Below are 57,522 nucleotides of genomic sequence, written 5' to 3' on the forward strand. Positions count from 1 at the left end.
GCTGTCTGGAACCGCTAATGTCAACGTGCAGGTGCGTGGTCCCGCTTCGTCGCCTGTCATCGGCGGCAGCGTTACCACCTCCGGTGCGCGCCTGGTCGATGCGCGTTCGGGCCTCGCCGTCAACGATCTCGCCGCCGATATCTCGATTGCCGGCGGCGTCGCCAGGATAAACCGGCTGACCGGAACGCTGTCGACGCGCGGCAGCCTGTCGGCCAGCGGCACGGTCGGCATCAACCCGGCGCAGGGTTTCCCGGCCGATTTGTCGATCAAGCTGGTCGACGGCCGCTATACGGACGGCAGGGTGGTGACCGCCAATCTCGGTGGCGACCTGACGATCAAGGGACCGCTGACCTCCGCACCGGTGATTGCCGGCACCGTCAATCTCGCCAAGACGGTGATCACCGTTCCGGACAAATTGCCGGGCTCGCTGGCGGCGCTCGACGTCAAGCACAAGAACGCGCCGGGTGCGGTCAAGGCACAGGACAAGGCGCTGCGGCCGCCGACGAGCAGCGGCAAGGGCGGCGGTAGCGGCCTTGCGCTCGATGTCACGGTCAACGCGCCGAACCAGATCTTCATCCAGGGCAGGGGCGTCGATGCCGAACTTGGCGGCTCGCTGAAGCTGACCGGCCCGGCCTCGTCGCCGCAAGCGGTCGGCACCTTCACCCTGCAGCGCGGACGGCTGTCGATCCTCGGCAAGCGGCTGACCTTCACCGAAGGCACGGTCGGATTTTCCGGCTCGCTGGTGCCCTATCTCAATTTGACGGCGACCACGACGACGACCGGCGCCACCGTCACCATCGTGGTGTCGGGCGAGGCGACCAATCCGAAGTTCACCTTCTCCTCGGTGCCGGCGCTGCCCGAGGACGAGGTGCTGGCGCAATTGATCTTCGGGCGCTCGATGTCGAACCTGTCGCCGCTCCAGATCGCCCAGTTGGCCGAGGCCGCCGGGCAATTGGCCGGCGTCGGCGGCTCGACGTCGCTGCTGGAAAACCTGCGCAGCGCCATTGGCGTCGACGATCTCGACGTCACCACCGACGACCAGGGCGGCACGGCGGTTTCGGCCGGCAAATACCTCAACGACCGCACCTATGTCACGATCCAGAAGGGTGACAAGCCGGGCTCGGGGAAGGCGACGATCGACCTCAATGTCGGGCGCGGCGTCAAGCTGCGCGGCGAGGCCAACGATGCCGGCGAAGCCAAGGGCGGCATCTTCTACGAGAAGGAATACTGATAGTTCGGCGGGACTTTTGGCCTCATGATGGATCGATTCTGGCGCTGTCCGGGCTGGAGTAAATGTCTCAGTTTAATCGACTATCGAGATTCCAGAAGAATCCGTCGGACAGTAGCAAATTTGCGCCAAGACTGTCGTTATCACGCGAACCGCTCCCCTTTCAAAGTTGCACATTCCCTAACATGTTCTCAATCCACGCCGTCTTTGACATCATGGCCTGGATGCGGAATGTTAAAAGGCGGAAAGCCAACAATGGGAGTTAAGTCATGACAATTTATAAGAGTAATGGCGATCGCGTTCCGGATCACATCCTGGCAATGGCCGAAGAAGCCAAGGCAGGCAAGGTGGACCGTCGCGAATTCCTGGCCATGGCCAGCGTCTTCGGCGCATCGACGGCAATGGCTTACGGCTTGCTCGGCCTCGCCGATCCGACGCCGGCGAAGGCCGAAGAGGTAAAGGGCAAGAAGGGCGGCACGCTGAAGATCGCCCAGTGGATCAAGGATCCCAAGGACCCACGCAAGGCCGACTGGTCGGAAATCGCCAATGCCGAGCGCCAGGCGCTCGAGCCGCTGGTCAAGTACACCTCCGAATACACGTTCCGCCCCTATCTGCTGGAAAGCTGGGACGTCAACGACGATGCCACGCAGTACACGCTGCATGTGCGCAAGGGTGTCACCTGGTCGAATGGCGATGCCTTCACCGCCGATGACGTCATCTTCAACCTGAAGCGCTGGGCCGACAAGAAAGCCGAAGGCAATTCCATGCCCGGCCGTCTCGGCTCGCTGGTCAAGGACGACAAGCTCGACGAAAGCGCCGTGACCAAGCCGGACGACCACACGGTCGTGCTGAAGCTCACCAAGCCGGACATCGCCCTGATTCCGAACATGTGCGACTATCCCGGCCTCATCGTCCACAAGACTTTCGATGAGAAGGGCGGCGACTTCAAGGCCTGCCCGATCGGCACCGGCCCGTTCGAACTCGTCTCCTACGATGTCGGTCAGAAGGTGGTCTACAAGCGCCGCACCGACAACAAGTGGTGGGATGGCGAAGTGTTCCTCGACGGCCTGGAATTCATCGACTACGGCACCGATCCAGCAGCCATGGTCAGCGCTTTCGAAGCCGGCGAAGTGCATACCAATTTCGAGACTTCGGCCGACTACGTGTCGATCCTCGACGGCATGGACCTGGCGAAGTCGGAAATCGTTACCGCGTCGACCATCGTCTGCCGCACCAACGTCAACAACAAGCCCTATGGCGACCAGAAGGTGCGCAACGCGCTGCAGCTTGCGGTCGACAACAATGTCGTCTTGCAGCTCGGCTACGGCAACGCCGGCTCGGTCGCCGAAAACCACCATGTCTGCTCGATCCATCCGGAATATTACGAGCTGCCCAAGGTTGCCCGCGATCCGGCCAAGGCGAAGGCGCTGATGGCGGAAGCCGGCCAGGCCGACTTCGAACACGAGCTGATCACGGTCGACGAAGACTGGCACAAGAACACCGGCGATGCGATCGCCGCCCAGCTGCGCGACGCCGGCATCAAGGTGAAGCGCACCGTTCTGCCGGGTTCGACGTTCTGGAACGACTGGACGAAGTATCCGCTGTCGATGACCAACTGGAACATGCGCCCGCTCGGCGTCCAGGTTCTGGCCATCGCCTATCGCACCGGCGAGGCCTGGAACGAGGCCGGCTGGTCGAATCCGGAATGGGACGCCAAGCTCAATGCGGCGCTCGCCGTTGCCGACGCCGCCAAGCGCAAGGAAATGATGAAGGACATCGAGCAGATTCTGCAGGATTCCGGCATCATGATTCAGCCGTACTGGCGCAAACTCTACAGCCACTCGGTCAAGGCGGTGCAGAACTATAAGATGCACCCGACCTTCGAGCGCGACTACGGCAAGGTCTGGCTCGAACAGGCTTGATCGCATCGACATGGGGGAAGGGGCTCGCTCCCTTCTCCCGCTCTTTGCATCGTCCGTCCCTGTTGGTCCGCGCTTTCTCAAAAAAGTTACGGACTCGCGGGCAAGGCCGTGCAACAAAAACAGGGTTGATCGCATCCGAAGGCCTGTTTGACAGCCAGCCCCGCCGGTCACGGCAGGGTTGGCTTTCATAGCCGGCTCAAACCCCACCCACCGGCAGGGGGCCGCCATGCTTTCCTTCGTTATCAGGCGTCTTGGCACCATGGCATTGACGATGCTGTGCCTGACCATGGTCGTCTTCTTCCTGATCAACCTCGAACCCAATCTGAAGAAGCTGGCGATCAGCCAGACCGAAATGCATACGTCGGCCGAGCAGCTCGAGAGCTGGCTGGTCAACCATGGCTATCGGCAGAACTTCTTCGTCCGCTATGGGCAGTGGCTGGGCGTGGTGCCCAAGCAACCTGTGACAGACCCGGCGACCGGCAAGCCGGCGCAGCGTTTCTCCTTCTGCAACGATCCGCTCGTGCCGACCTTCGCCGGTGTTTTCCAGGGCGATTTCGGCTGCTCGACCAAGTTCAAGGCGACGGTCGCCTCAAAACTGTTTCCGGCACTTGGTGCTACGGGCATCCTGATGTTCTGGGTGCTGGTGGTGATGGTGCCGATCTCGCTGCTGATCGGCATTCTGGCCGGCATGCGCGAGGGGTCGCGAACCGACCGGGTGCTGTCCGTGGCGTCGATCGCCTCGACGGCGACGCCTGAATATGTGTCGGGCGTCATCTTCACCGTCATCTTCGCCTCATGGCTAGGCTGGCTGAACGGCTCGGCGGCTTCGGCCAGCCAGGGCATCACCTTCTATAATTTCACTTTGCCGGTAATGACGCTGGCGATCTACGGCATCGGCTATATTGCGAGGATGACCCGCGCGTCGATGGTCGAAGTGATGACGCAGCAATATATCCGCACTGCCAGGTTGAAGGGTCTTTCCTTCGGCAGCGTCGTGGTCAAACATGCCTTGCGCAACGCGCTGATCGCACCGTTCACCGTCATCATGCTGCAATTCCCATGGCTGCTCACCGGCGTCGTCATCGTCGAGGTGATGTTTCGCTACCAGGGCTTCGGCTACACGCTGGTCGAGGCGGCCGGCAACAACGACATCGACCTTTTGCTCGGCTGCTCGCTGGTCTCGGTGTTCATCGTCCTGATCACGCAGCTCATTTCCGATGTCGGCTACGCATTTCTCAATCCGCGTATCAGAGTTCAGTAGGGAGCGAAGCGGATGCCGGTTCAATATATCAGTGGCTTCACCATCGTTCTCGAAGTGCTGTCGCGCTTCTGGCCGGTCTGGATCGCACTCGTCATCGTCATGGGTGCGAGCTTCACCTACAAGAAGAAGCTGGCGCTCTACGGCCAGCTGTTCGACAGCGGTGTCGGCATCGTCGGCGTCGGCATCTGCCTGTTCTGGCTGTTCACGGCGATCTTCGCCGCGACCATTTCGCCCTTCGACCCGCTGGCCCAGATTCCCATCATGAAGGATGTGCTGCCGGGCGCCGTCGAACCGAAATCGGGGCTGACCTATCTGTTCGGCGGCGACAAGCTGGCGCGCGACGTGTTTTCGCGCATGGTCTATGGCAGCCAGATCGTGTTGATCATCGCGCCTGCGGCAACCGGCTTCGCGCTGATGGTCGGCATCACGCTCGGCCTGCCCGCCGGCTATTACGGCGGCAAGATCGACACCGTGCTGTCGTTCCTGGCCAACCTCGTGCTGGCCTTCCCGGTCATCCTGCTGTTCTATCTTTTGGTGACGCCGGGCATCATGGATACGCCGATCCCCTATGGCATGGCCGGCGTGTTCTTCCTGTTCCCGATCATCTTCTTCAGCGTGCTGTTCTGGACCCGCTACAAGAACCGGCCCGACCGGCTATACATCCTGCTCGGCATCACCCTGATCCTCGGCGGCTGGATCTATGCCGGCCTGGTCTTCGACGCCGATCCGCTGAAGATCGTGCATATCGATCCCAACCAGCTCAATATCTTCGTGGCGGTGGTGTTCGCCTCCAGCCCCGGCGTGTTCCGCATCGTGCGTGGCCTGGTGATGGACATCAAGACGCGCGATTATGTGGCGGCGGCGCAGACGCGCGGTGAATCGCCCTGGTACATCATGCTGTGGGAGATCCTGCCCAATGCGCGGGGGCCACTGATCGTCGACGCCTGCCTGCGCATCGGCTACACCACGATCCTGCTCGGCACGCTCGGTTATTTCGGCCTTGGCCTGGCGCCAGAAAGTCCTGACTGGGGCACCGCGATCAAGGACGCCAGCCGCCTGCTGCGCTCCTTCATCCACCCGGCGTTGCCGCCGACGATCGCACTGATGTCGTTCGTGCTGGGCTTGAACCTGCTCGCCGACTCGCTGCGCGAACAATCGATGAAAGACTGATCTCGGGTTTCGACCCGATGCGCCTGAGAGAAACAGGCCTAGAAGAACCAGGATTGGAGCGACCCATGAACGAGGCAGTTCGAAATCCCGTCACGCCAACCAATGGGCCGGCCAACGCGCCGATCATCGAGATCGAGAACCTGTCGATCTCCTTCTTCACCCGCAAGGGCGAGATCCCGGCCGTCATGGATTTCTCCTGCACCGTCATGCCGGGCGAGGCGATGGGCATCGTCGGCGAATCCGGCTGCGGCAAGTCGACCGTGTCGCTCGGCATCATGCGCGACCTCTCCAACATCGGGAAGATCGTCGGCGGCAAGATCAAGTTCCAGGGCAAGGACATGGGCGAGCTCTCCGACGAGGAGTTGCGCTCAATTCGCGGCAACAAGATCGCGATGATCTACCAGGAGCCGATGGCCAGCCTGAACCCGGCAATGAAAGTCGGGCAGCAGTTGATGGAAGTGCCGCTGATCCACGACAAGGTGTCGAAGGAAGAGGCCTATAAGCGCGCGATCGAAATGGTGCGCTCGGTCAAGCTGCCCGATCCCGAGCGCATGATGCGCTCCTATCCGCACCAGCTTTCGGGCGGCCAGCAGCAGCGTATCGTCATCGCCATGGCGCTGCTGTCGAAGCCGGCGCTGCTTTTGCTCGACGAACCGACGACGGCGCTCGACGTGACGGTGGAGGCCGGCATCGTCGACCTAGTCAAGGGGTTGGGCGAGAAGTTCGGCACGTCGATGATTTTCGTGTCGCACAATCTCGGCCTGATCCTCGAGACCTGCGACCGCATCACTGTGATGTATTCGGGCGAGGCGGTGGAGACCGGCAAGATCAAGGACGTGTTCGACCGGATGCGCCATCCCTATACGCAAGGGCTGTTCCGCTCGATCCCGCTGCCGGGCGCCGACAAGAACTCACGGCCGCTGATCTCGATTCCCGGCCAACTGCCGCTGCCGCACGAGCGGCCCAAGGGCTGCAATTTCGGCCCGCGCTGCCACCATTTCGTCGAGGGCGTCTGCAACGCCGCCGAAATCCCGATGATCGAGGTCGCTGGTCATGAAGGCCATTTCTCGCGCTGCGTGCGCTTCAATGAGATCGATTGGGAGGCGCTGCCGCCCGGCGCCAAGAAGGTCAATGAGCGCGTCGTGCCCGGTGCGCCGGTGCTCAAGATCGAGGACCTCAGAAAATACTACAGGGTCGGCGGCAACGAGGTGTTCGGCTCGAGCGAGGGCCGCGTCGTCAAGGCCAATGAGACGATCTCGTTCATGGCGCGCGAATCCGAGACGGTTGCCATCGTGGGCGAATCCGGCTGCGGAAAGTCGACGCTGGCCAAGGTGCTGCTCGGGCTGGAGACGGCAAGTGCCGGCACGGTGACGCTGGGCAACACGGAAATCCAGTCGACCGGCATCGAGAAACGGAGCGTCGACACGGTGTCGTCGATCCAGATGGTGTTCCAGAATCCGTTCGACACGCTCAATCCCAGCCATTCGGTCGGTTCGCAGATCATCCGCACGCTGGAGAAGTTCAACGTTGGCAAGACGGTTGCCGATCGCCGCAAGCGCATGCTGGAACTGCTCGACCTGGTGAAGCTGCCGCGGGCATTCGAAACCCGCAAGCCGCGCCAGCTATCGGGCGGCCAGAAGCAGCGCATCGGCGTGGCGCGCGCCTTTGCCGGTGACGCCAAGGTGGTGGTGGCCGACGAGCCGGTCTCGGCGCTCGACGTGTCGGTGCAGGCGGCGGTGACCGAACTGCTGATGGACATCCAGCGCAAGAACAAGACGACGATGCTGTTCATCAGCCATGATCTGTCCGTCGTGCGCTACATCGCCGACCGCGTCGTCGTCATGTATCTCGGCTATATCGTCGAGCAAGGCACGACTGATCAGATCTTCGCGCCGCCCTATCACCCCTATACCGAGGCATTGCTGTCGGCGATCCCGATCGCCGACACCAGCGTGGTCAAGCGGCACATCGTGCTGGAAGGCGACATTCCGTCGGCGATGAACCCGCCCTCGGGCTGTCCGTTCCAGACCCGCTGCGGCTACAAGAAGCTGGTGCCGGACAATCTGTGCGAGACCAAGGTGCCCCCGGTCAAGCATCTCGGCGACGGCCATATGAGCCTGTGCTGGCTCTCCGACGACGTGCTGGCCAAGATGGAGCCGGTGATCAAGTTCGACAAGGAACACGCCGCGCACGAAGGCGTGCCGGATGACGCGCCGCACGGCGACGGCCCCGGTTTTGCCGGCACGCCGCCGAAGCGTCCGCGCGGCAAGACGGGCAGCGCGGCAGCCGATGCGGTGGGGCAGGCTGCCGAGGAGGCCGAAGCCGTTTCGAAAGCCCGCCGTCACGAGGTCCGCGACGAGGTTTCGGAAACCGGCCGTTCTCCAAAGCCGGGCAAGCCCAGGAAACCGAACTGACCGGCATCACGCAATTTCATATGCTGCGCCATGTGATGCGTGATGTTTGATGCTTGGAGGGAGGGCGAATTGTGAGAACGACACTTGCAATCGATGACGATGTCCTTCTTGCCGCCAAAGCTATGGCGCGGCAGCAGGATCGCAGTGTGGGCGAAGTCATTTCCGATCTGGTTCGCCGTTCGCTGCGTCCGCCGCAGGCGGGCGGTGAGCGTAACGGCATTCCCTTGCTTTCGTCGCGGCCCGGCGGGCCGATGGTCGATCTCGAAACGGTCAATGCGCTTCGCGACTAGCCGCGCTGGAACAGAGGATCTGACAGGGTTGGGGATCTGTCGGCAGCAAGATGTCTTCCCTCGGTGGACCATCGCTGGCATTCGGGATTGGCTGGAGCCTCCCCAAACTTCGTCATCCTAGGGCGTAGCAGGAGCGAAGCTCCGTCGCGGAGACTCTGGGATCCATGCCGCGACCTCAGCCGAGGGCGCAGCGGAGCACAATTTCTGCCCGCGGCGGCGATTTGAAGTCGCGGCATGGATCCCTTGGGCTGCGGAGCAGCTCCAGGGGTCTGCGCTGCGTCGCTGCGCTCCTTGCTCCGCCCGTGGATGACGAAGCGATGAGCGTTTGCCGCTAGTCGGCAAGGCATGCCGTCCATCAGCGGGTGGTTGAAATGCTCATGCCCGGAATTAGTTCAGTTCCCGCACTCGCTCAGTTGCTGCGCATAATCCCGCGCCATCTTGTCGGTGGCCCGGGCATAGCCCTGCACGCCGCCATCGCCCCGGTTGCCGCGGCCATAGGCGGTCCAGCCGAGGTAGTAGGCGAGGTAGAGATTGTAGGTGTCGTTGCGGGCAACGCCGTACGTGTCGGATGTCTTGGAATGATACCAGCCGACGAAATCGACCGCGTCGGCGAATTTCGTCCGCCGCGCCGCCCAGTTGCCGGTCTCGCGCTGATATTGCGACCAGGTCCCGTCCAGCGCCTGCGAGAAGCCGGTGGCCGACGAGACATGCTTCCACGGAATGAAACCGAGCAGTTTGGTGCGCGGCGGCCGGGCGTTGCTTTTGAAGCCGGATTCCTTGCGAACCGTCGCCATCAGCACGGGAACGGGGATGCCGTATTTCTGCTGGGCGCGCTCGGCGGCTGACTGCCAGTTGTCGAACCAGCCGTCATTCTGGTCGAAGACGGCGCAGACATTGTTGATGTGATTGGGCGGCGTGGCGCAGGCCGAAAGCGCCAGCAGCACGCAAACCGCACCAATTTTACTAAAACTCGAGCTACGCATTGGCGCAGCAATAGGCCGAAATCATAAAGGGAATCTTGCGGCATCCGTTAACGGTTCGCCGGCGCAGTCTCTCAAGGAAATCCAGTATTGATAATCCGACGCACTTCGTCGGTTTTTCTAAACAGACATAGGGGAAATGCCGCCGTGGCTAAAATCACGCCCGCAAACGGCAAATTTCTGACAGCTTGCCCGGTTTGCCGGGGCTTTGATGCCGGGCATGAACGAACCAAGACGCAAACGCGGCGCCGAGCGCACCAGCAACAGGGGCCCGTCGGCCATCCCGCAACTGCCGCTCAGGCGGGTGACAAATCCCTATCCGCCAATGGCCATGCTGTCGCCCGACCAGATCGAGCAGATCCATCAGGCGTCGATGCACATATTGGAGAATTTCGGCATCGAGGTGATGAGCCCGCGGGCGCTGTCGCTGTTCGAGAAGGCTGGCGCCAGGGTCGATCATGCATCGGCGAATGTCCGCATCGATCGCGGCCTGATCGAAGACGTGCTGAAGACCACGCAGTCCAGCTATGTGTTGACGCCGCGCAATCCGGCCAACGCGGTTCATCTGGGCGGCAACACCATCAATTTCACGCTGGTTGCCGGGCCGCCGAATGTGCACGATATGGAGCGCGGCCGCCGTGCCGGCAATTTGCGCGACTATTCGGATCTGACCCGGTTGGCGCAGCATTTCAACTGCATCCACATGCTCGGCAACCAGGTCTGCGCACCGGTGGAGCTGCCGGCAAACTCCCGCCATCTCGACACCTACTTCACCAATCTGACGCTGACCGACAAGAGTTTCCATGTCTCGGCTATCGGCCGGGGCAGGGCGCTTGACGGCATCGAGATGATGGCGATTTCGCGCGGGCTGACGCTCGACCAGATGCGCGACGATCCCGGCATCACCACGATCATCTCGGTCAACTCGCCGCGCCGCTTCGACGAGATGATGGCCGAGGGCCTGATGACCATGGCCGAGTTCGGCCAGTCGGTGGCGGTGACGCCGTTCACGCTGATGGGGGCGATGAGCCCGGTGACGCTGGCCGGCGCGCTGGCGCAGCAGAATGCCGAGGCGCTGTTCGGCGTCGTACTGACCCAGCTTGTCCGTCCGGGCGCGCCGGTCATGTATGGCGCCTTCACCTCCAATGTCGACATGAAGTCGGGCGCGCCGGCCTTCGGCACGCCTGAGAACACCAAGGCCAACATCGCTTCGGGGCAACTGGCGCGGCGCTACGGGCTGCCCTACCGCACGACGCCGGGCTCGGCCTCCAACGCCGCCGATGCGCAGGGCGCCTATGAGACGCTGATGGCGCTGTGGGGTGCGGTGCTCGGCCATGGCAACCTCGTCTACCACGCCGCCGGCTGGCAGGAGGGCGGGCTGACGGCGTCGTTCGAAAAACTCATCATCGATGTCGAGATGATCCAGCACATGATGGAGTTCTTGCGCCCGATCGAGGTCAACGAGGCCGAGCTTGCCGTCGAGGCTTTAGGCGCGGTGCCGACCGGCGGCCATTTCTTCGGTGAGCCGCACACGCTGGAGCGCTACGCCACCGCCTTCTATCAGCCGATGCTGTCCAACTGGCAGAATTACGAGGCGTGGCAGGAAGCCGGCGGGCTCGACGCCACTGCGCGCGCGACGCGGCTGTGGAAGAAGGCGCTGGAAGACTATGTCGAGCCGGTGATGGATATCGCCGTGCGCGAGGCGCTGGAGGCTTACATGGCCAGGCGCAAGGAAGCGATCGGGCAGGGCGAGCCGTGATGCCTCCCAGCTTGAATCCACTCACCCATCCAACTCATTGATAACAGAGCAAAACTCATGAAATCGCATGCAAAGGTCGTGATCATTGGCGGCGGTGTCGTCGGGTGCTCCGTGCTGTTCCATCTCGCCCGCCACGGCTGGACCGATGTTGTCCTGCTGGAGCGCGACGAATTGACGTCCGGCTCGACCTGGCACGCGGCCGGCGGCATGCACACCATCAACGGCGACCCCAACGTCGCCAAGCTGCAGAAATACACGATCAACCTCTACAAGGAGATCGAGGAGCTTTCCGGCCAGGCGACCGGCGTGCATCTGACCGGTGGCGTGCTTTTGGCGGCAACCGAGGCGCGGCTGGACTGGCTGCGCGGTGTCGTCGCCAAGGGCCGTTATCTCGGCATCGAGCTCGAGGAGATCTCGCCCAACGAAGCGGCCGAACTGATGCCGCTGCTCGATCCCAAGCAGTTCGTCGGCGCGGTCAGGAACAAGGAGGACGGCCATCTCGATCCCTCAGGCGTCACCCATGCCTATGCCAAGGCCGCGCGGAAACTTGGGGCGGAAGTGGAGCGCTTCACCAAGGTCGAGGACATCGTGCGGCGGCCCGACGGGCTATGGCGCGTCATCACCAACAAGGGCGAGGTGGTGGCCGAGCATGTCGTCAATGCCGGCGGCCTGTGGGCGCGCGAGGTCGGCCGCATGGTTGGTCTCGAACTGCCTGTGCTGGCCATGGAGCACATGTACCTGATCACCGAGGACATGCCTGAGGTCGCCGCCTGGAATGCCAAGACCGGCACCGAGATCATCCACGCGGTCGATTTCGACGGCGAGCTTTACCTGCGCCAGGAGCGCGGCGGCATGCTGATGGGCACCTATGAGAAGGCCAACAAGCCGTGGTCCGAATACCAGACGCCATGGAATTTCGGCCATGAATTGCTGGAGCCGGACATCGACCGCATCGCGCCGTCGCTGGAGGTCGGCTTCCGCCATTTCCCCGCCTTCCAGAACACCGGCATCAAGCAGATCATCAACGGCCCCTTCACTTTCGCCCCTGACGGCAACCCGCTGGTCGGGCCGGTGCGCGGCCTGCCGGGCTTCTGGGTCGCCTGCGGTGTCATGGCCGGTTTTTCGCAAGGCGGCGGCGTCGGCCTTGCTTTGTCGAACTGGATGATCGAGGGCGATCCCGGCGCCGATATCTGGGCGATGGATGTCGCGCGCTACGGCGACTGGGCGACGATGGCCTATACCAACGCCAAGGTGCGCGAGAATTATTCCAGGCGCTTTTCGATCCGCTTCCCCAATGAGGAGCTGCCCGCCGGGCGGCCGCTGAAGACGACGCCGATCTATGATCTGCTGTCTGCCAAGGGTGCGCAATGGGGCGTTGCCTATGGGCTGGAAGTGCCGCTGTGGTACGCGCCGGAAGGCGTCAAGGACGAGTTCTCGTGGCGCCGCTCGAGCGACTTCACACAGGTCGCCAAGGAGGTCGCGACGGTTCGTGACAGTGTCGGCCTGTCCGAGATTTCGAGCTTCGCCAAATACAAGGTGACGGGTGAGGGAGCGGCCGCCTGGCTCGACCGGATGCTTACCTGCAAACTGCCGAAACCCGGCCGCATGACGCTGGCGCCGATGCTGAAGCAGGACGGCAGGCTGATCGGCGACTTCACGCTGGCCAATCTGGGGGAGGATGGCTGGTTCCTCGCCGGCTCCGGCATCGCCGAGCAATACCACATGCGCTGGTTCGAGAAGCACCTGCCTGACGATGGATCGGTCCGCATCGAAGCGCTGGGCGCGAGGCTCACCGGTCTGTCGATCGCCGGCCCGAAGGCGCGGGATGTGCTGGCAAAGGCCACGCGCTCGGATGTCTCCAACGCGGCATTTTCCTTCATGGCCATTGGCCGGATGGATATCGGCATGGCGCCGTGCCTGGTCGGCCGTGTGAGCTATACCGGCGATCTCGGCTACGAAATCTGGGTGGCGCCGGAATACCAGCGCGCCGCCTATCAAGCGCTGATGGCGGCGGGCGAGGAATTCGGCATCGGCCTCTTCGGCTCGCGCGCGCTCAATGCGCTGCGGCTGGACAAGAATTACGGCTCATGGGGGCGCGAGTACCGGCCGATCTACGGGCCGCTGGAAGCGGGGCTCGACCGCTTTGTTGCTTACGGCAAGGACGCCGATTTCATCGGCAAGGCCGCGGCGCTGGCCGAGCGCAGGCAGGGCGGCAAATTGCGCCTGCGCGCCTTTATCGTCGATGCCGACGATGCCGATGTCATTGGCGACGAGCCGATCTGGTTCGATGGCGCCGTGCGCGGTTGGGTGACGTCGGGCGGCTATGCGCATCATTCGAAGAAATCCGTCGCCGTCGGCTATGTGCCGAAGGAGATCGCAGATGAGAGCGACGGCTTCGAAATCGAGCTGCTGGGCAAGCGTCATGCGGCGCGCATTCAGGCGGTGCCGCTTTTCGACGCCAATTTCGAACGGATGCGTGCCTGAAGCGCTTCGGCTTCGCCGATGCGCTTCAGATTCCTGTTTGTGCATGTCGTGTCCCAAAACCGCTGGGCACTTTGGGCGACATGCACTAGTCACGCCCCTTCTTCTGGGCGTCAGGCGCTGCGGCGGTTGTCCAGCGCGAAGGCGCCGGCGCCGGCAAACACCAGATAGAGGAAGATGAAGCAGAAAGAGATCGCCGAATCGCCGCCATTGTTGACCGGGAAGAAGTCGCGCGGCATGTGCGCCATGAAATAGGCGATCGCCATTTCGCCGGCCAGAAGGAAGGCTACGGGCCGCGTGAACAGGCCGAGCGCCAGCAGGATGCCGCCGGCGAATTCGAGGATGCCGGCGGTCATGGTCAGCCCGGAAAGGGCGTGGGGATCGGCGCTGACGGGGAAGTTGAACAGTTTCTGGCTGCCATGCTCGATGAACTGCAGCGCGGTCATGATGCGCAACACGCCGAGCGCCTGCGGCTGGTATCTGGAGAGGCTTTCGAAAAGCTTCATAATGACTCCATTTTCAATCCGCCCGGCCATAGATTATCGCCCAGGAATGACCATTCACTTCGCATGGCCTGCCGTCAACAATCGGTGATTGGGAATGTTCCCAATTGCCATTAAATTTTTCTCGCCAAGGTTGCATTGATATCTCTATGGTTGTATTGATGCGTGTACAACAATCCTGAATGTGTGGGGGCCTTTGCCATGAAAAAAGTCGTCATCGGTCTGTTCGCGATCCTCGCAGGCACCAGCTTCGCCATAGCCGAGGACGCCGGCTGTGAGGCGTTCAAGTGGCCGGTGACGCGGGAGCAGACCCTGTTTGCCGCAGCACCGGCAACGCCGTCCGGGGCGGCGCTGGCGGTTGGTGCGGCTGCGGACCTGGCGCTGGTGCCGGTAGAGAAAGCCGGTTTTGCGGTAGCGCCCGAACGTGCGCCGGCATCGGACACGTTTGGCGCCGTTGCCAGCGTGGAGGTGCCGTCCGAGGGGGCCATCCAGATCAGTCTCTCGGGCGAGGCCTGGATCGATGTCATCCAGGATGGCCAGGCCATCAAGTCGGCGGGCTATAGTGGCGTGAAAACATGCCCTGGCATCCGCAAGAGCGTGCGCTTCAAGCTTGCACCCGGCCCGGCCACCGTCCAGTTCAGCGGCGCAAAAAAGGCAGAGCTGAAGGTCGCGGTGCTGGCGCCGGAATGAGACGGCGCCAGGCAGGGGTAGAGGCCTTCACCGGTGGTTCGATGAAGGCCGGCGCTTTGTTTCCGCGATGTTCGATCGCGGTCAGCGGACCGGCGCCATCAAGGCGAAATGCGCGCCTTGCGGGTCCTGGCATTGGACGATCCAGCTGCCGCCGGGGACCTCCATCGGCCCCATCAGGATCTTGCCGCCATTGTCGGTGACCCGTTTGGCCGCTGCGTCGATGGCCGCAACGTTGAAGTAGAATTGCCAGACCGGCACCGGGATCTGCTCCGGCTTGTTCATGATGCCGCCGCCGGATTCCGGGCCGGCCGTAAAGGTCTGGTAAGTGCCCATCGGACCCATGTCGAAATCGCCGGCGTCGATCCAGCCGAACTGCTCGAAATAGAAATCGAACGCGGCTTTCCAGTCGCTCGTATAAAGCTCGTGCCAGCCGATGTGGCCCGGCGTGCCGGCCGGCACGACAGGCTGGTCGGGACCGTTCGGCTGCAGGAACATGAAGGTCGCGCCTTGCGGATCGGCGACGACGGCAAAGCGGCCGACGCCCGGAATGTCGTCGGGCTGCCGGTGAACGGTGCCGCCGGCTTTCTCCAGCGATGCCGTGGCGGCGTCGACATCCCTGGTGTGGATATAGCCAAGCCAGGCAGGCGGCATGCCCATCTTGGCGGCATCCTCGGGCAAGGTCATCAGGCCGCCGACGCCACGTTCGCCGACATTCATGACGACATAGCGCGGCATGCCGGGCACCTTGTCGAAGGGCTGCGCCGTCCAGCCGACCACTCGGGTGTAGAACGCTTCGGCGGCGTCGAGGTCTGACGTCATCAATTCGTACCAGAAGAAGGGCATCGGGGTTTTTGGCATTTTCGGTCTCCTCACCTTTCATACGTGATCGTCGTCCATCATAGGACGATCCTCACGACGGAAATCCGACACCGCCCGGACAATAATGGTCGAACGCAACAAGCGATCCTGGGTTGCGTCGCCCGCAACAAGCGAGCATGTCGAAGGTGCCTGCATGGCGCGCAATGCGCTGACATCGACTGTTGGGCGGGCGTATGACGAGCAAGTCGTCATCCGTTTCGATGCCCACCCGTTATCCCTTACGTCCCCGGTGCTTGTCTCAAAGCCGCGGCGACATCATCTGGCGTTAATTTGGAGAGCATCTCCATGACCTGCGGATTACCTAGGATCTTTGCGAACATCGCAGCCATCTTGCGAAACTCGGGTATCTGCGGATTCTTCAGAAAGCGATGGTTAGTGAGCGACTCGAGTATACTGTCGGCACGCTCTAGCATGTCGAGCGACGCGGCCTCGGTTGTAATGTCGCCGAAATCATTGCCGAACGCTGTGAAAATTTCGTGGCGCAGGGTCTGCAAAGAGCGAGCCTGTTCATTGATGGCGGAAATAGCACCAGCTTGGGATGGACCGGGAATTTCTTTGACTACACCGGCAACTGTTGCCAAGAGATAGACTGCCGCGTCGCTGCCGTCAGCGGCTATAAGAATAACATTTTTCAAGTCTTCATCGGTCATAGACCGCTTCCAATTCGGATTTAAGTTAGGATTGCTGGCGGCTCTAGATCTGTCATAAACCATCTTTAGCGCGGTCCTAACTACCGAGCCGGATTCGCCGCACACCGTCATCATCTGGTCAAATGATCTACTTAAAGTGAGCACGTGCCGGAAATTGATTACGATCTTATTGGCCCAGCAATATCTAACTAGTTTCGTTTTGCAGTGCATCATTTCCGAAATAATAATCGCACCGATGCGCTGCTGTTCAGCCTGTGCTCGAATCTTTAGAAAGCATTGATGAGCGTAACCACCCATTCCGTCCAAACTGCACAACGTCAACGGATAGGTGTGTTGCTGTTCACCTTGGATGCTCGCCGTGTGGACGTACTCAAGCAGTGCGTAAGCGATTGTTTTGCCGTCACGCTCTGCGATAACGAGTCGTGTCGGGTTCGGTGACACCACCCACCCATCGGCGGCGACGTCACGTTTGTAGACCTCGATCAAATCAGTCCGCGCTTTCTCGGCATTGGCCGCATCAACGCTGCGGAACGTTACGCCACCTTGACTCGTGTACATAGGATGCTGCGCTGGGAACGGTAGCGTTGCCAGATCGATCTTCTTCCGTTTCGCTTCGCCCATTTATACAATCCATTCCCAAGTGACGGCTGTCGAAAATTTTTCGATGTCGCGTTCGACTTTGGGATAACTATTAAAGGCTTACTGCGATTTCAGATAGGCCGCGCAAGCCGTATGCTGGTGCGCTTTTGCCGTTCGATTTCTCTGCGGTGATGAGGGGTTGTCGTTCATGCGCTTGATGTCGCTCACGCCCGAGCTTGTCGCACTGTGCCATCGGGAGGAGGCCGATCCCGGCCCGGACCCGAGCTGGACAGACATGAACGACGAGGACTTTCGAGACCTTGCCTTGCGGCTGTCCAATGAAGCCGATGAGGGGCCGCTATGGGTGTTCGCTTATGGGTCGCTGATCTGGAAGCCGGAATTCGAGTCGGTCGAGCAACAGCTCGCCACGGCCTTTGGCTGGCACCGCTCTTTCTGCCTCGACATGGTGCGTTGGCGGGGCAGTGCCGAGCAGCCTGGGTTGATGATGGCGCTCGAACGGGGCGGACGCTGCAACGGCGTGATCTATCGCTTGCCGGAGGGCGAAAAGCCGGCGCAGGTCGAAAGGCTGCTGCGGCGCGAAATCAGCGACCACGAAAGCATCGAGACGGTCCGGTGGCTGCCGGTGCATACGCCGCAAGGCACGCTGCGCGCGCTCGGCTTCTGGGTCGGCGTGAAGGGCAGGGGAACGTCGCTGAACCAGCCGTTGGACAGAGTGGCGAGCGTGCTGGCCAGAGCCTGCGGGCATATCGGATCCGGCGCCGAATATCTCTACAACACGGTCAGCCACCTCGAGGCGTTCGGCATCCATGACCGCAATCTGTGGCGACTGCAGCAGCTGGTCGCAGAGGAGGTCAAGACCATTCATGGCTGTAAGCTTGAACCCGGCCATTCGCTCGCACTGTGAAAGCAGCCTCGGCCTCCGATAACATGAGTAAAAAAATCATGTTATTATCCAGCCTTTTCAGAGACTTGCGCCGAAAATTGACCAATTGATAAAAAAATAAAACGTGCTAGCCTTCCTCAAAAGAAAACATGGGGAACTGACGATGCCAGAAGGCCAATTCAGGGAAGGCATTGCGGGCGGCAGGCTCTCGGCCGACCAGTATGCGGATAATTTTTCCGACCTGCATCCGCCGCTCGATCACCACGAGGCGCTGGTCGAATCCGATCGCTGTTATTTCTGCTACGACGCGCCGTGCATGAACGCATGCCCGACCTCGATCGACATTCCACTGTTCATCCGCCAGATCTCGACCGGCAATCCGATCGGTTCGGCCAAGACCATCTTCGACCAGAACATATTGGGCGGCATGTGCGCCCGCGTCTGCCCGACCGAAACGCTGTGCGAAGAAGTCTGCGTGCGCGAAGTGGCGGAAGGCAAGCCGGTGCAGATCGGCCGCCTGCAGCGCTATGCCACCGACGTCGCCATGAGCGAGAACAAACAGTTCTACCCGCGCGCCGAGCCGACCGGCAAGACTGTCGCCGTGGTCGGCGCCGGGCCGGCCGGCCTTGCCGCCGCGCACCGGCTCGCCCGCCACGGCCATGACGTGACCATTCTGGAGGCGCGCGCGAAAGCCGGTGGCCTCAACGAATACGGCATCGCCGCCTACAAGAGTGTCGACGATTTCGCCCAGGCCGAAGTCGATTATGTGACCGCGATCGGCGGCATCGACATCCAGAACGGCAAGGCCCTCGGCCGCGACTATCAGCTGTCGGATCTGATCCGCAATTACGATGCGGTGTTTCTCGGCATGGGCCTTGGCGGCGTCAATGCGCTGCGTGCCGATGGCGAGGACGCCGACGGCGTCATCAACGCGGTCGAGTTCATTGCCGAACTGCGCCAGGCCAGCGACCTTTCCGGCCTGCCGGTTGGCCGCCGCGTCGTCGTCATCGGTGGCGGCATGACGGCGATCGACGCGGCCGTGCAGTCGAAATTGCTCGGCGCCGAGGAGGTGACGATCTGCTACCGGCGCGGCCAGGAGCACATGAATGCGTCCGAGTTCGAGCAGGATCTGGCCGCCGCCAATGGCGTCACCATCCGCCACTGGCTGCAGCCGAAGCGGGTGATCGCCGAGGGCGGCAAAGTGTCGGGCATCGAACTCGAATACACCGCCATGAACGGCGACAGGCTTGCCGGCACCGGCGAGACCCTGACGCTCGTTGCCGACCAGGTGTTCAAGGCGATCGGACAGAGTTTTGTGCCGGCAGCCCTCAACGGCAGCGGTGCGTCGATCGATCTCGAAGCCGGCCGCATCAAGGTGGATGCGGAAGGGCGTACGTCGCTTGCCAGGGTCTGGGCCGGCGGCGACTGCATCTTCGGTGGCGACGACCTCACCGTCTCGGCGGTCGCGCAGGGGCGCGACGCTGCGGAGAGCATCAACCGGGCACTGACCTCGAACGGGAGGGCATGAGCATGGCAGATATCAGAAACAATTTCGTCGGCATCAAGTCGCCCAATCCGTTCTGGCTTGCCTCGGCGCCGCCGACCGACAAGGCCTACAACGTCATCCGCGCCTTCAAGGCCGGCTGGGGCGGCGTGGTGTGGAAGACGCTCGGCGAGGAAGGCCCGCCGGTGGTCAACGTCAACGGCCCGCGCTATGGCGCGATCTGGGGCGCCGACCGCCGCCTGCTCGGCCTCAACAACATCGAGTTGATCACCGACCGCGACCTGCAGGTCAATTTGCGCGAGATCAAGCAGGTCAAGAAGGACTGGCCCGACCGCGCCATCGTCGTCTCGCTGATGGTGCCTTGCGTCGAGGAGGCCTGGAAGGCGATCCTGCCGGTGGTCGAGGAGACCGAAGCCGACGGCATCGAGCTGAATTTCGGCTGCCCGCACGGCATGTCGGAGCGCGGCATGGGCGCGGCTGTCGGCCAAGTGCCGGAATATATCGAAATGGTGGTGCGCTGGTGCAAGCAGAACACCCGCATGCCCGTCATCACCAAGCTGACGCCCAACATCACCGATGTGCGCAAGCCCGCACGGGCGGCACATGCCGGCGGCACCGATGCGGTGTCGCTGATCAACACCATCAATTCAATCACCGGTGTCGACCTCGACAGCTTCGCGCCGCAGCCGACAATCGACGGCAAGGGCTCGCATGGCGGCTATTGCGGCCCGGCGGTGAAGCCGATCGCCATGAACATGGTGGCCGAGATCGCGCGCGATCCAGAAACCCGCGGCCTGCCGATCTCCGGCATCGGCGGCATCACCACCTGGCGTGACGCGGCCGAATTCATGGCGCTCGGCGCCGGCAATGTGCAGGTGTGCACGGCGGCGATGACCTATGGCTTCAAAATCGTGCAGGAAATGATCGCGGGCCTCGAAAACTGGATGGACGAGAAGGGGCACGCCTCGCTCAACGACATCGTCGGCCGCGCCACGCCCAATGTGACCGATTGGCAGTATCTCAATCTGAACTACGTCGCCAAGGCGCGTATCGACCAGGATGCCTGCATCAAATGCGGCCGCTGCCACATCGCCTGCGAGGACACTTCGCACCAGGCGATCACCAGCATGGTCGACGGCGTCAGGCACTTCGAGGTGATCGAGGCCGAATGCGTCGGCTGTAATCTCTGCGTCAATGTCTGCCCGGTCGAGAACTGCATCACCATGGAGCCGCTGGCAGCCGGCGTGATGGACCAGCGCACCGGCAGGCCGGTATCGCCCGTCTATGCCAACTGGACGACGCACCCGAACAACCCGATGGCCAAGGTGGCAGCGGAATAGGGACACGTCACGAGAAGAGCGCCGAGGGCGCAGCAGCTTCTCTTCCCCCCCGTATAGTGACGGGGAGAAAGACGCTGTCATCGCCGATTTCGCCAATCACCAACGTATTCCTTTTTCGAAAGCGGACGACTCTGCATTTTCCTATTGCAGATAAGAATTATCCACGATAATATATATCCATGATAAAGGAGCCGATCCAATGAAACTGGGCGAGGGCGTTGAGGCAGCCATCCATTGCGCTGCCACGCTGGCGAGTGTGGAGGGGAACAGCACCATGCCTGGCGCTGCTCTCGCCGAGGCCTTTGGCCTGTCGCCTAGCTATCTGCTGAAGCATCTCAACATGCTGAGCGCCGCGCGCATCCTGGAATCGGTGCCCGGGCCTGCCGGTGGCTATCGGCTGGCGCGGCCGGCCGAGCGCATCACGCTGCTCGACATCGTGCTGGCCGTCGAGGGCCGCGAGCCGGCCTTCCGTTGCGGCGAGATACGCCAGCGCGGTCCGGTGAAGCTCGATGCTTCAGCCTATGTCAAACCCTGCGGCATCAACGCGGCGATGCTGAAGGCCGAGCGCGCCTATCGCGCCGCGCTCGCCGAGACCAAGCTGTCCGATATCGTGGCCACCTATGCGGCAGAAGGCGATCCCAGGTCACTTGCCGCGAGCTGCGCCTTCGTCGAGCGCCACCAGCGGCCGCAGAAATCCAGTTAACCCCGCCGACCCAAACCCAGGCAGATTTGAAAGGACAAGAAGATGAAACAGAGGCTGCAATTTTTCGCCAAGGCGCCGGAGATCATGAAGGCCGTGTCGGCGCTCAACAAGGCGGTGGACGAATGCGGGCTCGAGGTGAGCCTGCTGCACCTGATCAAACTCAGAGCGTCGCAGATCAATGGCTGCTCGTACTGCGTCGAGATGCATAGCCGCGAGGCGAGGCGCGACGGCGAGACCGAGCAGCGGCTCTACCTGGTTTCAGCCTGGAAGGAATCGCCGCTGTTTTCCGAGCGCGAACGCGCCGCCTTGGCCTGGACCGAGGCCGTCACCCTGATCGCCAACAATGGCGTGCCGGACGAGCTCTATGCAAAGACGCTCGAGCATTTCTCGGAAGAGGAATTGGTCAAGCTGTCCGTTGCGCTCGGCATGATCAACACCTGGAACCGGCTGTGCATTCCGTTCCAGGCCATTCACCCGATGCCGGCGGCCAAGGCCGCCTGATTGTCCATTTATGTTGGGAGCGCCGTCGAAAGACGGCGCTCCACTTTCCAAGGGAGCGTTTGATGCCTGCCGATTTGCCTTCAACCTTGTTGTTTCTCGCTCGCCTGTTGCTCGGCGGCGCCTTCGTCTTCGCCGGCCTGCGCAACATCCAGAACGCGGCCTTCCTGACCCAGATGATGGCTGCGCGCGGCGTGCCGCAGGCAAGATTGGCGCTGTGGCTCGGCATCGTGCTTCAGATCGCCGCCGGCGTGCTGGTCATCGCAGGATTGTGGACGGCACTCGCGGCCGCGGTGCTGCTGGTGTTCCTGATCGTTGCCACGCCGATGTTCCACAATTTTTGGGACCATCAGGGCCCGGATCGTGCGTCCCGCATCAATGGCTTCGTCGGCAATGTCGCCCTGAGCGGTGGCTTTCTGACCCTGATCGCGCAATCCGTTTGACGCACAGTTGCATGCCGACTGCGGCCTCTGGTGCCGACGGCTCGATCATAAAATCGGAACCAATCGAGGCGTTGACGCATTTCACACCTGCATGCCCAGCATCCAGGATGGAATATGAAAATCGCCCATGTCGCGCCGCTTTATGAATCGGTGCCGCCAAGGCTCTATGGCGGCACCGAGCGCATCGTCTCGTATCTAACCGAAGCGCTGGTCGATCTGGGCCATGAGGTGACGCTGTTCGCCAGTGGCGACAGCCAGACTTCCGCGACGCTGGTAGCCAGCCGGGAACGCGCGCTGCGCCTCGATCCGCGTCCGCTCAAATCCGAGATCGCTGCGCATCTTTCGATGCTTGCTCAGGTGAGGGACCGGGCGTCGGAGTTCGATGTCATCCACTTCCACCTCAGCCATTTCCTGCACTTTTCCTTCTTCGAGGATCTCGCCGACCGCACGGTGACGACGCCGCATGGCAGGCTGGATTATGTGGACCTGGCGCCGGCCTATGAACGGTTTCCGCGTTTTCCCCTGATTTCCATTTCGCACAGCCAGAAGGCGGGCCTTGCCAAGGCCAATTGGCTGGCGACGATCCATCACGGGCTGCCGACCACTCTCTACGAACCGACTTTCGAGACGACGGCGGAAGAACCCTACCTTGCCTTCCTCGGCCGGTTCTCACGCGACAAGCGCCCGGACCGCGCCATCGAGATCGCCTTGCGGTCGGGGCTCAAGCTGAAGCTTGCGGCAAAGATCGGCGACGACGACCGCGCCTATTTCCACGAGGTGGTCGAACCGTTGATCGACGGCGATCGCATCGTCTATGTCGGCGAGATCGAGGAGGACCAGAAGGCGGAATTTCTCGGCAAGGCGGCCGGCCTGCTGTTCCCGATCGACTGGCCGGAGCCGTTCGGGCTCGCCGCCATCGAGGCCATGGCCTGCGGTACGCCGGTGATCGCCTGGAATTGCGGTGCGCTGCCCGAGATCATCGATCAAGGCGTGACCGGTTTCATCGCTGACACGCTGGATGGAGCGGTCGCCGCGGTGCCTGCTTTGCTGCAGCTCGACAGGCGCAAGGTGAGGGCCGTTTTTGAAAAGCGTTTTTCCGCTCGAAGAATGGCCGGCGACTATCTGGCCGCCTATGCGGGCCTGATCGGCGTCCCGAGCGCGGCGAAGGCGTCTTGAGCAGCGACGTGCTCGAGCCACGGCAACGAAACAACAGGGATCTTTGACGAATGGCCCAACTCGATGAGCGCCAGCTCGATCCTGCGGTTGCGCTTGCATCGCTCGACGCCACCGCACCTCGCGAGCCGCATCGGCTGTTTGCGCTCAAACAGGGCGATTGCTTCGCGGTTGCCGACGCCTATGGCGACATACGTGGAGCCGGCGACGGTTTCTTTCGCGACGACACACGGGTTCTTTCCGAGTTCCGGCTGACCGTCGGCGGCAGGCAGACATCGCTGCTCGGCGCCTCGCTCAGCCAGGACAATGTGCTGTTCACCACCAATTTGACCAATCTGCCGATACAGAGCGCCGGCGGACGCGACATCCCGCAGGGAGCCATCCACATCGAACGCGTCAGGCTGCTCTGGCAGGACAGGCTGTTCGAACGCATCACGCTTTCCAATTACAGCCGGGAACATTCGACGATCAACGTTTCCCTGCACTATTCCGCCGATTTCCGCGACATGTTCGAAGTGCGTGGCTCGACACGGCTGAAGCGCGGGCTGGCCCATGCCGCCGAAACAGACGCGACGTCGGTCCTGCTGCGCTATGACGGGCTCGATGGCCTGGCCCGCCTCTCTGCGATATCGTTCTCGCAGGCGCCGGACCAACTGACAGCCAACCGTGCCGATTTCCTGATCGCCGTGACCAAGCGCAGCAGGAAGGTGCTCTATGTCGAGGTCGGTCCCGAGGTGGCCGACAAGCCCGACCGCGACCGGTTCCGCGCCGCTGCCGCACGCGCCCGCTTTGGCATGCGGGCCAAACGTCGCCATGGCGCGACGGTGCGCAGCTCGGGCCGTGTCTTCAACGATTGGGTCGAGCGCGCCCGCGCCGATGTCGCGCTGCTGACCACCGAACTGGCGACCGGCCCCTATCCCTATGCCGGCATCCCCTGGTTCTCGACGGCGTTCGGTCGTGACGGCGTCATCTCGGCGCTGCAGATGCTGTGGCTCAATCCCGGGCTGGCGCGGGGCGTGTTGGCCTTTCTGGCCCAGCATCAGGCGACCGAGACATCGCCGTTCAGCGATTCGCAGCCGGGCAAGATCATGCACGAGACCCGCAAAGGCGAAATGGTGGCGCTGCGGGAGCTTCCCTTCGGCCGCTACTACGGTGGCGTCGATACGACACCGCTCTACATCTATCTTGCTTGCGCCTACGCCGATCGTACCGGTGACATGGCATTCATCGACGGCCTGTGGCCTTCGCTGTGCGCGGCGGCCGAATGGACGGAGGAGGCGGGCCGGGAGACCGGATTCGTGACTTACCAGCGAGCGGCCGAGTCCGGCCTCGCAAACCAGGGATGGAAGGACAGTTTCGATTCGGTCTTCCATGCCGATGGCCGCATTCCCAAGGGCCCGATAGCCCTGGTCGAAGTGCAGGGCTATGTCTTTGCCGCCTTCCGCGGGCTGGCCAAGCTTGCCCGCCGCCGTGGCGAGGACGACAAAGCCGATCACTGGGAGGACCGCGCCGAGGCGATGCGGGTGGCGGTGGAACGCGATTTCTGGCTTGACGATCTCGGCTTCTATGCCCTTGCGATCGACGGTGCCGGCGAGCCCTGCAAGGTGCGGACCTCGAATGCCGGGCATCTGCTCTTTGTCGGATTGCCTGAGCCGGCGCGGGCCCAGATGGTCGCCGACCAGCTGCTTTCCGCCTCCTTCCATTCCGGCTGGGGGCTGAGGACGCTTGCCGACGATGCGGTGTTCTTTAACCCGATGTCGTACCACAATGGCTCGATCTGGCCGCACGACACCGCCATATGCGGTGCCGGCCTGGCGCATTATGGCGAGCGTGAAAGCGTGGTTCGCCTGATGAGCGGCACATTCGAATCCGCGGTCCATTTCAACATGCGGCTGCCCGAACTGTTCTGCGGGTTTACACGCGCGCCGGGCGAAGCACCCATCGCCTATCCCGTCGCTTGCCTGCCGCAAGCGTGGTCGGCGGGATCCGCCTTCATGCTGATGCAGGCCTGCCTTGGCCTGGAGATCGACGGCTGGGATGGCGAAATCCGCGTCACCCGCCCGAGACTGCCGATCGGCATCGACACGCTGACACTGCGGCACCTGGGCGTCGGCGACCGGGTCGTCGATCTCACCTTCCAGCGCGTCGGTGACCGGGTCGTCGCTTTCCTTGCCGACCGCCATGAAGGACTGGTGCCGCTCATCGTAAGGACATGATCCGAACAAAATTGCCGGAACCGATCCGAGCTTTGTGCGTTGCAAAAATACAGGTCCGAACGCTGACCACGTGGTCGGCAGACCATTTCAAACGGGAACACGAACAAACGGTCGCCGACGGCCGGGGTGAGTTGACATTCAATGACAAACTACGGTGCGGACCTGCTCTGGGTTCTGATCTTCGCGAGCCTCGGTTTTTCCGCTTTTGCCGTTTTCCTCTCCATATCGCGGCACCGTCGCCGTCATCCACCTGCGGTCGCACATACGGCCGGCGAAGATGTGGCCGCGGAAGCCGCGCGCAAGGTGATACGGGAGTTCGAAAAGAATGGCCAATCGGCCGATGCCGCGCTGGTGACCTGGTCGCCCGAAACATTGCGCAAGATCCTGGCCGACGATCTGCCCGATGCGCAGGTCATCGTGGTGTCCAATCGCGAACCGTACATCCACAATGTGAAGGGCGACGGCGTCGAGTTGCTCGTCCCGGCCAGCGGACTGGTGTCGGCGCTCGAGCCCATTACCCGCGCCTGTGCCGGCACCTGGATCGCCTATGGCGGCGGAACGGCGGACCGCCTCACCGTCGACAACCACGATCGTGTGCAGGTGCCGCCTGGCAACCCGTCCTACACGCTGCGCCGAGTCTGGCTGACGGAGGAAGAGCACCAGGGCTATTATCTCGGTTTCGCCAATGAGGGCCTTTGGCCGCTTTGCCATATCGCCTTCACCCGGCCGATTTTTCGCGCCTCCGACTGGGCTGCCTATGAAGCCGTCAACCGCAAGTTTGCCGATACGGTGGTTGCCGAGGCCCGCAACGAGCGGCCGATCGTGCTGGTCCAGGACTACCATTTCGCGCTGCTGCCGCGCATGATCCGCGAGCGCCTGCCGGAGGCGATCGTCATCACTTTCTGGCATATCCCTTGGCCGAACTCGGAAGTGTACAGCATCTGCCCATGGCGTGAACGCATTCTCGAAGGGCTGCTCGGCAGTTCGATCATCGGCTTCCATACCCAGTTCCACGCCAACAATTTCACCGAAAGCGTCGATCGCTTCCTGGAAAGCCGCATCGAGCGGGCCGATGCGGCCATCTCCTACGGCGGACGGACCACATTGGTGCACGCCTATCCCATCTCGATAGAATGGCCGGCGGACCTGCTGGCGAAACTTCCCGATGTCGACGATTGCCGCGCTCGCATGCGCGAGAGGTTCGGCCTTAAAGCTGATGTGAAGCTGGCCGTCGGGGTCGAGCGCCTCGATTACACCAAAGGCATTCTTGATCGGTTTCACGCTTTGAACGAATTGTTCAAGCGACAGCCTGAATGGATCGGAAAACTGGTCTTCCTGCAGGTGGCGGCACCCAGCCGCGGCACGCTGCCGGCCTACAAGCTGCTCCATGACGAGTGCCACCGTTATGCCGAAGAGCTTAACCGGCGTTATGGCAGCGAGGGTTACAGGCCGGTGATCATGGTGGCCGAACATCACTCGCAGGAACAGGTTTACGAGATCTATCGGGCCGCCGACATATGCATGGTCACCAGCCTGCATGACGGCATGAACCTCGTCGCAAAGGAATTCGTCGCCGCGCGCGACGACGAGCAGGGTGTTTTGATGCTCAGCACATTCGCCGGCGCCTCGCGCGAATTGCTGGAGGCGCTGATCGTCAACCCTTACGATGCCGCCATGATGAGCGGAGCGCTGTTGCAGGCATTGACCATGGCGCCCGAAGAACAGCGCGAGCGCATGCGACCCATGCGCGAGACGATCCGCAACAACAACGTCTATCGCTGGGCCGGCAGCATGCTTCTGGATGCGGCGCGTTTGCGTAAGCGCGGAGACCTCGATCGGGTAACCGGTGCCGCCGGCGACCCGCCGCCCAGCGTCGACAATGTCGTCTCCATCTTTGAGCGCAGACGGATGGCGATGTCATGAGCGATACGCTGCAGAAGATTATTGGCGAGACCCTGCAAAAGCCGCAGGCCGTCATGGAGAAACCGCAGCCTGTTCTGGCCGGCGAGTGGGCATTGTTCCTCGACATCGACGGCACGTTGCTGGAACATGCCGAGCACCCGGACGCAGTCTCGGTCAGCGACGAGCTTCGCTCCTTGCTGCAAGGCCTGGACCGCAAGCTGAACGGGGCGTTGGCGTTCATCACGGGCCGGTCCGTTGCGGCCGTCGACCATCTGTTTCAGCCTTTGAAACTGCGAGCCGCCGGGCTCTATGGCCTGGAACATCGGCTCCTGCCGGACGACGACGTCGAAATCGCGGACGAGCCGGCGGATATCGCAGCCCTTGCCGACGAGATCGAGGCCGAGCTCGGTCGTGGGGCGTATATCGAGCGCAAGGGACGGGTGCTGGCCATCCACACGCGCGCCGCCCCGCATCTGCTTCCGCGCGCGACGCAGCTTGTCGAGCAGGCGCTGGCCGGCCTGCCAAAGGGCTACCGGGTGGTTGCCGGCAACGCCGGCGTGGAATTGCTGCCGCTGGAGGCGGCCAAGGGTGCCGCGATTCGGCGTTTCATGGAGATTGCGCCATTCGCAGGTCGCCGCCCGGTCTTCCTGGGCGACGACACGTCGGACGAAAACGGCTTCGAAACGATCAATGATGCCGGCGGCATATCGATACGGGTCAAACCACCGGCGCAAACCACCGCGCAGTACGGGCTGGCCGGCGTTGCCGAGACGCTGGCCTGGCTGAGAGGTCAACTCTAGGTCCAGCCGACGCAACCGTGATCGCGCCTCCTGGAAAGGACAAGGAAAGGAACGGTTTCGATGGGACGCTTTGCACAATTGGTTCGAGAGATCACCCCGAACTGGCTTCACGCTCGCTCCTCCCGCCATGAGATCGCCGACGTTTCACCGTCCGACGCGGACTACAGCTGGCAAGAGGCGATCGACAACAAGATGTATGGGGCGGATACATCTGACTATTCCCATGTGCCGGAAAAGCCTGTTTCGGCAAAACCGGCAGGCGAGAGGCCCGCGGACGAGAACGACCGCGTTCCAAAGAAGGCCAATTAAGGTCCCGTCGGAGCCCGATAGTCGCTGTTCCTATGCCGCAAATCGCAGTCCGCCATCGCAGGTCAGCACCTGGCCGGTCATGAAGCCGCTGGAGACGAGGAAGGCGATTGCGTCGGCCACGTCTTCGGCCCGACCGACGCGGCCGACCGGGGTCTTGCCGGCATAGTCGGCAAAGATCGTTTGCCTCTGCTCTTCGGCCAGAAAATCCCACCAGGGCGTGTCGATGACGCCCGGCGCCACGACATTGACGCGCAGCGGCTTCAGTTCCAGGGCCAGGATCGGCACCACAGTCAACAGCATGCCGTTGATGGCGGCGATACCGGCGACGCCGGGCGTCGCGAGTTGCGCCGACACCGCCGAGATGAAGGTGACCGATCCGGCCTTGTTCAGCGTCGGCAAGGCGGCCTGCAGGCAGGACAGCTGCGGGCGGACCTTTTCCTCGACGCCGCTGCCGATGTCGCTCAGGTCAAGCGTCGGGAAGGGGCCGAGGCCCTTGCCGCCGCTGGCCGCCAGCACCAGATGGTCGAAAGGACCGAGGCTCTCGAAGAACTGGCGGACCTCATCCGGCTTCGCGGCGTCGAAAGCAGCCTTCCCGGCAGCGCCGCCAAGGCTTTTCCAAGCGCTCTTCAGTTTGTCCTCGTTGCGCCCGGTGATGGTCACCTTCATGCCCGGGCCAAGCAGTTTTCGCGCCGTCGCCAGGCCGATGCCGGACGAGCCGCCGATGATGACGGTGTGTTCGATTGTCTTGGTCATGAATGGTCTTCCTTCGATGTGGGGGAGGCCGGGCCGATGAGATCAAGGCTCAAGGCTCGCAGACGTTGCCTTGCCTTGGCGTCATAGGCCTGGGTATCGGCGCGGGATTCCCGCAGGCCGTCGAAATAGAGGCCGCTTTTCCCGTCGAGCGCGGGTGAGGCGGCGAGGTTGAGGATGGCCTCGGCACCGGTCTCGACCGAGCTCCACGGCGTCACGCCTGCTTGCCGGACCATGGTGGTGTTCATATAACTCGCCGGATGCAGCGCGTTGACGGTGATGCCGGTGCCTTTCAGCTGCTCCGCCAAATCGACGGTGAACAGGATCTGCGCCAGCTTGCTCTGGCAATAGGCACGCACGCCGTCATAGGAGCGGGTCAGCATGACATCGCTGAAATCGATCGCCTGCTGCCCCGCCGAGGCGACATTGACGATGCGCGCCGGCGTGCTCTCCTTCAGCAATGGCAAAAGCTCCGATGTCAGCAGGAAACCGGCGAGATAGTTGACCGCGAAGCGCAGTTCGTAGCCGTCGGCGCTGACCTGACGTTTGGCGCCTTGGCCTGCCGTGCCGATGCCGGCATTGTTGATGAGGATATCGAGCCGATCCGTGCGGGCGCGCACGGCTTCGGCAAGCCGGCGCACTTCGGTCAGAGAAGAGAGGTCGGCGACCAGAAGCTCCGCCCTGCCGCCGGTCGCTTCGATCCCGGTGACAACAGCCTTGCCGCGCGTCGCATCGCGGCCATGCACCAGCACACAGGCGCCCGCGGCGCCGAGCCGTTGCGCGACGACCCGGCCGACGCCATCGGTAGAGCCGGTGATGAGGATCGTCTTGTCTTTGAGTTCCATGTTCAGAGCCTCCGTTCTGTTGCTCTGAACCGAAGATGGGACAGTTGGCGCGGGCCAAACAGTTCAAACTTTATCCTGGTATCAATACTGCTATAATACCCGCATGGAGTCCCAACCCCACGCTGCCCCCACACATTCGGCTGAAGACAGCCGCCGGCGCGAACTCGGCGCCTTCCTGCGCTCGCGCCGCGAAAGGCTGACGCCCTCGGCCACCGGCATCGCCACCGGTCTCAGGCGGCGTACGCCGGGCTTGCGCCGCGAGGAGGTGGCGATGATCGCCGGTGTCGGCACCACCTGGTACACATGGCTGGAGCAGGGGCGGGAGGTCAGGCCCTCGGTCGAGGTGCTGACGGCACTTGCCGAAGCTCTGCGCCTCGACGCCGCCGAAAAACAGCATCTGTTCATCCTCGCCGACCGCCAGCAGCCGGAGCGCCGTGCCGTGGCGCCGGAAAAAGTCGACGGCCCGTTGCTGCACATGCTGCAGAGCCTGGTGCTGCAGCCGGCCTATGTTGTCGGGCGGCGCTGGGACGTGCTGGCCTGGAACCCGGCTGCCGTCGCGGTGTTCGGCGACTATGGCTTGCTGGAGGGTGACGCCCGCAACATCGTCCACATGGTGTTCACGAGCCCGCACCACCGGCGCCTGCTGGTCGACTGGGAGCAACTGGCGCGCACCGTGCTGGCCTCGTTCCGGGCCGCGAGTGCGCGTTATGTCGGCGATCCGGATTTCGAGCGGCTGATCGAGTTGATGACGCGTTCGAGCCCCGAATTTCGCGCCTGGTGGCCGCAGCGCGACGTCGCGCACCGGTTGTCGGGGGTGAAGCATGTCCGGCATCCGAGCGCGGGCGCCATGACCTTCGAGCATATGAGCCTGTCGATCGGCGACGGCTCGGACATGAAGCTGATCGTCTACACGCCGCTCGCCGAGCAGAATTCGATCGCCAAGCTGCAGACATTGCTGGACGCGCTGCCGGTTGAGCGGCGCAGCGCGTAACCCTCCACTTCGTCATCCCAGGGCGGAGCAGCCGCGAAGCGGCGTCGAGGAGACCCTGGGATCCATTCCGTGACATTGGTCGAAGGGTACAGCGGAGCAGAATTTGTACCGTTGCGGCGCGTTGAAGTCGCGGCATGGATTCTAGGGTCTGCGCCGCGTCGCTTCGCTCCTTGCTTCGCCCTAGAATGACGAAATCAATGTGCGCTTCGGCCAATCCCCACCGTCTGGGATAGCCCGACGACTGCCAAGTTGACCCAAGACGTGATCTCGCTGCTACCCCTTCGGCTTAAGCCCATCAAGAAATAGTTGTTCCAGGAAGCGGGCCGCATCCTCGAAGCGGCCGTCGCCGCCGCGGTTCGGCCCGAGCACGGCCCGGACCTGGACGTCGAAATCGGCGTAGTGCTGCGTCGTCGCCCAGATCGAGAAGATCAGGTGCCACGGATCGGTCTTGGCGATCTTGCCGGCGCGCATCCAGCCCTTGATGACGGTCGCCTTCTCGTCGACCAGCGTCTTCAACTCTCCGGCCAGCAGCGGCATGATGCGCGGCGCGCCTTGCAGGATCTCGTTGGCGAACAGCCGGCTCTCGCGCGGAAAGTCGCGCGCCATTTCCAGCTTGCGCCTGATGTAGCTGCGCAATTCGGTCAAGGGGTCGCCGATGTCATCGAGTTCACGCAGCGGCGCCAGCCAGGTGTCGAGCAGGCGCTGCATCAGCGTCTCGTGGATGTCTTCCTTGCGGCGGAAATAATAGAGCAGGTTCGGCTTCGACATGCCGGCGGCTTCGGCGATCTGGTCAATGGTCGAGCCACGAAAACCGTTGGTCGAGAAAACCTCGAGCGCCGCCTCCAGGATGAGTTCGCGCTTTTCCTGCTGGATGCGGGTGCGACGAGGGGCGGCCGTGGTCACCGTTGCCAGCCCTCGCGTTGAGGGTCATCTGGACCAATTCTCTGGACCAGTTTTTCCCTAGCCTGTGGAACGCACTTCAGGTGCCGCATTTCCGCTAGTAATCCCTTGACCGCCGACAGGGCGGTGCTAACGTTTGTCCAATCGGTCAAAAATTTGCGTAGCATGAAAACGCGGCAAAGACCAAGCGTTGGGCGCAGCGAAACAGATTACAAGGGGAAGTCCTGGTCATGTCCAACCGGCTGAAAGTCACGCCGAACGATCTCAGCGCATTCTGGATGCCGTTCACGGCAAACCGGCAGTTCAAGCAGGCGCCGCGCATGATGGTGTCCGCCAAGGACATGCATTACACGACCAGCGACGGCCGCAAGGTTCTCGACGGCACCGCCGGCCTGTGGTGCGTCAATGCCGGCCACTGCCGTCCGAAGATCACCGAGGCGATCCAGCAGCAGGCCGCCGAGCTCGACTATGCGCCCGCCTTCCAGATGGGCCACCCGATCGTGTTCGAACTGGCCAACCGCCTGATCGACCTCGCGCCCAAGGGCATGGACCATGTCTTCTTCACCAATTCCGGCTCGGAATCGGTCGAGACCGCGCTCAAGATGGCCATCGCCTATCATCGTGTGAAGGGCGAGGGCTCGCGCACCCGGCTGATCGGTCGCGAGCGCGGCTATCACGGCGTCAATTTCGGCGGCATCTCGGTCGGCGGCATCGTCACCAACCGCAAGATGTTCGGCACGCTGCTCGGCGGCGTCGACCATATGCCGCACACGCATCTGCCGGAAAAGAACGCCTTCACCAAGGGCGTACCGGAGTATGGCGCGGAACTCGCCAACGAGCTGGAGCGCATCGTCGCCCTGCATGACGCTTCGACCATCGCCGCCGTCATCGTCGAGCCGGTCGCCGGCTCCACCGGCGTCATCCTGCCGCCGAAGGGCTATCTCGAGAAGCTGCGCGAAATCTGCACCAAGCATGGCATCCTGTTGATCTTCGACGAGGTCATCACCGGTTTCGGCCGTCTCGGCACGCCGTTCGCCGCCGACTATTTCGGTGTGACGCCAGACATCATGACCACCGCCAAGGGCGTCTCCAACGGTGTCGTCCCGATGGGCGCGGTGTTTGTGAAGAAGGAGATCCACGACGCCTTCATGACCGGCCCCGAGCACATGATCGAGTTCTTCCACGGCTACACCTATTCGGGCAACCCTATCGCCTGCGCGGCCGCACTCGGCACGCTTGACACCTACAAGGAAGAGGGCCTGCTAACCCGCGGCGAGGAGCTGGCGCCGTACTGGGAAGACGCGCTGCATTCGCTGAAAGGCGAGCCGAACGTCATCGATATCAGGAACATCGGCCTGATCGGCGCGATCGAGCTGGCGCCGATCGCCGGCCAGCCGACCAAGCGGGCCTTCTCGGCCTTCGTCAAGGCGTTCGAGCGCGGCGCGCTGATCCGCACCACCGGCGACATCATCGCGCTGTCGCCGCCGCTGATCATCACCAAGGGCCAGATCAACGAATTGATCGACCATGTCAGAGAAGTCTTGCGAGCCATAGATTGACGAACTGGACGCGGATATCCCTCCCCCTCGAGGGGAGGGTGGCCGCGAAGCGGTCGGGTGGGGTCGGTGCGACTGGGTGCCGACCTGATCTTTTGCTGCGTGGCCGCGTCTGATGCCCCGTACCCGCGTGAGCTTCGAAATGCGCCAGAAGGCGCGCGCGCTTCGAGTTCACGCGACCAAGGGCGAATCCCTCCTGTGGTATGAACTGCGGGAGTTGAAATCGGGAGGCATCAAGTTTCGCCGTCAGTGCCCGATTGGGCCTTATATCGTTGACTTCGTTTGCTTGGCGGTGAAGCTGATCGTTGAGGTCGACGGTGATCTGCACGAACACGAGAAGGGTAAACGGCACGATGCTGTTCGTGATGCCTATCTGCGCTCTCTCGGGTTTCACGTCTTCCGTGTTGACGAGCCCGATGTCATAAACAGCGCGTGGCATGTCGCGCAGATGGTCAAGGGGAAGGTTGAGCATATGTCAGCCGACCCCACCCGACCGCTTCGCGGCCACCCTCCCCTCGAGGGGGAGGGGGACGCCCCGCAATCGATGAGGTTTTAGAGCATGGCCGCACCCGGCGAGAATCTGCGAATCAATTCAGACCGTTTGTGGGATTCCATCATGGAGATGGCGAAGATTGGCCCCGGCATCGCCGGCGGCAACAATCGCCAGACCGTGACCGACGAAGACGGCGAAGGGCGGCATCTGTTCAAGCGCTGGTGCGATGCGGCCGGGCTCGAAATGGGCGTCGATGAAATGGGCACGATGTTTGCCCGCCGCGAAGGCACCGATCCCAGCCTGCCGCCGGTCTATGTCGGCAGCCATCTCGATACGCAGCCGACCGGCGGCAAGTACGACGGCGTGCTCGGCGTGCTGGGCGGGCTTGAAGTGGTGCGCTCGCTCAACGATCTCGGCATCAAGACCAAACATCCGATCGTCGTCACCAACTGGACGAACGAGGAGGGCTCGCGCTTTGCGCCGGCGATGATGGCGTCCGGCGTGTTCGCCGGCGTGCTCGACCAGGCCGATGTGTACGGGCATGTCGACAAGCAGGGCAAGAAATTCGGTGAGGAGCTCGAGCGCATCGGCTGGAAAGGCAGCGAGAAGGTCGGCGATCGCAAGATCCACGCCTTCTTCGAACTGCATATCGAACAGGGTCCGATCCTCGAGGACGAAGATATCGACATCGGTGTCGTCACCCATGGCCAGGGCCTTAAATGGCTGCAGGTGACGCTGACAGGCAAGGAAGCCCACACCGGCTCGACGCCGATGCCCAAGCGCCGTAATGCCGGGCTCGGCATGGCGCGGGTGATCGAACTGGTGCACGAGATCGCCATGGACTACCAGCCCGATGCCGTCGGCGCGGTCGGCCACATGGAGGTCTATCCCAATTCGCGCAACATCATCGCCGGGCGCACCGTCTTCACCGTCGATATCCGCTCGCCGGAAAAAGAAGTGCTGGACGCGATGGATGGCCGCATCCGCGAAGGCATCGACACGATCTGCGATGCACTCGACATCCGCTACGAGATCGAACAGGTCGGTGCTTTCGACCCGGTGACCTTCGACGCCGGTTGCGTCAAGGCGATCCGCGATGCCGCCGAACGCCTCGGCTATTCCCACCGCAACATCGTCTCCGGCGCCGGCCACGACGCCTGCTGGATCAACCGCGTCGCGCCCACCGCCATGGTGATGTGCCCCTGCGTCGACGGCTTGAGCCACAACGAGGCCGAGGAGATCACCAAGGAATGGGCTTCGGCAGGTGCCGACGTTTTGTTCCACGCGGTGGTGGAGACGGCTGTCATCGTGGAGTGAGCTTAGATCTACCTTCCAAACGACGCTCGTAAGAAGCGCGGCAAGAACAAGGGAACAGCTAATGACCAAAGTTATCCGAAACGGCACCATCGTCACCGCCGACCGCACCTGGAAGGCCGATGTGCTGATGCAGCACGGCAAGATCGTCGCCATCGGCTCGGGCCTGCATGGCGACCATGAGTTCGACGCCACCGGCTGCTACATCATGCCGGGCGGCATCGACCCGCACACCCATCTCGAAATGCCGTTCATGGGCACCTATTCGGCCGATGATTTCGAATCCGGCACGCGCGCGGCGCTCTCCGGCGGCACGACGATGGTGGTCGATTTCTGCCTGCCGGCGCCACAGCAGTCGCTGCTCGAAGCCTTGCAGATGTGGGACAACAAGACCTCGAAAGCGTCCTGCGACTACTCCTTCCACATGGCGATCACCTGGTGGGGCAAGCAGGTGTTCGACGAGATGGCCACTGTCGTCGACAAGGGCATCACCTCGTTCAAGCACTTCATGGCCTACAAGGGCGCGCTGATGGTCGATGACGACGAGATGTATGCGTCGTTCCAGCGCTGCGCCGATCTCGGCGCGCTGCCGCTGGTGCATGCCGAGAATGGCGATGTCGTTGCCGCCCTGTCGCAGAAGCTGCTGGCTGCCGGCAACAACGGCCCCGAGGGCCACGCCTATTCACGGCCACCCGAAGTGGAAGGCGAGGCGACCAACCGCGCCATCATGATCGCCGACATGGCCGGCGTGCCGCTCTATGTCGTGCATGTCTCCTGCGAGCAGAGCCACGAGGCGATCCGCCGCGCGAGGCAGAAGGGCATGCGGGTATTCGGAGAACCGCTGATCCAGCACCTGACGCTGGACGAGAGCGAGTATTTCGACAAGGACTGGGATCATGCGGCGCGCCGCGTGATGAGCCCGCCCTTCCGCAACAAACTGCACCAGGACTCGCTGTGGGCCGGCCTGCAGGCGGGCTCGCTGCAGGTGGTGGCGACCGATCATTGCGCTTTCACCACCAAGCAGAAGCGCAACGGCGTCGGCGATTTCACCAAGATCCCGAACGGCACCGGCGGGCTTGAAGACCGCATGCCGGTGCTGTGGACGACGGGCGTCAACACCGGCCGGCTGACGATGAACGAGTTCGTCGCGGTGACCTCGACCAACATCGCCAAGATCCTCAACATGTATCCGAAGAAGGGCGCCATCGTAGAGGGCGCCGACGCCGACATCGTCGTCTGGGATCCCAAGCGCAAGAAGAAGATCACCTCGAAGAAGCAGCAGTCTGTCATCGACTACAACGTGTTCGAAGGGTTCGAGGTGACCGGTCTGCCGCGGTTCGTGTTCTCGCGTGGCGAACTGTCGATCCAGGAGGCCGAAATCAAGGCCAAGCCCGGTCATGGCGAGTTCGTCGGCCGCGAGCCGAATGCGGCGGTCAACCGGGCGCTGTCGACGTGGAAGGAAATCTCCGCGCCGCGCAAGGTGGAACGCACCGGCATCCCGGCGACCGGGGTTTGAGCTTGCGCGGCTCGAAGAACGCCAAGAAACGGATGATTGCCGACAAACACGGCGCCGCCTTTGGGGATGTGTCGCAGTGCCGATAATTGCCGAACTCGGCGCCGCCCCTCATCCGCCTGCCGGCACCTTCTCCCCGTATAGTGACGGGGAGAAGGGAGATGAACGCAACCTCGCCCCCCTTTTTTGTAACGTCGGAGATTGGCGAAATCCTCCGCGAAATCCTCCGCGAAATCGTCCCTCTCCCCGTCACTATACGGGGAGAAGTGCCCGGCAGGGCGATGAGGGGCAGCGCAAACCTCGGGCAATTGACCGGTGGGATCCTAGCCCGTCGATGCTGGCCTCACGCGACCAGTGCATCCAGTTCCGGCAGCAGGACGACGCTTTCCTGTTCGTTGGGATCGGTGCGCGCAATGACGGCCGAAGACGGGGCGCTGCTCAGATTGGCCGGCAGATGCGGCACGCCGGCCGGAATGTAAAAGAGGTCGCCGGCCTTGACGACGATATGATGCTCGAGCCGGTCGCCGTACCAGGTGTGAACTTCGCCGGAGAGCACATAGATCGCCGTCTCGTGGCTCTCATGCATATGCGCCTTGGCGCGCGCGCCGGGCGGCATGGTGAGCACGTGCATGCAGATGCCGGAAGCGCCGACGGTCTCGGCGGCGATGCCGGCGAAATAGGTCAATCCCTGCTTGCCTTCATAAGTGCTTTCAGGGCGGATAAGATGACAAGTGGGTTTGGGCGACATCGGGGAAACTCCGGGCGTCGATCGAGTGGGACAAGGTCAGTGGGACAGGGCCAAATGGGACAGGGTAAGTGGAAAACAACATCGCGATAAAAGCAATCGGATTCCAGCCGCCGCAGGGACGAAAACAGGCAGGCGGCGGCCGATGACGGGGACTTCGCCAGCCGTCGTCGCGGCAAGCAAACTCGGGCTGACCTTCCAGACCAATGACGGGCCGGTGCAGGCGCTGTCCAACGTCGATCTCACCATCGGCAAGGGCGAGTTCGTCTCCTTCATCGGGCCTTCGGGCTGCGGCAAGACCACGCTGCTGCGCGTCATCGCCGATCTGGAGAAGCCGACCTCGGGGACGATTTCCGTCAATGGCATGACAGCAGAGCAGGCGCGCGAGAAACGCGCCTATGGCTATGTCTTTCAGGCCGCCGCCCTGTTTCCGTGGCGCACCATCGAGCGCAATGTCGGGTTGCCGCTCGAGATCATGGGCCTGTCCAGGGCGGAGCAGGGCGAGCGGATCAAGCGCACGCTCGATCTCGTCAACCTCTCAGGCTTCGAGAAGAAGTATCCCTGGCAGCTCTCGGGCGGCATGCAGCAGCGTGCCTCGATCGCGCGTGCGCTGGCCTTCGACGCCGACCTGCTGCTGATGGACGAGCCGTTCGGTGCGCTGGACGAGATCGTGCGCGACCATCTCAACGAGCAATTGCTGGAATTGTGGGGACGCACCAACAAGACGATCTGCTTCGTCACCCACTCCATTCCGGAAGCCGTCTATCTGTCGACGCGTATCGTCGTCATGTCACCGCGGCCGGGCCGCGTCAGCGACATCATCGAATCGACACTGCCGAGAGAGCGGCCGCTCGACATCCGCGAGACGCCGGAGTTTCTGACGATCGCGGCGCGCGTGCGCGACGGGCTGCGGGCAGGACACAGCTATGATGATTGAGGGGCAGGATGAGCTTCCTCCTCTCCCCAACGGGGAGAGGGTGGCCGGAGCGAAGCGGAGGTCGGGTGGGGGGGCGGCCCACCGCGCCTTCGTCATCCTAGGGCACCGCGAGGCGGCGTGCGTAAAGGGAGCGGTCAACCACCCCTTCGTCATCCTAGGGCAGAGCAGGCGCGCAGCGGCCTGCGCAGACCCTAGGATCCATGCCGTGACGCCGGCCGAAAGGCGAAAACGGTTGAGAAAACAGGCCAAGCAGGGCGAGGCACAGGGAGCCTTGTTCCGCACCGTTGTGGAGCACAGAGGTAACGGCATGGATCCTAGGGTCTGCGCCGCGTCGCTTCGCTCCTTGCTTCGCCCTAGGATGACGAAGAATGGGTATGGCCGCTCTTTGCCGTTGGGCAAAGGGGAGCGCACCTAATGGACACCTTCCGCGACAAACTCATCCCCGTGACCTCGATCCTCGCAGGCGTGGTCGTGCTCTGGTATGTTTTCGCCGTCATCCTCAACGCGCCGTTCCAGCGCGATCTCGACCGTCGCGCCGGTGAGACCTCCACGTTCAGCGAACTCATCGGCAAGACGCTGTCGCAGCCGAAGCCGACATTGCCGGCGCCGCATCAGGTGGCGGTGAATTTCTTCGAGAACACCTTCCTGCGGCCTATCACCTCGAACCGCAGCCTGGTCTACAATGCCTGGGTGACGCTGTCGTCGACGCTGCTCGGCTTTGCCTTCGGCACCGCGCTCGGCATCATCATCGCTGTCGGCATTGTCCATGTGGCGACGCTCGACCGCAGCCTGATGCCGTGGATCATCGCCTCGCAGACCATTCCCATCCTGGCGGTGGCGCCGATGATCATCGTCGTGCTGGGGGCGATCGGCATCAGCGGTCTGATCCCGAAGGCGATGATCTCGACCTATCTGTCATTCTTCCCGGTGACCGTCGGCATGGTGAAGGGGCTGCGCTCACCCGAGATCATGCATCTCGACCTGATGCACACCTACAATGCCAGTCGTGCGCAAACCTTCTGGAGATTGCGTGTGCCGGCCTCGGTGCCGTTCCTGTTCACCTCGATGAAGGTGGCGGTGGCGGCAAGCCTGGTCGGCGCCATCGTCGGCGAATTGCCGACCGGTGCGGTCGCCGGCATCGGCGCCAAGCTTTTGGCGGGCGCCTATTACAGCCAGTCCATCGACATCTGGTCTGCGCTGGTTGCTGGGTCTGTGGTGGCAGCACTTCTCGTCATGGTTGTCGGCATTGCCGGGCGCCTCGTCGACCGCGCCATGGGCGGGAGGCCGGCATGAACTGGCTGAAACCCTCCTGGCAGGCGGTGTCGGCGATCGTGCTGTGCCTGATCGCGGTCGCGCTCGGCCCGATCGCCGCGCCGAAAGTGGATGCACTGGCGCAGCCCGCAGGGACGTTGATGTATCCCTATGTGGCGACGAACTGGCTGATCTTCGGCGTGCTGCTTCTCGCTGCTTTGATCTCGATGGCCAGAATACCGTCCGTCGTCGAAGCGGTTGTGCTTTTCATCGGCGCGCATCTGGCCGCCTGGCTGCTGATTGGCGGCATCACCGGCTTCGAGGGCCTGGCACGGGCGCCCTATTTCCTGCTGCTCACGGGTGCCTGGCTGCTTGGCTGGCGCTGCGTGGCGGTGCTGTCGTCGCTGCGTCCTTTCGCCAAATGGGCTCGCACCGCGCTGCACCTGATCATCCCCGCCATCTTCGGCGCCTGGATCCTGATCATCTGGGAGGCGGTGACGCGCGGGGCCGGCATTCCCTTCATCCTTCTGCCGCCGCCAAGCGCCATCGGCGCACGCATCGCCGGTTCGCTGCCGGTGCTCGGCGCGGATGTCCGGCAGACCATCTTCAAGGCGGTGATCTTCGGCTATGTGGTGGGCAGCGGCGCCGGCTTCATCACCGCAATCCTCGCCGACCGTGTGCCGTTCCTGCGGCGCGGCCTCTTGCCTATCGGCAACATGGTCTCGGCGCTGCCGATCATTGGCGTCGCCCCGATCATGGTGATGTGGTTCGGCTTCGACTGGCAGTCCAAGGCGGCTGTTGTCATCATCATGACTTTCTTCCCGATGCTGGTGAACACGGTCGCCGGTCTGGCCGCCTCCGGCCATATGGAGCGCGACCTGATGCGCACCTATGCGTCGGGCTACTGGCCGACGCTGCTGAAGCTTAGGCTGCCGGCCGCTGCTCCCTTCATCTTCAACGCGCTGAAGATCAACTCGACGCTGGCGCTGATCGGCGCCATCGTCGCCGAGTTCTTCGGCACGCCCGTCGTCGGCATGGGCTTCCGCATCTCGACCGAGGTCGGGCGGATGAACATCGACATGGTCTGGGCCGAAATCGCAGTTGCAGCACTTGCGGGTTCGGTCTTTTATGGCGTGGTCGCTCTTGTCGAAAGAGCCGTCACGTTTTGGCATCCCTCTGTCCGTGGTGGATAGGGGCGGTGGGTTTAGGGCACTAACTTCAGAGGGTAAAAAAATGAAAAGACTGATTATTCCCGTTCTGGCCGGCGCGATGTCGCTCGCCGCGTTCCAGGCAATGGCCGCCGACAAGGTGACGTTGCAGCTGAAATGGGTCACGCAGGCTCAGTTTGCCGGCTACTATGTCGCCAAGGCCAAGGGTTTCTATGAGGCCGAAGGTCTCGACGTCGACATCAAGCCGGGCGGTCCCGATATCGCGCCCGAGCAGGTGATCGCCGGCGGCGGCGCCGATGTCATCGTCGACTGGATGGGCGGTGCGCTGGCCGCCCGCGAAAAGGGCGTGCCGCTGGTCAACATCGCCCAGCCGTTCAAGAAGGCAGGCATGGAGCTGGTCTGCCCGAAGGACGGCCCGATCAAGACCGAAGCCGACTTCAAGGGTCACACACTGGGCGTCTGGTTCTTCGGCAACGAGTATCCGTTCTACGCCTGGATGAACAAGCTCGGCCTCAAGACAGACGGCGGCCCGGACGGCGTCACCGTCTTGAAGCAGAGCTTCGACGTGCAGCCCCTGATCCAGAAGCAGGCGGATTGTATCTCGGTCATGACCTACAACGAGTACTGGCAGTTGATCGACGCCGGCTACAAGCCCGAACAGCTAACCGTGTTCAACTACTCGGCCATGGGCAACGACCTGCTCGAGGACGGGCTCTATGCGTCCGAAGACAAGCTCAAGGACCCGGCCTTCGAAGACAAGATGGTGCGTTTCGTGCGCGCCTCGATGAAGGGCTGGAAATACGCCATCGACAACAATGACGAAGCCGCAGGCATCGTCATGGATGGCGGCGGCCAGGACGAGAACCACCAGAAGCGCATGATGAGCGAAGTCGCCAAGCTGATCGACAACGCCGACGGCAAGCTCGATCCGGCGACCTACGAGCGCACCGCCAAGGCGCTGCTCGACCAGAAGATCATCACCAAGGAGCCGACCGGCGCCTACACCACCGCCATCACGGACAAGGCGGTCAAGTAAGCCTAGCCGGTAACAATCGATCTCGAAACGGCGCCTCCGGCAGAAATGCTAGAGGCGCCGTTCCTTTATGGTGTTCATGACGAAGCTGGTCTCGATCGAGGCGACGCATTTCAGCCGCGCGATCTTTTCCTTGATGAAGCGCTCGTACTGCTCAAGGCTTCCCGTCACCACTTTCAGCACATAGTCGCGCGAGCCGGTGACGAGGTGACATTCCAGCACCTCTTCCCAGCCGCGAATCGCGTCCTCGAACATGACGATCTCGTCTTCGTTCTGGCGGCTGAGCCGGATGGTGGCGATGGCGACCATGTTCCAGCCGAAGGCTGAGGGATCGACCAGCGTGGTGTAGCCTCTGATGACGCCGGTCTCCTCCAACCGCCGCACCCGCCTCAGGCAGGGCGACGGCGACAGGCCGATCCGCTCGGCAAGCTCATTGTTGGTGATGCGGGCGTCGGCCTGCAGTTCGCGCAGGATTTTCAGGTCGAAATCATCGGCTATCTTCTGCTGCACTTTCCGTCTCTCCGGGCAATTTGTTGCGGGAATGCAGCCATGCGAGCCCAAAAATAGCAAGGACCGGCGGAACGGGATCGCATAAATTGCCGTTCACTATGTCACTCGAACAGGCAGGAAAGCTCATGACCGCGCCACGCCCGTCGAAAACCCATATCGGCAACCACAAGCTCCACCCGGAGACGCTGATGCTGAGCTATGGCTTCGATCCGCAGCTTTCGGAGGGTGCGGTCAAGCCGCCGGTGTTCCTGACCTCGACCTTCGTGTTCAAGTCGGCGGAAGAAGGACGCGACTTCTTCGACTACACCTCCGGCCGCAAGGAGCCGCCAAGCGGCACGGCGTCGGGCCTGGTCTATTCGCGCTTCAACCATCCCAACAGCGAGATCGTCGAGGACCGGCTGGCGATCTATGAGGGGGCGGATGCCTGCATCCTGTTTTCATCCGGCATGTCGGCGATCGCCACCACGCTGCTCGCCTATATCAGGCCGGGCGACGTCATCCTGCATTCGCAGCCGCTTTACGGCGGCACCGAGACGCTTCTGACGCGCTCGCTCTCCGGCTTCGGTATCGGCGCGGTCGGTTTCGCGGATGGCGTCGACGAGACGGCGGTGCGCTCCGCCGCCGACGCGGCAACGCGCAAGGGCCGCGTGTCGGTCATCCTGATCGAAACGCCGTCAAACCCGACCAACAGCCTGGTCGATATCGCGCTGATGCGGAAGATCGCCGACGAGATCGGCGCTAGCCAAGGGTCGACGCCGATCGTCGTGTGCGACAACACGCTGCTCGGCCCGGTTTTCCAGCGGCCCATCGAACATGGCGCCGACGTGTCCGTCTATTCGCTGACCAAATATGTCGGCGGCCATTCCGATCTCATCGCGGGCGCCGCCATGGGCAGCAAGGCGGTCACCAAGCCGATCAAGGCGCTGCGCGGCGCGATCGGCACGCAGCTCGACCCGCATTCCTGCTGGATGCTTGGCCGCTCGCTGGAGACGCTGTCGATCCGCATGGAGCGGGCCAACGACAATGCGCGCCTGGTCGCCGAATTCCTGCGCGACCATGCCAAGGTCGAGAAGGTGCATTACCTTCCGTTCCTGGGCGAGGAAACGCCGGCTGGCCGCACCTACAGGGCGCAATGCACTGGTGCCGGCTCGACCTTCTCCTTCGATATCAAGGGCGGCGAGAAGGCGGCTTTCGCCTTTCTCAACAACCTGCAGATCTTCAAGCTGGCGGTGAGCCTGGGCGGAACGGAATCCTTGGCCAGCCACCCCGCGGCCATGACCCATTCGGGCATACCCTTCGAGGTGCGCGAACGCATCGGCGTGCTGGAGACCACGGTCAGGCTGTCGATCGGCGTGGAGCACCCGGATGATCTGATCGCCGACCTGACCCAGGCGCTGGCAGCCGTCTGACGCCGCCGGTATCGCGCGGTCCATTAGTCTGCACGTAAGTGTTACTCGCGCGCAGCCATTCGCTCTTATAAGCCTTGTGCCGATACATCCGCGCGCCGGGGAGCCGTGGCTGGATGTCATCAGCAAACGGAGATTCTCATGCGTATCCAATCCTTGGCGCCGATGCTTTCGGCACTGGCCATCTCGGTGTCTTTCCTTACGGCAGCGCCGGCCCTGGCGGAGACGGTGAAGCTGAAAGCGACGCTCGACGGCGCCCAGCAGAACCCGCCGGTGACCACGAAAGGCAAGGGCACCGCAGCTCTTACCTTCGACACGGCCACGAAGAAACTCAGCTGGAACGTCAAGTATTCCGGCCTCAGCGGGCCGGCGACCGCCGGGCATATTCACGGCCCAGCCGCGATGGGTGAAAACGCCGGGGTGGCGATCCCGTTCAAGGGCAAGCTCAAGAGCCCGATCAAAGGGTCGGTCGTGCTGACCGACGCGCAGGCCGCCGACCTGATGGCCGGCAAGGACTATGTCAACGTGCACACGGCAGCCAACAAGGACGGCGAAATCCGTGGGCAGATCGAGGCGGCGAAGTAGGGGGAGCCAACACCGGACGTTGGCGGGACAGCGCCCCCCTCTGTCCTGCCGGACATCTCCCCCTCAAGTGGGGAGATCGAATGTTACTTCGCGTTTCGGCAATCGTCAGCGTTGGAAAAAGGGCGGGACGACGAAACTGCCAATCTCCCCCCTTGAGGGGGAGATGTCCGGCAGGACAGAGGGGGGCGCCGTAGAACTCGGCCTATGCCCCTCAGCACTCAGGCCTTGTCGCGTATCTGCGTCATCGTCTTGGTCGGCGTGATCGCTTCGGGGTCGAGGCGGATTTCCACGATCGCCGGCTTGCCGCTGGCGCGGGCACGTTCGAAGGCGGGAGCGAAATCGGCGGTCTTGTCGACCGTTTCGCCATGGCCGCCATAGGCGCGGGCGAGAGCCGCGAAGTCGGGGTTCTTGAGATCGGTGGCGACGACGCGGCCGGGATATTCGCGCTCCTGATGCATGCGGATGGTGCCGTAGATGCCGTTGTTGACGACGACCACAATGATAGGCAGGTCATACTGCACGGCGGTGGCGAATTCCTGCCCGTTCATCAGGAAGCAGCCGTCGCCGGCGAAGGCGACCACGGTGCGCTCCGGGAACAGCTCCTTGGCGGCGACGGCCGCAGGCGTGCCATAGCCCATCGAGCCCGACGTCGGCGCACCTTGAGTGGCGAAGCGGCGGAAGCGGTGGAAACGATGCACCCAGGTGGCGTAATTGCCGGCGCCGTTGGTGAGGATGGCGTCGTCGGGCAACATCTTTTCGAGGTAGTTCATGATCGGGCCCATCTGGACCGAGCCGGGGCCGCCTTCCGGTGGCGTCGACCAGTCGAGATAGGCGGCATGCAGCTTTGGCGTCTCGGTTGCCCAGACGGGTGCGGAGGCGGGCTTGCGCCTGGCGAAAGCGTCGATGAAGGCAGAAGGCGAGGCGTTGATCGCCAGTGTCGGCCTGTAGACGCGGCCGAGTTCGCCGGCGTCGGCATGGATGTGGACCAGCGTCTGGTCGGGGTAGGGGCTTTTCAGCAGCGTGTAGTCCGAGGAGGGCATTTCGCCCATGCGGCCGCCGATCAGCAGCACAAGATCGGCCTGTTTGATCGCTGTGGCCAGCTTCGGGTTGATGCCGATGCCGACATCGCCGGCATAGTTCGGGTGCAGATGATCGAACAGCATCTGGCGGCGGAAGGAGCAGCCGACCGGCAGTGACCAGGCCTCGGCGATCGTGCGCATCTGTGCCACGGCATCGGCGTCCCAGCGCGTGCCGCCGAGAATGACGAACGGCCGCTTGGCCTTAGCCAGCAGCTTTTCCAGCGCATCGAGCTCCGCTTCGCCCGGCCGTGTCTCAACCGGCGTGTGCGGCAAGGCGATAGGTGCTTCGACGATACTGGTCAGCATGTCTTCGGGCAGCGAGATCACCACCGGGCCGGGACGGCCCGATGTCGCCACCGCGAAGGCTCGGGTGACGAATTCGGGGATGCGCGAGGCGTCGTCGATCTCGACCACCCATTTGGCGATATCGCCGAAGAACCTCTTGTAGTCCACCTCCTGGAACGCTTCGCGCTCCTTGGCGTGGCTGGCGACCTGGCCGATGAACAGGATGACTGGTATCGAATCCTGCATGGCGATGTGGATGCCAGCCGAGGCGTTGGTGGCGCCGGGGCCGCGGGTGACGAAGCAGATGCCGGGCTTGCCGGTCAGGCGGCCGTGGCAATCGGCCATCATCGCGGCACCGCCTTCCTGGCGGCAGACGATGGTGCGGATCGCAGAGTCGTGCAGCGCGTCGAGCACCGCCAGATAGGATTCACCCGGCACGCAATAGATGCGGTCGGTGCCGTTGGCTTCGAGCGCGTCGACGATGAGTTGTCCGCCGGTCTTCATTGTCCAGACTTCTCCAGTTCGGCAAGGATTTCTTGCGTGTGCTCGCCCAGGCGTGGCGAGGGGCGCTCATAGACCAGCGGCGTGCCGGACATCACCATCGGCGCACGCACCGAAGGCAGAAGATTGCCATGGCCGTCGTCGAGATCGAGCCGCATGCCGCGCGCGATCGTCTGCGGATCGGCAAACATCTGGCCGATCGTGTTGATCGGGCTCGCCGGCACGCTGGCCGCTTCCAGCTTGGCCAGCAGCGGATCGCGGTCAAAAATCTTCAGCGCCTCGATCATGCGCTCGCGCAGCTTGACCCGGTTGGCGACCCGGGCAGGATTGGTGGCGAAGTCGGGATTGGCAGGCAGGTCGTCCAGTCCGACAGCGGCGCAGAATTTGGCGAACTGGCCGTCATTGCCGACCGCCAGGATGATGTGCCCGTCCCTGACCGGCACCACCTCGTAAGGGGCGATGTTCATGTGTGCGTTGCCCATCTGCACCGGCGATTGGCCGGAGACGAGATAGTTCAAATTCTGGTTGCCGAGGGCCGAGATCTGGGTGTCGAAAAGCGCCATGTCGACGTGCTGACCTTCGCCGGTCTGCTCGGCATGGCGCAATGCTGCCTGGATGGCGATGACCGAATAAAGGCCGGTGAAGATGTCGGAGATGGCGACGCCCGCTTTTTGCGGCTCGCGGCCGACCTCGCCGGTGATCGACATCATGCCGGCCATGGCCTGGATGATGAAGTCGTAGCCGGCGCGCGGCGCATAGGGTCCGTCCTGACCGAAGCCGGTGATCGAGCAATAGACGAGGCGCGGGTTGATCTGGCGCAGGCTGTCATAGTCGAGGCCGTATTTCTTCAGGCCGCCGAGCTTGAAGTTCTCGATCAGCACGTCCGAGGTGGCGACCAGCCGGCGCACGGTCTCCGCGCCTTCCGGCGTCGAGAAATCGATGGCGATGGAGCGCTTGCCGCGATTGCAGGAATGATAATAGGCGGCCGACAGGTTCTCGCCGTCCTTGCCCATGACGAAGGGTGGCCCCCATTTGCGGGTGTCGTCGCCGCCATCGGGGCTCTCGACCTTGATGACATCGGCGCCGAGATCGGCAAGCAACTGCCCGGCCCATGGCCCGGCAAGGATGCGGGCGAGTTCGACGACGCGGACGCCTTTCAGCGGGGGCTCAGCCATGGATCACCGTGGTTGCCGCAATCACCGTGATTGCTGCGAAAGCAGAGCCTCTATCAAGCCCTGCAACGGCTGTCACGGCTCTTGCAATGGGCCAATCCGTCACGCTTTGAGGACTTCGTCGGCCCAAATGGCGAAATCATCCATGATGATGTCGCGGTTCACCTCGTTCAGGCTTTCGTGGCGGGTGTCGGCGTAAACCTTTGAAACCAGATTCGAAAAGCCCATGGCGCGCATGCGGCTGGCAAGATGCGTGATCCCTTTGCCATAATCCGAAGCGGGATCCCTTTCGCCGCCAACGATGCTGACGGACAGGTCGCGTCGGATACCAGCAAAGCCGGCATCCTTGCCGCCGTTCAGCGCCATGCCGACGACGTCGCGCCACATCGATACCGAGGCATCCCAGCCGCAGAGCGGATCGGCGATGTATTTCGCGACTTCCGCCTCATCTCGCGACAGCCAGTCGAACAATGTGCGGTGATTGTGCACCGCTTTGCCCCAAGCCTGGAAGGTGAGCTTCGGCAGCAGACGCGATGGCACGTCGGAGCCGAGCCGCATTCTCTCCCAGGCAAGGACGCCCAGCGCCACCTGCCCGAGCAGGCCTTGAGAGAAATTGCCGTTCCAGATAGCGGCGGCATGGACGCGGGGCGAATGACTTAAAAGGAAATTCAACGCCACGGATGCGCCCATCGAATGACCAAACAGGATGACCGGTCTGTTTGGCTGTTCGCTGGCGATGAGGTCATGGATGGCGCCGATATCGGCGATCACCTTGGCGGGGCCATCCCTGTCGGCAAATCTGCCGAGCGGCGCGTCGGGGGCTTTGGTCGCGCCATGGCCGCGATGATCGTGGACATAGACGTGGAAGCCGCGGGAGCCAAGAAAATCGGCAAAGCGGGCATAGCGCGCTGCGTGCTCGGCCAGCCCGTGATTGATCTGGACGACGGCGCGTGCCCGGCCGTCGGCCTGCCTGACGAAAAGATTAAGCTCGGCACCGGTCGGCGAGGCAACCACGCGCTGCTGGCTGAATGACATGGCGCCTGGTCCGCCCTTGCATTATCGTCGTTGGCTTTGTTTGCGCCGGCCCACATTATGCGTCAATCCGGCAAACCCGCTTTTCGCGACGATGTTTCTTGCGTTTGGCCAGCAAAATATCGCAATTCTGACATGGAGACAGCTTCAGTCTGTCGCCCACTTGTCCAGCCGGGGATTTTCCATGCGTAGTGCTGTCATTTTCGGATTGGCCATGCTGGCGGCGTCGCTGGCCGGGGCGGCGCGTGCCGACGTCAAGATGAGCGGCAGCTTTGTCGCCGACGCTGCCTGTCCGGCAACGCAAGCCATCAAGAACGGCAAGAACCCCGGCAATGTCTCGACCGATGCCGGGAAGAGCTACCAGCTGCTTGCCGGCAACAAGGATGCGCCGACGCACTACCTTATCCTGGTTCCGGGCGCCGATCCGGAGCGCCGCTGGGTGAAGGTCAGTTGCGGCCACGTTTCCGGCAGCAGCGCGGCGACCGTGCCGGCCGCACCTGACGACCAAGGCAAGCCGGCGGCGTCGGGAAAACCCGAATACGTCTTCGCGCTGAGCTGGCAGCCGGCGTTTTGCGAGACAAAGTCGAACAAGACGGAATGCAAGGCGCAGAACGCCGGTGATTTCGACGCGACGCATTTCACTTTGCATGGATTGTGGCCGCAGCCGAACGGCAATTTCTATTGCCAGGCGACGGCGAGCGACAAGGCCAACGACAATCCGGCCCACTGGAAAGACCTGCCGCCGGTCAATCTGGACGCCAACACCCGCACGGAGCTCGATCAGGTGATGCCTGGAACGGCCTCCCACCTCGAGCGGCATGAATGGATCAAGCACGGCACCTGCTACGGCAAGAGCCAGCAGGACTATTTCTCTGACGCGCTCAACCTGATGCGCGCGGTGAACAGCTCGCCGGTGCGCGATCTCTTTGCCAAGAACATCGGCGGCAAGCTGACGGCGGACCAGATTCGCGGCGCTTTCGACAGCGCCTTCGGGGCGGGGGCAGGCGACCGGGTGCGCGTGTCCTGCGTCATCGATCCGTCGAGCGGCAGGCGGCTGATCGGCGAACTGACGCTCGGTCTCGCCGGTCCGATCGGCCCGAACAGCTCGCTCAAGGACCTGCTGCTGGCTTCGGTGCCGACCAACAAGGCCGGTTGCCCGACAGGCAATGTCGACGCGATCGGCTTCCAGTAACTCTCAACAGAGGTACCGGACTGTCGCCCTGCCGTGCCCCTGGTGCTATGCTGCGAGCGCATCATTCTGGCGGGGGCGGCAATGGATGGCATGACGAGCAGCGCGCTGGCGCGGCTGGCTTTCTGGGCCAAGGGCATGGTCTCGATAAACGATGCCCGCATGGAATGGCCGGGCTTTTCGTATACCGACGCCGAGTGGGCACGCATGCGAACGCTCTCCGAACCGATCGGCGTCGGCACGTACCAGCTGTTCACGATCGTCAATGCGGTGATCTTCATCATTATCGCGGCGGTCGGCATTTTCGGCGCCTTCCTGCCGCTGGCGACGTTGCTGTTTCCGGTGCCGGCGGACACCAGCGCGTTGAAATTCTCCTCGCTGCTGGCCGCTTGCACTTTCTTGATCATCGGGCTCGGCCTGCCGATCTCGATGCGTCTTTCGGCCATGCTGGTCGGCGGCGAGACGATGCGAGCAGCACTTGTTTCCGCGCCCGGCGACGAGGCGTTGGCGTCGAAAGTCTCGTGGCAGATCAACCGCATCATGATGATCCTATGCGGCCTGCTGGAGCCGGGCATCCTGCTGTTCATTGCCTACGATATTGAGGCCGGGCCGATTATCACGGCGCTGAAATGGCTGGCGATCGCGCTGATGGCGGTTTCAACCGTGACGGGCTTTCGACGGCAGAGGAAGTCGTAACGAACTAAATCCGCGCGGACTTTGTCCATGCAGCGGCCGTGTCGGCTTCGTGGCCGCCCGGCTCGCCGACGACGCGGTCGCGGCCGGTCGACTTCGCCTTGTAGAGACGCTGGTCGGCAAGCGCGAACAGGTCGGCAAGGCAGCGCGTGGTTTCGCTGACGCTGGAAACGCCGGTGCTGACGGTGAACTCGAATCGACTGGTGGCCGCTGAAGCCTTGATCGCATGGCGAATGCTTTCGCCAAGCAGCCTGGCGACCGAGTGCGGACAAGAACTGAGTATGGCGAATTCCTCACCGCCGATGCGGAACACCTGGTCCTCGGGACTGGCGACCTCGCGCAGCAGCGCGGCAACGGCCTTCAACACCTTGTCGCCTTCGGCATGGCCGAAACGGTCGTTGATCGATTTGAAATGATCGACATCGATGATCAGCAGGCTGAGCGGCCTGGCGGTGCGCAGGCTGACCTGGACGGCGGCTTCACCGTCGGCGTCGAAGCGCCCGCGGTGCAGCAGGCCGGTCAGCCCGTCACGGCCGACATGTTCGACCAGCGCCTCGTAGCGTTCGCGATAGGTCAACGTATCGAAGATATCGGTCAATCCGCGCGGCGCAGTGACCTGGCGCTCCTCAAACCATTTGAGATAGGCAACGAGCATGGTGCTGAAGGTCACCGCCGCCGCCATCTTGGCGAACCAGCCGCCGAAAAAGACGGCTATCGGCGCGCCGGCAACGAAATGCAGGGCGGTGAAAAAACCGGCCTGGTCGAAGGTCAGCACGCAAGCGACCGAAATCAGGATGCGCGCGAACGGCGCCTTGCGAAGATACCGACCAAGCTTTTCGTAGAGCAGGATGATCAGGATGGCATCGACGAACAGCAGCGTCGTGCCCCACACCATCAGCCAGCCCATCTGGTCGATGAAGCCGATGTCTGGAAGCCTGCCGTCGGGAAGTGCCGCGATGACGTGCAGGCGCAGCAGCAGCACCAGCCCGATCATCAGCGCATTGCCGAGCAGCAGGCCGTAGATCGGCTGACGCACGGTTGCAGCGTCCTCCTTCATATAGAGCAGCAAAAGCATGACCAGCTTGCCGGAAAACAGCACTGCCGAGCCAGGCGAGACCATGCCGAACGGCAGAGCGACGTAAAAGACGCTGGCGAGATAGGTCTCGAGGAAGTGCATGACACCGAGCGCGCAGACGAATACGCCGAGGCCGATACGCCGTCTGAAGCGGAAAAGCGTCACCATGACGCTGAAGTAGACGACCGCTTCGGCAAGGAGCAGGAAACTGTTCAGCAATGCCGTCGACCCGATCTCTTTCTCGAAATCGCGGATAGCGAGCGATTCCACTCCGATCCTGTTTTGACGCCGAAGAGTTAACCGGAGATTTCAGCACGCTTCGTGCTGGTGGAAAACTTCGGCGATTGGCGGACACTTCCGCGTGTGACCGGGCAGATATGGCAAAAGCGATTGCCGTTCGCCGCCGCATCGCCTACATAGCGGCCAACCTCCACTCAATTCGACAGATCCAGTCAGTTTTCTGGGCCAGTCAGTTTTTCAGGGAAAGCGCGCGTGGCACGCCAGTTCATCTATCACATGGCCGGCCTCAACAAGGCCTATGGCACCAAGAAGGTGCTCGAGAATGTCCATCTCTCCTTCTATCCCGACGCCAAGATCGGCATCCTCGGCCCCAACGGTTCGGGCAAGTCGACGATCCTCAAGATCATGGCCGGGCTCGACAAGGAGTGGAACGGCGAAGCCTGGCTGGCCGAAGGCGCCACTGTCGGCTACCTGGCGCAGGAGCCTGCGCTCGATCCGGACAAGACCGTGTTCGAAAATATCATGGAAGGTGTCGCCGCCAAGACTGCCGTCATCGAACGCTATAACGAATTGATGATGAACTATTCCGACGAGACGGCCGACGAGTCAGCCAAGCTCCAGGACGAAATGGACCGGCTCAACCTTTGGGATCTCGAACAGCAGGTCGAGATGGCGATGGAAGCGCTGGGCTGCCCGCCCAAGGATTCGGAAGTCACCAAGCTTTCGGGCGGCGAACGCCGCCGCGTCGCACTTTGCCAGCTTCTGCTGCGCCAGCCCGACCTTCTGCTGCTCGACGAACCGACCAACCATCTCGACGCCGAGACCACGGCGTGGCTGGAAAAGCATCTGCGTGCCTATCCGGGCGCCGTGATGATCATCACCCACGACCGCTACTTCCTCGACAATGTCACCGGCTGGATCCTCGAACTCGATCGCGGCCGCGGCATTCCTTATGAGGGCAACTACACCAAATACCTCGAAGCCAAGGCCAAGCGCCTCAAGCAGGAAGGCCGCGAGGACGATGCCCGCCAGCGCGCCATCGGCCGCGAGCGCGAATGGATCCAGTCGAGCCCGAAGGCTCGCCAGACCAAGTCCAAGGCGCGTATCCAGGCGTTCCAGGATCTTTTGGATGCAGCCGACAAGCGGCGTCCGAGCGATACGCAGATCGTCATTCCGCATGGCGAGCGGCTCGGCAATGTGGTGATCGAGGCGGAAGGCCTGTCGAAGGGCTTTGGCGACACGCTGCTCATCGACGGCCTGGAATTCAAGCTGCCGCCCGGCGGCATCGTCGGCGTCATCGGCCCGAACGGCGCCGGCAAGACGACGCTGTTTCGCATGATCACCGGCCAGGAAAAGCCGGATGCGGGTTCTGTGCGCGTCGGCGAAACGGTCAAGCTCGGCTATGTCGACCAGAGCCGCGATGCGCTCGATCCGTCAAAGACGGTGTGGGAAGAGATTTCCGGCGGCGCCGAAGTGGTCAAGCTCGGCAAGTTCGAAGCCAACACGCGTGCCTATTGCGCGTCGTTCAACTTCCGTGGCGGCGACCAGCAGCAGAAGGTCGGCAATCTGTCCGGCGGTCAGCGCAACCGCGTGCATCTGGCCAAGATGCTGAAGACCGGCGGCAATGTGCTGCTGCTCGACGAACCGACCAACGATCTCGATACGGAAACGCTGGCCGCACTCGAAGACGCGCTGGAAAACTTCGGCGGCTGCGCCGTCATCATCTCGCACGATCGTATGTTCCTCGATCGCCTGGCGACGCACATCCTCGCCTTCGAGGGCGACAGCCATGTCGAATGGTTCGAAGGCAATTTCGAGGATTACGAGCAGGACAAGATCCGCCGCCTCGGGCCGGATGCCGTCAACCCGCACCGCATGACCTACAAGAGGCTGACGCGGTAAGGGGTTTTAGGGCGGCGATCTCAACCAGCATGAGGAGCTCAAATGGCTGATTGGTCCGCCGCCCAATATCTGAAATTCGAAGACGAGCGCACGCGGCCCGCGCGGGATTTGGTCGCGCAGGTGCCGGTGGACTTCCCGCGCCGGATCGTCGACATCGGCTGCGGGCCTGGCAACTCGACCGAACTGCTTGTCGAGCGCTGGCCGGATGCCCAGGTGAGCGGCTTCGACACTTCGCCCGACATGATCGAGAAGGCGCGGGCGCGCCTGCCCGAGGTCACCTTTGATCTCGCCGATGCCTCCGAATGGCAGCCGGCGGAGCCGGTCGACGTGATTTTCGCCAATGCTGTGTTCCAATGGCTGCCTACCCATCCGGCGGTGTTCCAGCGGCTGATGGGCTTTCTCGCGCCAGGCGGTGCGCTTGCCGTCCAGATGCCTGACAATCTGGGCGAAGACTCGCACCGCCTGATGCGCGAAACCGCCGCCGAAATGCCGTTTGCCGAAAAGCTCAAGGGCGCGGCACGCGGGCCGTTGCCGCCGGTGTCGTTCTACTATGACCTGCTGTCGCCGCTCAGCGACCGGCTTGATATCTGGCACACCATCTACAACCATCCGCTTGCCGACGCGCAGGCGATCGTCGAATGGGTGAAATCGACGGGCCTGAAGCCGTTCCTCGATCCGCTGGACGCCGAGGAGAGGGCGATGTTCCTCGAATGTTACACGGCCAAGATCGCCAAGGCCTATCAGAAGACGGCTGATGGCAAGGTGCTCTTGCGCTTTCCGCGCATTTTCATTGTCGCAAAACGAGCTTGATTATCCATGTCGCGCGGCGCCTTAGGGCCGCTTGGCTTTGGCTGTGGCCATGTCGAGGGATCGGCTTCAGTCGGCCCAGATCTTTGGTTTAAGCCGGCGTAAACCGCCTCGGTGAGAAAACTGTTGCGCCGGAGCGTTCCGGCGCCCACATGAAGCCCCGCAACGCCTGCGGATGGGACGGACTGGACATGCATCGCGTCATCATCAGCGGCATCGGCGTTGAGATCCCCGAACCCACAATCACCAATGAAGAACTGGTCGCCAGCTTCAATGCCTGGGTCGACCTGGAAAACGCGCGTCGCCAGGATACTGGCGAGCCGCCGCTGCCGAAATCGGACAGCGACTTCATCGTCCACGCCTCGGGCGTGCGCACCCGGCATGTGATCGAGCGCGAGGGCATCCTCGACCCGACCCGGATGGCGCCGCGCATTCCCGCACGGCCCGACGATGCGCTGTCGCTGGAGGCCGAGTTCGGCATAGCCTCGGCGAAGAAGGCCCTCGACCATGCCGGGCTGCAGCCGTCGGATATAGACCTGGTGATCTGCTCGGCCTCGCATCACCAGCGGCCCTATCCGGCGATCGCCATCGAAATGCAGGAGGCGCTGGGGACGAAGGGCGCGGGCTTCGACATGGGGCTTGGCTGTTCTTCGGCGGCGGCCGCCTTGCACATAGCCGTCAATTTGGTGCGGTCGGGCGCGCACAAGCGCATTCTGGTGACGACGCCCGAGATCATCACCGGCCATCTCAATTTTCGCGACCGGCAGACGCATTTCATCTTCGGCGACGCTTCGGTGTCGATGGTGGTCGAAGGGCTGGCCAAGGGCGACAAGCGGCCGGGGCGCTTCGAAGTGCTCGACACGCGCGTCTGGACGCAGATGTCGAACAACATCCGCACCAATCTGGGCTATCACACCCGCACCGCCCAGGATGATCCTTACATGATCAATCTGGAAGGCAATCTGATCAAGCAGGTCGGCAACAAGGTGTTCAAGGAAGTCACCGTTGCCGGGCAGAAATTCATCGTCGAATTCCTGGCCGAGCACGGGCTGACGCCGCAGGCGATCAGGCGCTTCTGGCTGCATCAGGCCAATGCACGCATGAATGCGATGATCCTGAAACTGTCGTTCGGCCACGAGGTCGACCACGACCGCGCGCCGATGGTGCTGGAGCGGCTGGGCAACACGGCGGGCGCCGGCGCCATCGTCGCGCTGTCGGAGAACCACGCCGACATGAAGCCCGGCGATTTCGGCCTGATCTGCGCCTTTGGCGCGGGGTATTCGATAGGCGGCGCGCTGTTGCGGATGCTCTAGCTATGTCGATATTCAGGTGAGGCCGCCCGGCGAATGGCAGCTTCCTGCGCTTCCCCGGCTCGGCCTGACCTGACTCTCAACACACCTTGGCGCGCAATACGTCTTGTTGCGTCAGGCTGGTGCGATGGGCACCAGCATCGGCACTCGCCTGGCGATCGCCATCCCATCGGTGACGTTGATCGGACGATCAGCACTTTCGACTGGACGCCGCGAAGTCCGCCCGGCTAATTCGCTGGATGACGAGAGAAAAGAACGCCATGCTGGATCTCTTCCCCGAGGCTGAAAAGCCGGTCGAAATCATCCCTGCGCGAAAGCTCGCCGCCAAGGCGGCAGCGCTTTACGTGGCGCCGGCGGATCATTTTCAGACGCGCTCGGTGGACGAATTGCGGCTGGGTTTCGACGGCATATCAGGGGATTTTCATGCCGGACCGACACGGCGCTCGGGCGGGCGCGAGCCCTGGTATCCGCGCGGCACGGAAATGCGCAACGAACGGCAATTGTCGATCGTGGCGGCGGATGAACTCGCCATCGTCGCCGAGCGCATGGGCCTGGCCGAGATCAAGCCGGAATGGATCGGCGCCAATCTTGTGATCGAAGGCGTGCCGAATCTCTCCATGCTGCCGGCCGGCACGCTGCTGTTCTTCAAGGGCGGTGTGACCCTTAAGGTCGACGCACAGAACGGACCGTGCCGCATCGCCGGCCGGTCGATCGCCGAGAACGCCGGAATGGCCGACGTCGAAGCCGGCGCGCTGTTGTTCCCAAAAATGGCGAAGCGGCTGCGCGGCGTCGTCGCCTGGGTCGAGAAGCCGGGAACGGTCAGGGCCAGCGAAGAAATCTCGGTGCGCGTTCCGGAGCAGTGGATCTATCAAGCCTGAGGGCAGGCTGCGCTGCCCAAGCAAAAGTGGCGGGCTCAATCCTTGCGGTTTTTCTCGAGGCCTTGCTGACGGTCAGGGATAATTCACCTGAGACGACCAGGCCGGATCCTCGTGCTTCTCCCAATAGAGCGCCATCAGCCGGCTGGTGATCGGTCCGACCTTGCCGTTGGCGATTGCCGCGCCGTCGATCTCGGTCACCGGCATGATGCCGCCCGCGGTCGAGGTGATGAAGACCTCGTCGGCCTCGCGCAATGCAGTGACGCTGACATCGGCCGCGGTGGCGGCAAGACCTTGTTCGGCGCAGAGATCGAAGACGGTGCGGCGGGTTATGGCCGGCAGCACGCCAATGGAAGGCGTCGACAGCTTGCCGTCCCTGACGCAGAAGACGTTGAAGCCCGGGCCTTCGGCGACATTGCCGTTGAAGTCGAGGATCAACGCGGTCTCGGCGCCGCGGTCATAGGCGTCGTAGAGACCGCGCACCAGATCGAGCCAGTGGTAGTTCTTGATCGCCGGGTCGATCGAGGCCGGCGGAATGCGCATCTTGTCGCTGATGGCGACACGCAGGCCGCGCTGCAACTGCTCGGCATTGGCGACCGAGCCGAACGGCACGGCAAACGCCATGAAGCGGTTGACCGCCTGGCGCGGGTCGCGGCTGAAAGTCGGCGAGGCGCCGCGCGTGCACAGCATTTCGACATAGGCGGCGCGATGACCCGACAGCGCCACGCAATTGTGCAGGATTTCGGTCACGCCGTCGCGATCGAAG

General features: G+C 62.8%; 51 protein-coding genes (2 of these 51 only partly in view). 37 read left to right on the plus strand and 14 right to left on the minus strand.

The window, feature by feature from the left end:
- From NP945_RS16450 to NP945_RS16475, 6 genes are all read left to right on the plus strand, one after another.
- Nucleotides 1-1,231 carry the 3' end of a translocation/assembly module TamB domain-containing protein gene (locus tag NP945_RS16450; RefSeq protein ID WP_256746942.1) on the plus strand. It extends 4,823 nt beyond the left edge of the window, so the window shows 1,231 of its 6,054 coding nt (coding positions 4,824-6,054); its start codon lies beyond the left edge, outside the window; the stop codon is at nt 1,229-1,231.
- A gap of 266 nt (nt 1,232-1,497) precedes the next feature.
- Nucleotides 1,498-3,150 (plus strand): ABC transporter substrate-binding protein, encoded by a 1,653-nt coding sequence (locus tag NP945_RS16455; RefSeq protein ID WP_256746943.1) that lies wholly within the window; start codon nt 1,498-1,500, stop codon nt 3,148-3,150.
- Nucleotides 3,151-3,376: 226 nt separating this feature from the next.
- Nucleotides 3,377-4,411 (plus strand): ABC transporter permease, encoded by a 1,035-nt coding sequence (locus NP945_RS16460; RefSeq protein WP_027035014.1) that lies wholly within the window; start codon nt 3,377-3,379, stop codon nt 4,409-4,411.
- Nucleotides 4,412-4,423: 12 nt separating this feature from the next.
- Nucleotides 4,424-5,581 (plus strand): ABC transporter permease, encoded by a 1,158-nt coding sequence (locus NP945_RS16465; RefSeq protein WP_127269357.1) that lies wholly within the window; start codon nt 4,424-4,426, stop codon nt 5,579-5,581.
- Between the two features lie 65 nt (nt 5,582-5,646).
- A complete protein-coding gene (locus tag NP945_RS16470) occupies nt 5,647-7,995 on the plus strand; it encodes an ABC transporter ATP-binding protein (protein ID WP_256746944.1) in 2,349 nt (782 codons plus the stop codon).
- Nucleotides 7,996-8,066: 71 nt separating this feature from the next.
- On the plus strand, nt 8,067-8,285 hold the full coding sequence (locus NP945_RS16475) for a CopG family transcriptional regulator (protein WP_127270554.1): 219 nt from the start codon (nt 8,067-8,069) through the stop codon (nt 8,283-8,285).
- A gap of 392 nt (nt 8,286-8,677) precedes the next feature.
- Here the strand turns inward: NP945_RS16475 and NP945_RS16480 are convergent, their stop codons facing one another.
- A complete protein-coding gene (locus NP945_RS16480) occupies nt 8,678-9,268 on the minus strand; it encodes a transglycosylase SLT domain-containing protein (RefSeq protein ID WP_256746945.1) in 591 nt (196 codons plus the stop codon).
- Nucleotides 9,269-9,485: 217 nt separating this feature from the next.
- Between NP945_RS16480 and NP945_RS16485 the strand changes: the two genes are divergently transcribed.
- Together NP945_RS16485 and NP945_RS16490 are read left to right on the plus strand one after the other, a co-directional pair.
- Nucleotides 9,486-11,024: a trimethylamine methyltransferase family protein gene (locus tag NP945_RS16485; RefSeq protein WP_164898724.1), complete on the plus strand. Its 1,539-nt coding sequence runs from the start codon at nt 9,486-9,488 to the stop codon at nt 11,022-11,024.
- Nucleotides 11,025-11,081: 57 nt separating this feature from the next.
- Nucleotides 11,082-13,508 (plus strand): FAD-dependent oxidoreductase, encoded by a 2,427-nt coding sequence (locus tag NP945_RS16490; protein ID WP_256746946.1) that lies wholly within the window; start codon nt 11,082-11,084, stop codon nt 13,506-13,508.
- 110 nt (nt 13,509-13,618) lie between these two features.
- Here NP945_RS16490 and NP945_RS16495 read toward each other — a convergent pair whose 3' ends face one another.
- Nucleotides 13,619-14,011: a DoxX family protein gene (locus tag NP945_RS16495; RefSeq protein WP_127270196.1), complete on the minus strand. Its 393-nt coding sequence runs from the start codon at nt 14,009-14,011 to the stop codon at nt 13,619-13,621.
- A 198-nt stretch (nt 14,012-14,209) separates the two neighbouring features.
- Here NP945_RS16495 and NP945_RS16500 point away from each other — a divergent pair, with 198 nt between their 5' ends.
- Nucleotides 14,210-14,698, plus strand: a complete 489-nt coding sequence (locus tag NP945_RS16500; RefSeq protein ID WP_256746947.1) for a hypothetical protein — start codon at nt 14,210-14,212, stop codon at nt 14,696-14,698.
- Between the two features lie 81 nt (nt 14,699-14,779).
- Here the strand turns inward: NP945_RS16500 and NP945_RS16505 are convergent, their stop codons facing one another.
- Both NP945_RS16505 and NP945_RS16510 read right to left on the minus strand, forming a co-directional pair.
- Complete coding sequence (locus NP945_RS16505) at nt 14,780-15,556, minus strand: VOC family protein (protein WP_256746948.1); 777 nt, start codon at nt 15,554-15,556, stop codon at nt 14,780-14,782.
- Between the two features lie 239 nt (nt 15,557-15,795).
- Complete coding sequence (locus NP945_RS16510) at nt 15,796-16,848, minus strand: hypothetical protein (protein ID WP_256746949.1); 1,053 nt, start codon at nt 16,846-16,848, stop codon at nt 15,796-15,798.
- Between the two features lie 166 nt (nt 16,849-17,014).
- On the opposite strand from NP945_RS16510, the gene NP945_RS16515 reads away from it, so the two are divergent.
- From NP945_RS16515 to NP945_RS16565, 11 genes are all read left to right on the plus strand, one after another.
- Nucleotides 17,015-17,731: a gamma-glutamylcyclotransferase gene (locus tag NP945_RS16515; RefSeq protein WP_127270190.1), complete on the plus strand. Its 717-nt coding sequence runs from the start codon at nt 17,015-17,017 to the stop codon at nt 17,729-17,731.
- 142 nt (nt 17,732-17,873) lie between these two features.
- On the plus strand, nt 17,874-19,238 hold the full coding sequence (locus NP945_RS16520) for an NAD(P)-dependent oxidoreductase (RefSeq protein WP_127272618.1): 1,365 nt from the start codon (nt 17,874-17,876) through the stop codon (nt 19,236-19,238).
- Nucleotides 19,239-19,240: 2 nt separating this feature from the next.
- A complete protein-coding gene (gene preA / locus NP945_RS16525; protein ID WP_027035003.1) occupies nt 19,241-20,554 on the plus strand; it encodes an NAD-dependent dihydropyrimidine dehydrogenase subunit PreA in 1,314 nt (437 codons plus the stop codon).
- A 199-nt stretch (nt 20,555-20,753) separates the two neighbouring features.
- Nucleotides 20,754-21,257, plus strand: a complete 504-nt coding sequence (locus NP945_RS16530) for an Rrf2 family transcriptional regulator (RefSeq protein ID WP_024501511.1) — start codon at nt 20,754-20,756, stop codon at nt 21,255-21,257.
- Nucleotides 21,258-21,299: 42 nt separating this feature from the next.
- Complete coding sequence (locus NP945_RS16535; RefSeq protein WP_127269912.1) at nt 21,300-21,758, plus strand: carboxymuconolactone decarboxylase family protein; 459 nt, start codon at nt 21,300-21,302, stop codon at nt 21,756-21,758.
- Nucleotides 21,759-21,820: 62 nt separating this feature from the next.
- A complete protein-coding gene (locus tag NP945_RS16540; RefSeq protein ID WP_127269914.1) occupies nt 21,821-22,198 on the plus strand; it encodes a DoxX family protein in 378 nt (125 codons plus the stop codon).
- Between the two features lie 114 nt (nt 22,199-22,312).
- The gene (locus NP945_RS16545; RefSeq protein ID WP_127272617.1) at nt 22,313-23,374 is read left to right on the plus strand and encodes a glycosyltransferase family 4 protein; all 1,062 of its coding nucleotides are present in this window, start codon (nt 22,313-22,315) and stop codon (nt 23,372-23,374) included.
- A 50-nt stretch (nt 23,375-23,424) separates the two neighbouring features.
- Nucleotides 23,425-25,587, plus strand: coding sequence for an amylo-alpha-1,6-glucosidase (locus NP945_RS16550; protein ID WP_127269143.1), 2,163 nt, complete (start codon nt 23,425-23,427; stop codon nt 25,585-25,587).
- Nucleotides 25,588-25,728: 141 nt separating this feature from the next.
- Nucleotides 25,729-27,510 carry a trehalose-6-phosphate synthase gene (locus tag NP945_RS16555; RefSeq protein WP_128309097.1) on the plus strand — a complete coding sequence of 594 codons (1,782 nt, stop codon included), beginning with the start codon at nt 25,729-25,731 and terminating at the stop codon, nt 27,508-27,510.
- A 53-nt stretch (nt 27,511-27,563) separates the two neighbouring features.
- Complete coding sequence (gene otsB, locus NP945_RS16560; protein ID WP_164749458.1) at nt 27,564-28,289, plus strand: trehalose-phosphatase; 726 nt, start codon at nt 27,564-27,566, stop codon at nt 28,287-28,289.
- 60 nt (nt 28,290-28,349) lie between these two features.
- Nucleotides 28,350-28,598: a hypothetical protein gene (locus NP945_RS16565; protein ID WP_256746950.1), complete on the plus strand. Its 249-nt coding sequence runs from the start codon at nt 28,350-28,352 to the stop codon at nt 28,596-28,598.
- Between the two features lie 30 nt (nt 28,599-28,628).
- Here NP945_RS16565 and NP945_RS16570 read toward each other — a convergent pair whose 3' ends face one another.
- Nucleotides 28,629-29,351 (minus strand): SDR family oxidoreductase, encoded by a 723-nt coding sequence (locus NP945_RS16570; RefSeq protein WP_256746951.1) that lies wholly within the window; start codon nt 29,349-29,351, stop codon nt 28,629-28,631.
- Nucleotides 29,348-30,193, minus strand: a complete 846-nt coding sequence (locus NP945_RS16575) for an SDR family NAD(P)-dependent oxidoreductase (RefSeq protein WP_256746952.1) — start codon at nt 30,191-30,193, stop codon at nt 29,348-29,350. Before NP945_RS16575 ends, NP945_RS16570 begins: the two co-directional genes overlap by 4 nt.
- Nucleotides 30,194-30,296: 103 nt before the next feature.
- Here NP945_RS16575 and NP945_RS16580 point away from each other — a divergent pair, with 103 nt between their 5' ends.
- Nucleotides 30,297-31,184: a helix-turn-helix transcriptional regulator gene (locus tag NP945_RS16580; RefSeq protein ID WP_256746953.1), complete on the plus strand. Its 888-nt coding sequence runs from the start codon at nt 30,297-30,299 to the stop codon at nt 31,182-31,184.
- Between the two features lie 273 nt (nt 31,185-31,457).
- Here NP945_RS16580 and NP945_RS16585 read toward each other — a convergent pair whose 3' ends face one another.
- A complete protein-coding gene (locus tag NP945_RS16585) occupies nt 31,458-32,087 on the minus strand; it encodes a TetR family transcriptional regulator C-terminal domain-containing protein (protein ID WP_256746954.1) in 630 nt (209 codons plus the stop codon).
- Nucleotides 32,088-32,314: 227 nt separating this feature from the next.
- On the opposite strand from NP945_RS16585, the gene NP945_RS16590 reads away from it, so the two are divergent.
- The 4 genes from NP945_RS16590 to hydA all read left to right on the plus strand — a co-directional run bounded on the left by NP945_RS16590 (nt 32,315) and on the right by hydA (nt 36,963).
- On the plus strand, nt 32,315-33,643 hold the full coding sequence (locus tag NP945_RS16590) for an aspartate aminotransferase family protein (protein WP_256746955.1): 1,329 nt from the start codon (nt 32,315-32,317) through the stop codon (nt 33,641-33,643).
- Nucleotides 33,644-33,755: 112 nt separating this feature from the next.
- The gene (locus NP945_RS16595) at nt 33,756-34,196 is read left to right on the plus strand and encodes an endonuclease domain-containing protein (RefSeq protein ID WP_256746956.1); all 441 of its coding nucleotides are present in this window, start codon (nt 33,756-33,758) and stop codon (nt 34,194-34,196) included.
- Between the two features lie 3 nt (nt 34,197-34,199).
- Entirely contained in the window at nt 34,200-35,450 is a 1,251-nt protein-coding gene (locus NP945_RS16600) for a Zn-dependent hydrolase (RefSeq protein ID WP_023813190.1), read from the plus strand.
- A 61-nt stretch (nt 35,451-35,511) separates the two neighbouring features.
- Nucleotides 35,512-36,963, plus strand: a complete 1,452-nt coding sequence (hydA, locus tag NP945_RS16605) for a dihydropyrimidinase (RefSeq protein ID WP_127321629.1) — start codon at nt 35,512-35,514, stop codon at nt 36,961-36,963.
- Nucleotides 36,964-37,303: 340 nt separating this feature from the next.
- Here the strand turns inward: hydA and NP945_RS16610 are convergent, their stop codons facing one another.
- Nucleotides 37,304-37,708, minus strand: a complete 405-nt coding sequence (locus NP945_RS16610; protein ID WP_127321630.1) for a cupin domain-containing protein — start codon at nt 37,706-37,708, stop codon at nt 37,304-37,306.
- Between the two features lie 142 nt (nt 37,709-37,850).
- Between NP945_RS16610 and NP945_RS16615 the strand changes: the two genes are divergently transcribed.
- The 4 genes from NP945_RS16615 to NP945_RS16630 all read left to right on the plus strand — a co-directional run bounded on the left by NP945_RS16615 (nt 37,851) and on the right by NP945_RS16630 (nt 42,098).
- Nucleotides 37,851-38,642, plus strand: coding sequence for an ABC transporter ATP-binding protein (locus NP945_RS16615; RefSeq protein WP_256746957.1), 792 nt, complete (start codon nt 37,851-37,853; stop codon nt 38,640-38,642).
- A 414-nt stretch (nt 38,643-39,056) separates the two neighbouring features.
- A complete protein-coding gene (locus NP945_RS16620; protein WP_127272550.1) occupies nt 39,057-39,935 on the plus strand; it encodes an ABC transporter permease in 879 nt (292 codons plus the stop codon).
- Nucleotides 39,932-41,086, plus strand: coding sequence for an ABC transporter permease (locus NP945_RS16625; protein ID WP_256746958.1), 1,155 nt, complete (start codon nt 39,932-39,934; stop codon nt 41,084-41,086). The genes NP945_RS16620 and NP945_RS16625 overlap by 4 nt, the downstream gene beginning before the upstream one ends.
- A 40-nt stretch (nt 41,087-41,126) precedes the next feature.
- On the plus strand, nt 41,127-42,098 hold the full coding sequence (locus tag NP945_RS16630; RefSeq protein ID WP_013894623.1) for an ABC transporter substrate-binding protein: 972 nt from the start codon (nt 41,127-41,129) through the stop codon (nt 42,096-42,098).
- A gap of 48 nt (nt 42,099-42,146) precedes the next feature.
- On the opposite strand, the gene NP945_RS16635 is transcribed toward NP945_RS16630, so the two are convergent.
- Nucleotides 42,147-42,605 carry an Lrp/AsnC family transcriptional regulator gene (locus NP945_RS16635; protein ID WP_127322679.1) on the minus strand — a complete coding sequence of 153 codons (459 nt, stop codon included), beginning with the start codon at nt 42,603-42,605 and terminating at the stop codon, nt 42,147-42,149.
- Between the two features lie 125 nt (nt 42,606-42,730).
- Here NP945_RS16635 and NP945_RS16640 point away from each other — a divergent pair, with 125 nt between their 5' ends.
- Both NP945_RS16640 and NP945_RS16645 read left to right on the plus strand, forming a co-directional pair.
- Nucleotides 42,731-44,014, plus strand: a complete 1,284-nt coding sequence (locus tag NP945_RS16640) for a cystathionine gamma-synthase family protein (protein ID WP_256746959.1) — start codon at nt 42,731-42,733, stop codon at nt 44,012-44,014.
- Nucleotides 44,015-44,152: 138 nt separating this feature from the next.
- Nucleotides 44,153-44,596 (plus strand): CHRD domain-containing protein, encoded by a 444-nt coding sequence (locus NP945_RS16645; RefSeq protein WP_256746960.1) that lies wholly within the window; start codon nt 44,153-44,155, stop codon nt 44,594-44,596.
- A 218-nt stretch (nt 44,597-44,814) separates the two neighbouring features.
- Here the strand turns inward: NP945_RS16645 and NP945_RS16650 are convergent, their stop codons facing one another.
- The 3 genes from NP945_RS16650 to NP945_RS16660 form a co-directional block, all read right to left on the minus strand.
- The gene (locus tag NP945_RS16650; protein ID WP_127381399.1) at nt 44,815-46,464 is read right to left on the minus strand and encodes a thiamine pyrophosphate-binding protein; all 1,650 of its coding nucleotides are present in this window, start codon (nt 46,462-46,464) and stop codon (nt 44,815-44,817) included.
- On the minus strand, nt 46,461-47,636 hold the full coding sequence (locus NP945_RS16655) for a CaiB/BaiF CoA-transferase family protein (RefSeq protein ID WP_128288483.1): 1,176 nt from the start codon (nt 47,634-47,636) through the stop codon (nt 46,461-46,463). Before NP945_RS16655 ends, NP945_RS16650 begins: the two co-directional genes overlap by 4 nt.
- 99 nt (nt 47,637-47,735) lie before the next feature.
- Nucleotides 47,736-48,668, minus strand: coding sequence for an alpha/beta fold hydrolase (locus tag NP945_RS16660; RefSeq protein ID WP_256746961.1), 933 nt, complete (start codon nt 48,666-48,668; stop codon nt 47,736-47,738).
- Nucleotides 48,669-48,849: 181 nt separating this feature from the next.
- Here NP945_RS16660 and NP945_RS16665 point away from each other — a divergent pair, with 181 nt between their 5' ends.
- Both NP945_RS16665 and NP945_RS16670 read left to right on the plus strand, forming a co-directional pair.
- Entirely contained in the window at nt 48,850-49,857 is a 1,008-nt protein-coding gene (locus NP945_RS16665) for a ribonuclease (protein ID WP_256746962.1), read from the plus strand.
- A gap of 81 nt (nt 49,858-49,938) precedes the next feature.
- On the plus strand, nt 49,939-50,550 hold the full coding sequence (locus NP945_RS16670) for a hypothetical protein (RefSeq protein WP_256746963.1): 612 nt from the start codon (nt 49,939-49,941) through the stop codon (nt 50,548-50,550).
- A gap of 4 nt (nt 50,551-50,554) precedes the next feature.
- On the opposite strand, the gene NP945_RS16675 is transcribed toward NP945_RS16670, so the two are convergent.
- Nucleotides 50,555-51,841 (minus strand): diguanylate cyclase, encoded by a 1,287-nt coding sequence (locus tag NP945_RS16675; protein WP_256747051.1) that lies wholly within the window; start codon nt 51,839-51,841, stop codon nt 50,555-50,557.
- A 273-nt stretch (nt 51,842-52,114) separates the two neighbouring features.
- Here NP945_RS16675 and ettA point away from each other — a divergent pair, with 273 nt between their 5' ends.
- The 4 genes from ettA (at nt 52,115) to NP945_RS16695 (ending at nt 56,759) form a co-directional block, all read left to right on the plus strand.
- The gene (ettA, locus tag NP945_RS16680; protein ID WP_027034974.1) at nt 52,115-53,764 is read left to right on the plus strand and encodes an energy-dependent translational throttle protein EttA; all 1,650 of its coding nucleotides are present in this window, start codon (nt 52,115-52,117) and stop codon (nt 53,762-53,764) included.
- 42 nt (nt 53,765-53,806) lie between these two features.
- Nucleotides 53,807-54,574, plus strand: a complete 768-nt coding sequence (gene tam / locus NP945_RS16685; RefSeq protein ID WP_256746964.1) for a trans-aconitate 2-methyltransferase — start codon at nt 53,807-53,809, stop codon at nt 54,572-54,574.
- Nucleotides 54,575-54,762: 188 nt separating this feature from the next.
- Entirely contained in the window at nt 54,763-55,884 is a 1,122-nt protein-coding gene (locus NP945_RS16690; RefSeq protein ID WP_127272443.1) for a beta-ketoacyl-ACP synthase III, read from the plus strand.
- A gap of 257 nt (nt 55,885-56,141) precedes the next feature.
- On the plus strand, nt 56,142-56,759 hold the full coding sequence (locus tag NP945_RS16695; RefSeq protein WP_256746965.1) for an MOSC domain-containing protein: 618 nt from the start codon (nt 56,142-56,144) through the stop codon (nt 56,757-56,759).
- Between the two features lie 72 nt (nt 56,760-56,831).
- On the opposite strand, the gene NP945_RS16700 is transcribed toward NP945_RS16695, so the two are convergent.
- On the minus strand, nt 56,832-57,522 hold the 3' portion of the coding sequence (locus tag NP945_RS16700) for a D-amino acid aminotransferase (protein ID WP_256746966.1). 272 nt of this gene lie beyond the right edge of the window; the window shows 691 of its 963 coding nt (coding positions 273-963); its start codon lies beyond the right edge, outside the window; the stop codon is at nt 56,832-56,834.

Source organism: Mesorhizobium sp. LMG17149, from assembly GCF_024518695.1.
Taxonomy (GTDB): domain Bacteria; phylum Pseudomonadota; class Alphaproteobacteria; order Rhizobiales; family Rhizobiaceae; genus Mesorhizobium.

Excerpts from the sequence above, each read along its gene's own strand:
- NP945_RS16690 (WP_127272443.1), top strand. The coding sequence starts at position 54,763 with ATGCATCGCGTCATCATCAGCGGCATCGGCGTTGAGATCCCCGAACCC.
- NP945_RS16555 (WP_128309097.1), top strand. The coding sequence starts at position 25,729 with ATGACAAACTACGGTGCGGACCTGCTCTGGGTTCTGATCTTCGCGAGC.
- NP945_RS16465 (WP_127269357.1), top strand. The coding sequence starts at position 4,424 with ATGCCGGTTCAATATATCAGTGGCTTCACCATCGTTCTCGAAGTGCTG.
- hydA (WP_127321629.1), top strand. The coding sequence starts at position 35,512 with ATGACCAAAGTTATCCGAAACGGCACCATCGTCACCGCCGACCGCACC.
- NP945_RS16595 (WP_256746956.1), top strand. The coding sequence starts at position 33,756 with ATGCCCCGTACCCGCGTGAGCTTCGAAATGCGCCAGAAGGCGCGCGCG.
- NP945_RS16470 (WP_256746944.1), top strand. The coding sequence starts at position 5,647 with ATGAACGAGGCAGTTCGAAATCCCGTCACGCCAACCAATGGGCCGGCC.
- NP945_RS16550 (WP_127269143.1), top strand. The coding sequence starts at position 23,425 with ATGGCCCAACTCGATGAGCGCCAGCTCGATCCTGCGGTTGCGCTTGCA.
- NP945_RS16460 (WP_027035014.1), top strand. The coding sequence starts at position 3,377 with ATGCTTTCCTTCGTTATCAGGCGTCTTGGCACCATGGCATTGACGATG.
- NP945_RS16650 (WP_127381399.1), bottom strand. The coding sequence starts at position 46,464 with ATGAAGACCGGCGGACAACTCATCGTCGACGCGCTCGAAGCCAACGGC.
- NP945_RS16530 (WP_024501511.1), top strand. The coding sequence starts at position 20,754 with ATGAAACTGGGCGAGGGCGTTGAGGCAGCCATCCATTGCGCTGCCACG.
- tam (WP_256746964.1), top strand. The coding sequence starts at position 53,807 with ATGGCTGATTGGTCCGCCGCCCAATATCTGAAATTCGAAGACGAGCGC.
- NP945_RS16655 (WP_128288483.1), bottom strand. The coding sequence starts at position 47,636 with ATGGCTGAGCCCCCGCTGAAAGGCGTCCGCGTCGTCGAACTCGCCCGC.
- NP945_RS16645 (WP_256746960.1), top strand. The coding sequence starts at position 44,153 with ATGCGTATCCAATCCTTGGCGCCGATGCTTTCGGCACTGGCCATCTCG.
- NP945_RS16630 (WP_013894623.1), top strand. The coding sequence starts at position 41,127 with ATGAAAAGACTGATTATTCCCGTTCTGGCCGGCGCGATGTCGCTCGCC.
- NP945_RS16485 (WP_164898724.1), top strand. The coding sequence starts at position 9,486 with ATGAACGAACCAAGACGCAAACGCGGCGCCGAGCGCACCAGCAACAGG.
- NP945_RS16620 (WP_127272550.1), top strand. The coding sequence starts at position 39,057 with ATGGACACCTTCCGCGACAAACTCATCCCCGTGACCTCGATCCTCGCA.
- NP945_RS16565 (WP_256746950.1), top strand. The coding sequence starts at position 28,350 with ATGGGACGCTTTGCACAATTGGTTCGAGAGATCACCCCGAACTGGCTT.
- NP945_RS16490 (WP_256746946.1), top strand. The coding sequence starts at position 11,082 with ATGAAATCGCATGCAAAGGTCGTGATCATTGGCGGCGGTGTCGTCGGG.
- NP945_RS16600 (WP_023813190.1), top strand. The coding sequence starts at position 34,200 with ATGGCCGCACCCGGCGAGAATCTGCGAATCAATTCAGACCGTTTGTGG.
- NP945_RS16575 (WP_256746952.1), bottom strand. The coding sequence starts at position 30,193 with ATGGAACTCAAAGACAAGACGATCCTCATCACCGGCTCTACCGATGGC.
- NP945_RS16545 (WP_127272617.1), top strand. The coding sequence starts at position 22,313 with ATGAAAATCGCCCATGTCGCGCCGCTTTATGAATCGGTGCCGCCAAGG.
- otsB (WP_164749458.1), top strand. The coding sequence starts at position 27,564 with ATGGAGAAACCGCAGCCTGTTCTGGCCGGCGAGTGGGCATTGTTCCTC.
- NP945_RS16520 (WP_127272618.1), top strand. The coding sequence starts at position 17,874 with ATGCCAGAAGGCCAATTCAGGGAAGGCATTGCGGGCGGCAGGCTCTCG.
- NP945_RS16610 (WP_127321630.1), bottom strand. The coding sequence starts at position 37,708 with ATGTCGCCCAAACCCACTTGTCATCTTATCCGCCCTGAAAGCACTTAT.
- NP945_RS16665 (WP_256746962.1), top strand. The coding sequence starts at position 48,850 with ATGCGTAGTGCTGTCATTTTCGGATTGGCCATGCTGGCGGCGTCGCTG.
- NP945_RS16500 (WP_256746947.1), top strand. The coding sequence starts at position 14,210 with ATGAAAAAAGTCGTCATCGGTCTGTTCGCGATCCTCGCAGGCACCAGC.
- preA (WP_027035003.1), top strand. The coding sequence starts at position 19,241 with ATGGCAGATATCAGAAACAATTTCGTCGGCATCAAGTCGCCCAATCCG.
- NP945_RS16615 (WP_256746957.1), top strand. The coding sequence starts at position 37,851 with ATGACGGGGACTTCGCCAGCCGTCGTCGCGGCAAGCAAACTCGGGCTG.
- NP945_RS16540 (WP_127269914.1), top strand. The coding sequence starts at position 21,821 with ATGCCTGCCGATTTGCCTTCAACCTTGTTGTTTCTCGCTCGCCTGTTG.
- NP945_RS16640 (WP_256746959.1), top strand. The coding sequence starts at position 42,731 with ATGACCGCGCCACGCCCGTCGAAAACCCATATCGGCAACCACAAGCTC.
- NP945_RS16535 (WP_127269912.1), top strand. The coding sequence starts at position 21,300 with ATGAAACAGAGGCTGCAATTTTTCGCCAAGGCGCCGGAGATCATGAAG.
- NP945_RS16590 (WP_256746955.1), top strand. The coding sequence starts at position 32,315 with ATGTCCAACCGGCTGAAAGTCACGCCGAACGATCTCAGCGCATTCTGG.
- NP945_RS16570 (WP_256746951.1), bottom strand. The coding sequence starts at position 29,351 with ATGACCAAGACAATCGAACACACCGTCATCATCGGCGGCTCGTCCGGC.
- NP945_RS16695 (WP_256746965.1), top strand. The coding sequence starts at position 56,142 with ATGCTGGATCTCTTCCCCGAGGCTGAAAAGCCGGTCGAAATCATCCCT.
- NP945_RS16505 (WP_256746948.1), bottom strand. The coding sequence starts at position 15,556 with ATGCCAAAAACCCCGATGCCCTTCTTCTGGTACGAATTGATGACGTCA.
- NP945_RS16510 (WP_256746949.1), bottom strand. The coding sequence starts at position 16,848 with ATGGGCGAAGCGAAACGGAAGAAGATCGATCTGGCAACGCTACCGTTC.
- NP945_RS16515 (WP_127270190.1), top strand. The coding sequence starts at position 17,015 with ATGCGCTTGATGTCGCTCACGCCCGAGCTTGTCGCACTGTGCCATCGG.
- NP945_RS16660 (WP_256746961.1), bottom strand. The coding sequence starts at position 48,668 with ATGTCATTCAGCCAGCAGCGCGTGGTTGCCTCGCCGACCGGTGCCGAG.
- NP945_RS16480 (WP_256746945.1), bottom strand. The coding sequence starts at position 9,268 with ATGCGTAGCTCGAGTTTTAGTAAAATTGGTGCGGTTTGCGTGCTGCTG.
- NP945_RS16455 (WP_256746943.1), top strand. The coding sequence starts at position 1,498 with ATGACAATTTATAAGAGTAATGGCGATCGCGTTCCGGATCACATCCTG.
- NP945_RS16580 (WP_256746953.1), top strand. The coding sequence starts at position 30,297 with ATGGAGTCCCAACCCCACGCTGCCCCCACACATTCGGCTGAAGACAGC.
- NP945_RS16670 (WP_256746963.1), top strand. The coding sequence starts at position 49,939 with ATGGATGGCATGACGAGCAGCGCGCTGGCGCGGCTGGCTTTCTGGGCC.
- NP945_RS16625 (WP_256746958.1), top strand. The coding sequence starts at position 39,932 with ATGAACTGGCTGAAACCCTCCTGGCAGGCGGTGTCGGCGATCGTGCTG.
- NP945_RS16495 (WP_127270196.1), bottom strand. The coding sequence starts at position 14,011 with ATGAAGCTTTTCGAAAGCCTCTCCAGATACCAGCCGCAGGCGCTCGGC.